The 57,671-nt window shown below is 40.7% G+C and carries 46 protein-coding genes, 2 tRNA genes, 3 rRNA genes and 1 pseudogene (1 of these 52 only partly in view); 27 read left to right on the top strand and 25 right to left on the bottom strand.

Annotated elements, in window-relative coordinates:
* The 4 genes from pckA to ABE954_RS00470 form a co-directional block, all read right to left on the bottom strand.
* Positions 1–945, bottom strand: the 5' portion of a protein-coding gene (gene pckA, locus ABE954_RS00485) for a phosphoenolpyruvate carboxykinase (ATP) (protein ID WP_129467229.1). It extends 675 nt beyond the left edge of the window; only the first 945 of its 1,620 coding nucleotides appear in the window; its start codon is at positions 943–945; its stop codon lies off the left edge, out of view.
* A 203-nt stretch (positions 946–1,148) separates the two neighbouring features.
* On the bottom strand, positions 1,149–2,021 hold the full coding sequence (hslO, locus tag ABE954_RS00480; protein WP_371025689.1) for an Hsp33 family molecular chaperone HslO: 873 nt from the start codon (positions 2,019–2,021) through the stop codon (positions 1,149–1,151).
* Between the two features lie 27 nt (positions 2,022–2,048).
* Positions 2,049–2,459, bottom strand: a complete 411-nt coding sequence (gene hslR, locus ABE954_RS00475; RefSeq protein WP_129467228.1) for a ribosome-associated heat shock protein Hsp15 — start codon at positions 2,457–2,459, stop codon at positions 2,049–2,051.
* A 64-nt stretch (positions 2,460–2,523) separates the two neighbouring features.
* Positions 2,524–4,617, bottom strand: coding sequence for an IgaA/UmoB family intracellular growth attenuator (locus ABE954_RS00470; RefSeq protein ID WP_129467227.1), 2,094 nt, complete (start codon positions 4,615–4,617; stop codon positions 2,524–2,526).
* 303 nt (positions 4,618–4,920) lie between these two features.
* Here ABE954_RS00470 and nudE point away from each other — a divergent pair, with 303 nt between their 5' ends.
* The gene (nudE, locus tag ABE954_RS00465) at positions 4,921–5,472 is read left to right on the top strand and encodes an ADP compounds hydrolase NudE (protein ID WP_071547565.1); all 552 of its coding nucleotides are present in this window, start codon (positions 4,921–4,923) and stop codon (positions 5,470–5,472) included.
* Between the two features lie 106 nt (positions 5,473–5,578).
* On the opposite strand, the gene mrcA is transcribed toward nudE, so the two are convergent.
* Positions 5,579–8,095, bottom strand: a complete 2,517-nt coding sequence (gene mrcA / locus ABE954_RS00460) for a peptidoglycan glycosyltransferase/peptidoglycan DD-transpeptidase MrcA (protein ID WP_371025688.1) — start codon at positions 8,093–8,095, stop codon at positions 5,579–5,581.
* A gap of 116 nt (positions 8,096–8,211) precedes the next feature.
* Here mrcA and pilM point away from each other — a divergent pair, with 116 nt between their 5' ends.
* The 12 genes from pilM to ABE954_RS00400 all read left to right on the top strand — a co-directional run bounded on the left by pilM (position 8,212) and on the right by ABE954_RS00400 (position 18,881).
* Positions 8,212–9,057, top strand: coding sequence for a pilus assembly protein PilM (gene pilM, locus ABE954_RS00455; RefSeq protein WP_048605594.1), 846 nt, complete (start codon positions 8,212–8,214; stop codon positions 9,055–9,057).
* A gap of 3 nt (positions 9,058–9,060) precedes the next feature.
* The gene (locus ABE954_RS00450; RefSeq protein ID WP_131680853.1) at positions 9,061–9,612 is read left to right on the top strand and encodes a PilN domain-containing protein; all 552 of its coding nucleotides are present in this window, start codon (positions 9,061–9,063) and stop codon (positions 9,610–9,612) included.
* Positions 9,605–10,153 (top strand): hypothetical protein, encoded by a 549-nt coding sequence (locus tag ABE954_RS00445; RefSeq protein ID WP_042848630.1) that lies wholly within the window; start codon positions 9,605–9,607, stop codon positions 10,151–10,153. The genes ABE954_RS00450 and ABE954_RS00445 overlap by 8 nt, the downstream gene beginning before the upstream one ends.
* Complete coding sequence (locus ABE954_RS00440) at positions 10,146–11,207, top strand: secretin N-terminal domain-containing protein (protein WP_072065726.1); 1,062 nt, start codon at positions 10,146–10,148, stop codon at positions 11,205–11,207. The genes ABE954_RS00445 and ABE954_RS00440 overlap by 8 nt, the downstream gene beginning before the upstream one ends.
* 507 nt (positions 11,208–11,714) lie before the next feature.
* Positions 11,715–12,236: a shikimate kinase AroK gene (gene aroK, locus ABE954_RS00435; protein ID WP_004906592.1), complete on the top strand. Its 522-nt coding sequence runs from the start codon at positions 11,715–11,717 to the stop codon at positions 12,234–12,236.
* A 49-nt stretch (positions 12,237–12,285) separates the two neighbouring features.
* Positions 12,286–13,374, top strand: a complete 1,089-nt coding sequence (aroB, locus tag ABE954_RS00430; protein ID WP_048605596.1) for a 3-dehydroquinate synthase — start codon at positions 12,286–12,288, stop codon at positions 13,372–13,374.
* Between the two features lie 291 nt (positions 13,375–13,665).
* Positions 13,666–14,553: an SPOR domain-containing protein gene (locus ABE954_RS00425; RefSeq protein WP_166685572.1), complete on the top strand. Its 888-nt coding sequence runs from the start codon at positions 13,666–13,668 to the stop codon at positions 14,551–14,553.
* An 82-nt stretch (positions 14,554–14,635) separates the two neighbouring features.
* Positions 14,636–15,535, top strand: coding sequence for an adenine-specific DNA-methyltransferase (gene dam, locus ABE954_RS00420; protein ID WP_048605600.1), 900 nt, complete (start codon positions 14,636–14,638; stop codon positions 15,533–15,535).
* A gap of 15 nt (positions 15,536–15,550) precedes the next feature.
* Positions 15,551–16,225, top strand: coding sequence for a ribulose-phosphate 3-epimerase (rpe, locus tag ABE954_RS00415; RefSeq protein ID WP_004263207.1), 675 nt, complete (start codon positions 15,551–15,553; stop codon positions 16,223–16,225).
* The gene (locus tag ABE954_RS00410; protein ID WP_042848634.1) at positions 16,222–16,914 is read left to right on the top strand and encodes a phosphoglycolate phosphatase; all 693 of its coding nucleotides are present in this window, start codon (positions 16,222–16,224) and stop codon (positions 16,912–16,914) included. The genes rpe and ABE954_RS00410 overlap by 4 nt, the downstream gene beginning before the upstream one ends.
* 17 nt (positions 16,915–16,931) lie before the next feature.
* Positions 16,932–17,969, top strand: coding sequence for a tryptophan--tRNA ligase (trpS, locus tag ABE954_RS00405; protein WP_042848635.1), 1,038 nt, complete (start codon positions 16,932–16,934; stop codon positions 17,967–17,969).
* Positions 17,970–18,143: 174 nt separating this feature from the next.
* Positions 18,144–18,881, top strand: a complete 738-nt coding sequence (locus tag ABE954_RS00400; protein WP_129467224.1) for a 3-oxoacyl-ACP reductase family protein — start codon at positions 18,144–18,146, stop codon at positions 18,879–18,881.
* 73 nt (positions 18,882–18,954) lie between these two features.
* Here the strand turns inward: ABE954_RS00400 and ABE954_RS00395 are convergent, their stop codons facing one another.
* The 3 genes from ABE954_RS00395 to ABE954_RS00385 form a co-directional block, all read right to left on the bottom strand.
* Positions 18,955–20,163 carry a lactate oxidase gene (locus ABE954_RS00395; protein ID WP_166686986.1) on the bottom strand — a complete coding sequence of 403 codons (1,209 nt, stop codon included), beginning with the start codon at positions 20,161–20,163 and terminating at the stop codon, positions 18,955–18,957.
* A 24-nt stretch (positions 20,164–20,187) separates the two neighbouring features.
* Complete coding sequence (locus ABE954_RS00390) at positions 20,188–20,754, bottom strand: YceI family protein (RefSeq protein ID WP_042848638.1); 567 nt, start codon at positions 20,752–20,754, stop codon at positions 20,188–20,190.
* Positions 20,755–20,850: 96 nt separating this feature from the next.
* Entirely contained in the window at positions 20,851–21,528 is a 678-nt protein-coding gene (locus ABE954_RS00385) for a hydrolase (protein ID WP_042848639.1), read from the bottom strand.
* Between the two features lie 264 nt (positions 21,529–21,792).
* Here ABE954_RS00385 and ABE954_RS00380 point away from each other — a divergent pair, with 264 nt between their 5' ends.
* Positions 21,793–22,668 carry a pirin family protein gene (locus ABE954_RS00380; RefSeq protein ID WP_042848640.1) on the top strand — a complete coding sequence of 292 codons (876 nt, stop codon included), beginning with the start codon at positions 21,793–21,795 and terminating at the stop codon, positions 22,666–22,668.
* 40 nt (positions 22,669–22,708) lie between these two features.
* Here ABE954_RS00380 and ABE954_RS00375 read toward each other — a convergent pair whose 3' ends face one another.
* Positions 22,709–23,614: a LysR substrate-binding domain-containing protein gene (locus ABE954_RS00375; RefSeq protein WP_042848667.1), complete on the bottom strand. Its 906-nt coding sequence runs from the start codon at positions 23,612–23,614 to the stop codon at positions 22,709–22,711.
* A 232-nt stretch (positions 23,615–23,846) separates the two neighbouring features.
* Here ABE954_RS00375 and ABE954_RS00370 point away from each other — a divergent pair, with 232 nt between their 5' ends.
* The gene (locus tag ABE954_RS00370; protein WP_129467222.1) at positions 23,847–24,680 is read left to right on the top strand and encodes a hypothetical protein; all 834 of its coding nucleotides are present in this window, start codon (positions 23,847–23,849) and stop codon (positions 24,678–24,680) included.
* Between the two features lie 83 nt (positions 24,681–24,763).
* Here the strand turns inward: ABE954_RS00370 and yiiM are convergent, their stop codons facing one another.
* Together yiiM and sodA are read right to left on the bottom strand one after the other, a co-directional pair.
* Positions 24,764–25,444, bottom strand: a complete 681-nt coding sequence (gene yiiM, locus ABE954_RS00365; protein WP_042848643.1) for a 6-hydroxyaminopurine reductase — start codon at positions 25,442–25,444, stop codon at positions 24,764–24,766.
* Between the two features lie 140 nt (positions 25,445–25,584).
* Complete coding sequence (gene sodA, locus ABE954_RS00360) at positions 25,585–26,211, bottom strand: superoxide dismutase [Mn] (RefSeq protein ID WP_042848668.1); 627 nt, start codon at positions 26,209–26,211, stop codon at positions 25,585–25,587.
* A gap of 418 nt (positions 26,212–26,629) precedes the next feature.
* Between sodA and acs the strand changes: the two genes are divergently transcribed.
* The 3 genes from acs (at position 26,630) to actP (ending at position 30,739) form a co-directional block, all read left to right on the top strand.
* On the top strand, positions 26,630–28,585 hold the full coding sequence (gene acs / locus ABE954_RS00355) for an acetate--CoA ligase (protein WP_042848644.1): 1,956 nt from the start codon (positions 26,630–26,632) through the stop codon (positions 28,583–28,585).
* A gap of 196 nt (positions 28,586–28,781) precedes the next feature.
* On the top strand, positions 28,782–29,093 hold the full coding sequence (locus ABE954_RS00350; RefSeq protein WP_004906633.1) for a DUF485 domain-containing protein: 312 nt from the start codon (positions 28,782–28,784) through the stop codon (positions 29,091–29,093).
* Complete coding sequence (gene actP / locus ABE954_RS00345) at positions 29,090–30,739, top strand: cation/acetate symporter ActP (RefSeq protein WP_048605606.1); 1,650 nt, start codon at positions 29,090–29,092, stop codon at positions 30,737–30,739. Before ABE954_RS00350 ends, actP begins: the two co-directional genes overlap by 4 nt.
* A 169-nt stretch (positions 30,740–30,908) precedes the next feature.
* Here actP and ABE954_RS00340 read toward each other — a convergent pair.
* The 7 genes and pseudogenes from ABE954_RS00340 to ABE954_RS00310 all read right to left on the bottom strand — a co-directional run.
* A pseudogene (locus tag ABE954_RS00340) lies at positions 30,909–31,447 on the bottom strand (IS4 family transposase); the annotation flags it as partial.
* Positions 31,448–31,662: 215 nt separating this feature from the next.
* Entirely contained in the window at positions 31,663–32,091 is a 429-nt protein-coding gene (locus ABE954_RS00335; RefSeq protein ID WP_339872061.1) for a hypothetical protein, read from the bottom strand.
* A 1,380-nt stretch (positions 32,092–33,471) separates the two neighbouring features.
* Positions 33,472–33,587, bottom strand: a 5S ribosomal RNA gene (gene rrf, locus ABE954_RS00330).
* A 146-nt stretch (positions 33,588–33,733) separates the two neighbouring features.
* Positions 33,734–36,640 (bottom strand): 23S ribosomal RNA (locus ABE954_RS00325).
* Between the two features lie 336 nt (positions 36,641–36,976).
* Positions 36,977–37,052 (bottom strand) — tRNA-Ala (locus tag ABE954_RS00320).
* Positions 37,053–37,177: 125 nt separating this feature from the next.
* A tRNA-Ile gene (locus tag ABE954_RS00315) sits at positions 37,178–37,254 on the bottom strand.
* 65 nt (positions 37,255–37,319) lie between these two features.
* Positions 37,320–38,861 (bottom strand): 16S ribosomal RNA (locus tag ABE954_RS00310).
* Together the 16S, 23S and 5S rRNA genes with 2 tRNA genes alongside form the textbook arrangement of a ribosomal RNA operon.
* Before the next feature lie 544 nt (positions 38,862–39,405).
* On the opposite strand from ABE954_RS00310, the gene ABE954_RS00305 reads away from it, so the two are divergent.
* Together ABE954_RS00305 and mdtD are read left to right on the top strand one after the other, a co-directional pair.
* Positions 39,406–40,098, top strand: a complete 693-nt coding sequence (locus ABE954_RS00305; RefSeq protein WP_371025687.1) for a FadR/GntR family transcriptional regulator — start codon at positions 39,406–39,408, stop codon at positions 40,096–40,098.
* Positions 40,099–40,152: 54 nt separating this feature from the next.
* Positions 40,153–41,556 (top strand): multidrug transporter subunit MdtD, encoded by a 1,404-nt coding sequence (mdtD, locus tag ABE954_RS00300; RefSeq protein WP_042846818.1) that lies wholly within the window; start codon positions 40,153–40,155, stop codon positions 41,554–41,556.
* Here mdtD and rbsR read toward each other — a convergent pair.
* From rbsR to rbsD, 6 genes are all read right to left on the bottom strand, one after another.
* A complete protein-coding gene (rbsR, locus tag ABE954_RS00295; RefSeq protein WP_164975540.1) occupies positions 41,553–42,554 on the bottom strand; it encodes a ribose operon transcriptional repressor RbsR in 1,002 nt (333 codons plus the stop codon). The genes mdtD and rbsR overlap by 4 nt on opposite strands.
* A gap of 3 nt (positions 42,555–42,557) precedes the next feature.
* Positions 42,558–43,487, bottom strand: coding sequence for a ribokinase (rbsK, locus tag ABE954_RS00290; RefSeq protein WP_042846817.1), 930 nt, complete (start codon positions 43,485–43,487; stop codon positions 42,558–42,560).
* An 85-nt stretch (positions 43,488–43,572) separates the two neighbouring features.
* Positions 43,573–44,463, bottom strand: coding sequence for a ribose ABC transporter substrate-binding protein RbsB (rbsB, locus tag ABE954_RS00285; protein WP_042846816.1), 891 nt, complete (start codon positions 44,461–44,463; stop codon positions 43,573–43,575).
* Between the two features lie 18 nt (positions 44,464–44,481).
* Positions 44,482–45,444 (bottom strand): ribose ABC transporter permease, encoded by a 963-nt coding sequence (rbsC, locus tag ABE954_RS00280; protein ID WP_042846815.1) that lies wholly within the window; start codon positions 45,442–45,444, stop codon positions 44,482–44,484.
* On the bottom strand, positions 45,441–46,955 hold the full coding sequence (gene rbsA / locus ABE954_RS00275) for a ribose ABC transporter ATP-binding protein RbsA (protein ID WP_042846814.1): 1,515 nt from the start codon (positions 46,953–46,955) through the stop codon (positions 45,441–45,443). The genes rbsC and rbsA overlap by 4 nt, the downstream gene beginning before the upstream one ends.
* Before the next feature lie 7 nt (positions 46,956–46,962).
* A complete protein-coding gene (gene rbsD / locus ABE954_RS00270) occupies positions 46,963–47,382 on the bottom strand; it encodes a D-ribose pyranase (RefSeq protein ID WP_042846813.1) in 420 nt (139 codons plus the stop codon).
* Between the two features lie 350 nt (positions 47,383–47,732).
* Here rbsD and ABE954_RS00265 point away from each other — a divergent pair, with 350 nt between their 5' ends.
* The 3 genes from ABE954_RS00265 (at position 47,733) to viaA (ending at position 52,342) form a co-directional block, all read left to right on the top strand.
* Positions 47,733–49,127 carry an NAD-dependent succinate-semialdehyde dehydrogenase gene (locus tag ABE954_RS00265; protein WP_048605632.1) on the top strand — a complete coding sequence of 465 codons (1,395 nt, stop codon included), beginning with the start codon at positions 47,733–47,735 and terminating at the stop codon, positions 49,125–49,127.
* A 237-nt stretch (positions 49,128–49,364) separates the two neighbouring features.
* The gene (gene ravA, locus ABE954_RS00260; RefSeq protein WP_371025686.1) at positions 49,365–50,882 is read left to right on the top strand and encodes an ATPase RavA; all 1,518 of its coding nucleotides are present in this window, start codon (positions 49,365–49,367) and stop codon (positions 50,880–50,882) included.
* 2 nt (positions 50,883–50,884) lie between these two features.
* Complete coding sequence (gene viaA / locus ABE954_RS00255; RefSeq protein WP_371025685.1) at positions 50,885–52,342, top strand: ATPase RavA stimulator ViaA; 1,458 nt, start codon at positions 50,885–50,887, stop codon at positions 52,340–52,342.
* On the opposite strand, the gene asnA is transcribed toward viaA, so the two are convergent.
* The gene (gene asnA, locus ABE954_RS00250) at positions 52,343–53,335 is read right to left on the bottom strand and encodes an aspartate--ammonia ligase (RefSeq protein WP_042846809.1); all 993 of its coding nucleotides are present in this window, start codon (positions 53,333–53,335) and stop codon (positions 52,343–52,345) included. It lies immediately after the preceding gene.
* A gap of 162 nt (positions 53,336–53,497) precedes the next feature.
* Here asnA and asnC point away from each other — a divergent pair, with 162 nt between their 5' ends.
* From asnC to rsmG, 4 genes are all read left to right on the top strand, one after another.
* The gene (gene asnC / locus ABE954_RS00245; protein ID WP_042846808.1) at positions 53,498–53,959 is read left to right on the top strand and encodes a transcriptional regulator AsnC; all 462 of its coding nucleotides are present in this window, start codon (positions 53,498–53,500) and stop codon (positions 53,957–53,959) included.
* A gap of 92 nt (positions 53,960–54,051) precedes the next feature.
* Positions 54,052–54,492 carry an FMN-binding protein MioC gene (gene mioC, locus ABE954_RS00240; RefSeq protein WP_042846807.1) on the top strand — a complete coding sequence of 147 codons (441 nt, stop codon included), beginning with the start codon at positions 54,052–54,054 and terminating at the stop codon, positions 54,490–54,492.
* A gap of 377 nt (positions 54,493–54,869) precedes the next feature.
* The gene (gene mnmG, locus ABE954_RS00235) at positions 54,870–56,759 is read left to right on the top strand and encodes a tRNA uridine-5-carboxymethylaminomethyl(34) synthesis enzyme MnmG (RefSeq protein WP_042846806.1); all 1,890 of its coding nucleotides are present in this window, start codon (positions 54,870–54,872) and stop codon (positions 56,757–56,759) included.
* A gap of 2 nt (positions 56,760–56,761) precedes the next feature.
* Positions 56,762–57,385 carry a 16S rRNA (guanine(527)-N(7))-methyltransferase RsmG gene (gene rsmG / locus ABE954_RS00230; RefSeq protein WP_042846805.1) on the top strand — a complete coding sequence of 208 codons (624 nt, stop codon included), beginning with the start codon at positions 56,762–56,764 and terminating at the stop codon, positions 57,383–57,385.
* Positions 57,386–57,671 lie beyond the last annotated feature (286 nt).

Genomic DNA, 57,671 nt, shown 5'->3' with positions numbered 1-57,671 from the left:
TAACACCATGACGTTTTCAAGCAATGCATCTCGTTTGATAGCACCATAGATATCTGGCTCTGCTTCTTTAGACAGATTGATAGTTTTCGCGTAGCAACCGCCTTCGAAGTTGAATACGCCGTCATCATCCCAGCCGTGCTCATCATCACCGATTAACTTACGTTTTGGATCAGTCGACAGTGTGGTTTTACCTGTTCCTGATAAACCGAAGAAAATAGCAACATCGCCTTTTTCGCCGACGTTAGCAGAGCAGTGCATAGAAGCAATACCTTTCAACGGCAGAAGGTAGTTCATCATTGAGAACATCCCTTTTTTCATTTCGCCGCCGTACCAAGAGCCGCCGATCAACTGCATACGCTCAGTCAGGTTGAACGCTACAAAGTTTTCAGAGTTTAGCCCCTGCTCTTTCCAGTTAGGGTTAGTACATTTAGCACCGTTCATCACAATGAAGTCAGGCTCAAAACCTACTAACTCTTCATCTGATGGGCGAATGAACATGTTTTTAACGAAGTGTGCCTGCCAAGCAACTTCAGTGATGAAACGGACTTTTAGACGAGTGTCGGCATTAGCGCCACAGAATGCATCAATGATAAACAAACGTTTACCTGACAGCTGTTCTGTCACGATATGCTTGAGATCCGCCCAAACTTCTTGTGACATTGGCTTATTGTCGTTTTTACCTTTACCTTGGTCTGCCCACCACACTGTATCGCGAGTCACATCATCACGAACAATGTACTTATCTTTTGGTGAACGACCGGTAAAAATACCTGTATCAACCGCAACTGCACCTAAGGTGGTCACAGTACCGCGCTCATAACCTTCTAGCCCGGGCTTAGTTTCTTCCGTGAATAATAGCTCGTAACTTGGGTTATAAACCACTTCAGCCACATCATGAATACCGTACTTTTCAAGTTCCTTCAGGGTAATGCTTTTAGCGCTCATTATATTGCTCCTGGTAAACATAATTAATCTGCGGATGATCATAATTCTTTACGACTAATTAACAGCGATTGCTATCAAAGAATTGAAAATGTATAATTTTTTTTAATTCATAATGAGACTTAGAGCACGTAATAATGCTTTAAAATTATAAAAAAAAGGTGCAGAATTGCACCCTTGTCACATAATTAGGTTGCTAAATCGTATCAGTGAAGTTGCTGATTTAGCTCATTATTTAACCCTTGAATATCGGATTCAATAAATACATAGTGTGAGCCACAAAATTCACACTCCATATCAATTTTCCCATCTTTTTGCAAAATATCCTTAACATCTTCCTTTGGTAAAGTTGCTAATGTACTTTCGCAACGCTCCCTTGAACATGTACAACGAAACTCCACAGTTTGAGGGTCATACAAGGTGACATCTTCTTCATGATAAAGACGATGTAAAACCTCTTTCACATCTAATGTGCTGAGCTCTTGACCTTTAATTGTCGCAGTGAGTTGCACAAGATGGTCAAAAATATCATGGCTGGTTTCGTCAGCCGCGGGTAAAACTTGCAACAACATCCCACCAGCAGTCGCTTTACCGTCTACCTCACCTACACGAATAAATAAACGAGTCGGTAGCTGTTCAGATTGGCGGAAATAAGCATCAATACTTTCCTCAATAGAGTCGCCTTCAATCGCAACAATACCTTGATAACGCTCACCTTGGGTCGGTGTAATGGTGATCACAATAAACCCGTTGCCAACCATTTGCTTCAGTGTGCTACCAGCAACAACAGGGCCATCAATACGGGCAACGCCACGCATTTGCTGTAAGTTATTACCGTTGATAACCGCTAGCTTAACTGGCCCATCACCTTGGATTTGAACAGTAATATCACCATCAAACTTTAATGTTGCTGTTAATAAGCTAGTTGCAACGAGTAATTCACCTAATAAGCCTTTTACTGCGGCAGGATAGTCATGATTTTCTAAAATACGTTCAAAAGTGTCAGCGACACTGATCATTTCCCCACGAACAGAATGTTGTTCAAATAGAAAACGATGGAGTAAATCTTGCTTTGCCATAATATCTCTCTATTACTCTGGCCATCATTAAGACGGCTCATGAGAATTTGTATGTTTAAACTTTAACAGAGTGCGCCGTTCTTTTTTATCCGGGCGCCGATCTGGGTGTGGCATCGTCAGCGCATTCATTTTCCGCGCTTGCGTTAATTTTTCCCGTTGAGCAATACTTTCTGTTGTTTCACAGTAAAGTCGCTGTGCATCCGGAGCTCCTCGGCGTTGACTGCTAATTTCAATAATTTCAACTGTTCGCTCATCATTACCTTGCCTAAGCTTAATTAATGCTCGCAGTTCAACAATTTTGCCAGGTTTTGTTCTCTGCCCATTGTAATGTACTTTGCCGCCTTCAATCATCTCTCGAGCAATTGCACGGGTTTTATAAAATCGCGCAGCCCACAGCCATTTATCGAGGCGTACAGGTTCTACAGAAGGTTGATTCATAGTGCCTCCTCAAAATCAGTCTGAATCAAACTAAGTTGAGGCTCCCACTATTTTCGGGATAACACTATCGACGATAGGAAGGATTATTAGCCTCAAAGCACTTATCATAATATTGTGTAATATTACGCAAACGCTTCTTATTATTCAAAATACGCAGCACAATCAGTGAGCCATTGAGCAATGCACAAGCCATCAAAAACAGTACAAAAAGCGAGCTGCATACATACTGGGATACCACAGCTGCATTTGGCTCCTCATGTAAAGTAATGTGCAATGTGCCATTAGCATCCGTAGACAGATTGGTAATTATACCTTCAATATTAAAAGGTGTATTACTCAGAAGGCTCGATAACCTTTGTAGTTCATACCAACGCTGCAACGGTGACAGTTCATTAAAGGAAGCCCCTGATATCAAATCAACTAAAGGCTTATTCTCATCGCTAATCAATAACACGCCTCCAGGTGGCGGACTATTAATTTTCCGTACTTCTCTGTCTATTTCTGCCTTAATAAATTCATATGTGGTGTCTTCTACGATGTTTTCCAAGGCCTCTGCACTTCCTGCGCGTAATAAAACATGCGCTCCGTTCAATTTTCCAGCAGAAGCTTTACTCACCAGAGTTGGCCAATCCTCAGTGCTTCCAAGATTCATTAAGGCACTTTTTAGCTTTAGGCAGCGATTAGAAGTATGACACAGCTGTTCGGTATTCAGAATAATGGCAGAGAAATCAAAGATAATATTCATACCTGATTTCATGATATCACGCTGTAATCTAGGGTTAACACCAACGGCGTTTTTATCCGGGTGTAATTGGCTTTTAACCGTATTGAGTAATAAAATTGACTGTTCAACCACCTCAGACTGGGGCTCTGTTAGTAAACGGACATCGCTCCAATAAAGACCTGAACAATCAAACGGCACAAACTGTGCTTGGTTTTCTTTATTCAAATTAGGAGGTCGGTAACACATCCCTTTCCCTTGAGCCACTAACGTATCCCCAATTTTAAGTTGGCGGGAAGCGAGGTCACTTGGGTTTTCAACGGTAATTTTTTCTGTGCCGCCAAACCAAGCAAAACCTAGTTTTATAGGTAAACTCATTGATTGATATGAAAAAACTAATACTATGGCAAACAAGGCACCTATTAGCATCAACACATTTTTTTTGAATCGTTTGTAAGGGTAATAACGTTCTTCTTCATGCAAAGAAAGGTATTTTCCATGTCTGACAACCTCACCCGATGCATAAAAATCAATATTAACAGGTTGATTTGATTCATATTTTAAATAATTTTCCCAATGAGCTGGATAATGTAAATCAATACCGCCAATTGAGGTGTTCGTAGAATATTTTTTATCTAACTCACCATAGAGTTCCCAACGCTTTGGTTCCCCGTGAATACACTGAATATCTTGGTATTTACGAGGAAACATTCTTGAGCGAAATAAGACCAGCAGCCCGCTAACAAAACAAATAATCGTAATCACCAAGCCCCACTCCTGTAACAAAGGAATAGAAATCAGCGTTAAATAGCCAAACAAAAAGCTTAAACAAACAATCGCGGCACCAAGCCAGCCTGTAGAATTATGAAGTCGATGCTCTTCAACTGTTTCCTTACGAACCCGTAGCCGCTCGATATTTTGTTGACCACGTTCTTGAATAGCTGCCTCAGGCCAGTCTGAACCCAAACTTTGTTCTTCCTGCCACTCGTGACTAAAATCCCTTAAGGAATGACTATTGATGGAGATAATTAACGGTAAGTGATCGGTCTCCACAATTTCCATAACATTTTGACGTTGTAAGAAAGGTTCGAGCTGTGAAGGTAACTGAACCTCAATCGTATCAATAAAATAGCGCCAACTATTCCCTTGCTCTTGGCGTAAATTAAAACGCGTCAGTGAATGGCAAACGGTCGCAATAATCGAGTTTTTTTTGATTTGCCACGGAAGTTGAGAGGGAGTCATTGATACAGATAAACAATAATTTAAGTACTGGGATATTATCTGGTAGTCTGAATCAATCATTTTTCTGAAGGAAGGAGCTGCTACTGAGGGTATTTGATAGACAGCAGAACGCCGCCCCCGCCTGAAATAAAGGAAGGAAGCCATTATAGTTAGGCTAATAACAATTATAGCCGTTATAATGACATGGTTTAGCATTGTTTCCCCAATGAAAAATGAATAAGAAAAGCATAGCAACCCTGCTGCTTTCTCAAAATAAGCCAATTCCTATTCTATTTATGGTTTTTGTTTTAAATTACAATATGTTGTAAAAAAATATTTTATTTATTTATCTGTGCTATGTTTATGCGATGGTTATACTAGCAGCATTTTATCTACTCGATAATATCTATCATTTTTTTTTGATATAGGTCATAGTTAGAGTACTAGGTAAATGTGCCACATAAATAAATGAAATACGCTTTTAGCAATAGATTTCACTCATCCTGTTCGGAAATCGTTATGACAGAGTTAAAAAAACCTAAAATCTTGAATATTCAAGATGTTGCTCAATCAAAATTATTCAGCATCCAGTCAGTTGATCTCGAATTTAGCAACGGTGAAAAACGAGTCTATGAAAGAATGCGCCCAGCAAAACGCGAAGCTGTTCTTATTATTCCTATTATGGGTGATAACCTAATCCTAATCCGCGAATACGCAGTCGGGATTGAAAACTATGAATTAGGGTTCCCTAAAGGCGCTATAGACCCCGGCGAAGTCGCTCTAGAAGCTGCACAGCGTGAGCTTAAAGAAGAAATTGGTTATGGTGCTAATAATATTATTCAGCTAGCCAAGCTCACCATGTCCCCCTCTTACTTTTCAAGTAAAATGAATATCCTCGTAGCTGAAAACTTATACCACGAAAAACTCGAAGGTGACGAGCCGGAACCACTACAACAAATAATCTGGCCTATATCACGCATGATGGAGTTGCTAGAGCACCCTGACTTCAACGAGGCAAGGAATATTAGCGCACTTTTCTACCTTGAGCGTTACTTAAAAAGTAGTAAGTAATAATACATATATTCTGTATTTTTTTCATGCCTACCTTAACTTTCATGATAAAAAAACACCCCATGTTCTTAGTCAACAATGGGGTGCGTTAAACAAGGCAATAACCCTAAAATAACTCTTGAGTAGAGCCACTTTCTGTTGAAATTGTTGTTCCAACTTCTTGTATTGCATGTTCTTTCGGTTCGGTTCCTTCAATAAAGTATTCTCTACGGGAAGAGCCTAATTTACCTGTACGACTATCAATCGATACCGAAATCACACCTTTAGGTGGCTTCATTGTTTTCACTGGCACCCCCTCTAAGACGGATTTCATAAAATCATCCCACATCGGCTGAGCACTTTTCGCCCCTGCCTCACCGCGACCGAGTGTTCGTTTATTATCATCAAAACCAATCCACGTCGATGCGACTACATCCGGGCCATAACCAGAGAACCAAGCATCTTTTGAGCTATTGGTTGTTCCTGTTTTCCCACCAATATCACGGCGACCACCTAAATCTCTTGCCGCACGCCAGCCAGTTCCAGACCAGCCAGGTTCCCCATAGATATTCGTCATCATCGCATCCCTAATTAAGAAAGCGAGAGGCGTATTTATCACATGCGGTGCATACCGGTCATCAGAATTTGCGTCAGTATTCCCAGCAGTCGCCAGCTCCATTGTAGGCTCTTGTACCACTGCGTTATTACCGGATTGTGTCACTTCCTCTGTTGATTCATCATCAATACCTTTAATCACAATCGTACGTTCTGTATCACCATAAATAACTGGAATATGAGTGCAATCTGGGCAAGCTAATTTTGGTTTCGCTTCAAAGATGACTTCATCATTATGATTTTCGATCTTCAAAATATAATATGGGTCAATAAGGTAACCCCCATTCACCATAACAGCATAACCACGTACCATTTGCATTGGCGTAAATGAAGGTGCACCTAATGCCAACGCTTCTGTACGGTTAATATTCTCAGGTGGGAAACCAAAGCGAGTCAAATAATCGGCTGCATAATCAACGCCCATAGCCCTCATTGCTCGCACCATAACTACGTTTTTAGATTGCCCTAACCCTTGACGCAAACGGATAGGACCATCATAACGAGCAGGGGAATTTTTTGGACGCCAATCTGAGCCCGCACCCGCATCCCAACGGCTAATCGGCACATCATTTAATAATGATGATAACGTCAAGCCTTTATCCATTGCTGCGGTATAAAGAAACGGCTTAATATTTGAACCAACTTGGCGTAAAGATTGAGTAACGCGGTTAAATTCACTCATATTAAAATCAAACCCACCAACAAGGGCAATAATAGCCCCATCGTTAGGATTCAATGCAACAAATGCGGCATTAACATCTGGTACTTGCCCTAACCACCAGTTGTCTTTAACTTTACGCACCCAAATTTGTTCGCCAGCTTGTACCACTGCATTAACGGCTCTTGGTGAGGCGCCTTGTTGCGTATCCGATATAAACTTACGAGCCCAACGTACACCAGCCATCGTAATTGAAATTTGCGAACCATCAGCCAACATGACCTCAGCTTCAGACCCTGTTGCCGATACAACAACCCCTGGCATCAAAGGGCCATAGACTGGCATCTTTTTCAATTTTTCAATAATTTTATCTGATGCCCAAGCTGTTTCTGTTGGTTTCCATAACACATCAGCAGGGCCACGATAACCATGGCGAGTATCATAATCGATCAAGTTATTACGTACCGCGGTTGTTGCCGCTTCCTGATCTTTACGGATCACCGTGGTATATACTTTATACCCGTCAGTGTAGGCGTCTTCACCGTATTTATCATACAGTGTTTGGCGAGCCATCTCGGCTAAATAAGGTGCGGAAAAATCTATTTTTGGTGCATGATAAGAAGCAACTATTTTCTCATTTTTCGCTTGTTCATACTGATCTCGCGTAATATATTTTTCTTCAAACATACGAGAAAGTACGACATTACGGCGGTTTACCGCGCGATCATACGAATAAAGAGGGTTAAACGTTGATGGTGCTTTAGGCAAACCTGCAATCATTGCAATCTCACTGAGCGTCAACTCATCAACAGTTTTACCAAAATACACATAAGCAGCAGCCCCAACACCATAAGCGCGGTTACCCAAATAAATTTTATTTAGGTATAGCTCCATAATTTCATCTTTAGTAAAAAGCTGCTCAATACGAATCGCCAAGAAAGCCTCTTTAGCTTTACGCATAAGGGTTTTTTCAGGGCTTAAATAAAAATTCCTCGCCAGTTGCTGAGTAATCGTACTCGCCCCTTGAGATGCATGACCCGATGAAGCCATCACCGAAACAGCCCGAAAAATACCAATTGGGTCGATGCCGTGGTGGTCATAAAAACGGCTATCTTCGGTTGCGATGAATGCTTTTACCATCAATGGTGGAATTTCTGTCAGCGGTAATGGAATACGACGTTTTTCACCGTATTGAGCAATCAGTTCATTATCAGCGCTGTATACCTGCATTGGAATTTGCAGACGGATGTCTTTCATTGTTGCTACATCAGGCAACTCACCTTCAACATATTTATACATGCCATATATCGAAGCGGTTCCCAAAAAAATGCAACAGAAAACAAGAATAAAAAAATATTTTACGAACTTCACCTGAAAATTCCCATGCCTGGCAAACAAGAGGGTTTAGATATCACTAACGCATAGTATAAAGCTTATACAGCACAATAGAAAATGTAATTTATTGGTTAATGATAAGGAAATTAACTATGTACACATCAAAATGGAACATTGGAATCGACCTATATCAAAGCAAAATTCAGCTAGTTGCCGCTAAACGTCGCAAGAAACACTGGTCTTTGTGTGAATGCTGGCAACAACAACTTCCCTTCGAAATTGCTGACAAATCAGACCATGAACAATACAAGATTCTACTGAATATTTTAATACAATGGCGTCAGAAATTACCTAAAAACTGTTCTGTATCTATCGCATTACCTGCAGTTAGGACACTAAAACAACAATTTGCATTACCTAGCCAAATTAATCTACAGCAACCAGAATTAGGTTGGTACCTACAACTGCAAGCTGAAAAACGTTTTCCTATGCATGCTCAAGAACTGGCAATGGATTATAGAGTAATCAATCAACACGTTTATTTTAATGGGGCTCGAAAATCAGAAATTAACTTTTGGCAAAAATTATTAGCAGAAAGCGGATTCAATCTACTGGCAATTGATGTCGCCCCCGTTGCGCTGCGTTATGTTGCTCGCCATGCGGGCTTACCCGATGAAAGCTGGCTAGTTCACTATAGGCAAGGTGAGTGGCTGTGGTCTGGCCCTATTAGTCAACCCGCCAACTATAACCATCTACCCGACACCGAAACCCCGACGCTATCTGCATTATTGTCTTTACTCAACCAAGAAGAGTCATCACCGATATTACCCATTTACCTCATTACCGACCATCAAAACATTCATGATAAACATAGCATTGAAGCAATACATAGCTGGGAGTTACGCCAAGCTTTTCAGCATAACAATCTTAAAATCCCCCATCAGTTAGGGGATTTTGTGATAGCAGCAGGGCTAGCATTACGGCATGGAGATATTTAACTCATGGGGTTATCAAAACTATATCAAGTTAACTTTCTGCCTTGGCGGCAGCAGCAAATTGCGAAGAAACAACGGTTATTTATTGTTTTTTCTCTGGTTGCTGGCTGCTCAGTGCTTATCACTTGTTGCTTTTTAGTCTTTTTTCACCAATTGGAAATTGAAAAGCAACAAAAAATAAAATATCACCATCAACAACAATATGAGCAAACGCAACAGTTAGTACAACGAGTATCTCTCCAGAAAAAACAACTCCTCGAATTGATTAACCAAAAAAACAGATTGGATGAGGTTATGAACAATAACCAGTTTTTACTCAAATTATTACAAGACTTGCCATTAATCACACCATTAAAAAGTTGGCTTACTACCGTCCAATTAGTTGATAATAAAATAGAAATAAAAGCCCGCAGTTATGACTTCCAAAATGTTAGCTTACTAAGCCCTAAGCTTAAAGAGCGAGGGCTAAACCACATCCAATTAAAAAAGCTCAGCCGTACAAACCAAGTACACCGGTTACATTTAACCGCTATACGCCAAGGAGAAGCTAATGAGTGAATCACTTCATGCTTTTTGGTATCGCCCTTTTTGGCAGCAAACCATACCCATTTGGCTATTTATCAGTTTATTTTTATTTGCAGGCTATTTTTTATACTGGAAAGAAAATGAAATACTACGTCTTGAATTAGAATCGGAAAACAATAGTTTAATTGAAAAAATAACAAAAGAAACCAGACAATTACAGCACTTTCCGCCCTTACATCTATTAGAACAGCAAGCAGATGTTCTAAAGCAAATTGTCGATGCTAAAGGTGAACCACTAGAACTACTTTCACAACTTAATACATTACTGAACCATTCAACTGTCATATTAAACCAACTACAACCAACGAGTAGCCATGGCTATTTCCTCGAAGTTCAAGGGGATTTCATCAGTGTCTATCGCTTTATAGAGCAACTTCTCACTTTGCCTAATACTCAACGATACCGTTACTCAGATATAAAATTAACTTCAAAGCAAGGTGCTATACTCGCATCAGTCACTTTTTCATCAATTAACCACACTTTCGCTATCAAGGATGATAATAGTAATGAATAGAAAGTTAATTAACACACCGATACTCGTAGCTATCATAGGGTGTTTCTTTTTGCCTGCTTTTTGGCTATCAGCTCAAGAAATACGAGACCCATTTGCGCCTTTACATCCCGTAGAGGAACAAACACAGTCTAGTCCAGTGATGGCTACGAGCCTATCTTCTCAACATACAGACCCTTTAATTGAAAAAATTTTTCAATTAATTTCAATCGATGCTCTAGAAATACGCACTCAACTAGAGCACCCCAAAACTTTATTGTTATCAAAAAATGCATCTATTCATCATGACCACACCACAAATAGTGTGATAGTCAAAGATAATCAACAGCGAATAGCCTTACTAGAAGAGTGGATAAAACAAAAAGATAAACCCAATAAACAAGTTCAAATAACAGCGCATATTATTAGTAGTAGCCGAACCGCATTACAAGAATTAGGGCTTGAGTGGGGAATATTAGCGGGGAATACAGCCAACAGTCATCTTAACCGTTATAACCGTTATCATTCCGCACCGGGGCAATTTTCGTTTAATGTGTTAAAACTAAGCGATGGGTTACTTGAATTAAAATTAAACGCTTTAGAAAAAGAAAATTTACTCTCCATTATTGCTAGCCCTCGGTTAATCGCCTCACACCAACAACCTGCGAGTATTCAACAAGGTACAGAAATACCCTATGTCACAAGCAATGAAAAGAAAACTCACGTACAATTTAAAGATGCTGTACTAGGTATGGATGTCACCCCGACCATTATCCGCAATGAAAAAGTAGAGTTGAACCTAAAAATTAGCCATAACTCGCCAGATACCGCACTAACCAGTAGCCAAAGTCACCATTTAGCAATAAATAAGCAAGAAATATCAACATCCGTCACTATTAAAAATAATGAAACCCTAATATTAGGTGGCATTTTTCAGCAAAAACAAGAAAAAACAGAGACAGGTTTACCATTTATCTCTCAAATTCCTCTCTTAGGGTCATTATTTACAAATACTGCGGAACATATAGATAGAAGGGTTCTTATTGTTTTTATAACGCCAAAACTTATCAATATTTAACGCGAATAAAATAACACATATACTTCAATGAGTTGAATAAACAATAAGCCAAAGATTAGTCAAAAAAAATATTTTTATGCTATAAACCTACCGGATAAATTTGACGCTGGCGTCGTTTTAGCATACAAGGTTATCCATTGAGTGTTCTAACTATCCGTAGATTAAAGAACAAGCTGTCAGTCGCTTATAAAACAGCCACAACAATTTTGCTCTAAAAATAACAGAAATCATGCGCTACTACCTATAGGCAAAACCTGTTAAAACTATGCTAAACAATGCATTAGGCAATATAGACGGCTCAAACATTGAGACCTGTAATTTTAAATGTGGCACTTTGTTCGCTTAGTGCCGCATTTATATAGTTGCAATTCGGGTTGATGTATTGAGATAATTTTCTTATCTGATCTCACATCATCACTAATGAGGTTTCAGTTTATAGGTCCCGCCGCTAATTCGATTGGCGGGGCGGGTGATCATTAACGAATAATCGTAGTAATACCAAAAAACATGGCAGAGAAACGCAATATCTTTCTGGTTGGACCGATGGGTGCTGGCAAAAGCACTATTGGCCGTCAGTTGGCTCAACAGCTTAATATGGAGTTTTTCGACTCTGATCACGAGATAGAAAAACGTACTGGCGCAGATGTAGGCTGGGTATTCGACCTTGAGGGTGAAGAAGGCTTTCGCGATCGCGAAGAAAAAATCATCAATGAGCTCACTGAGAAACAAGGCATCGTATTAGCAACGGGTGGCGGTTCTGTTAAGTCCAAAGAAACCCGTAATCGCTTGTCCGCTCGTGGAGTCGTTGTCTATCTTGAAACGACCATTGAGAAACAATTATCCCGTACACAACGTGACAAAAAGCGTCCTCTATTACAAGTTGACGAACCGGCACGTGAAGTACTGGAAAAACTGGCTGACGAGCGCAATCCTATGTATGAAGAAATTGCTGATATTACCATTCATACTGATGAACAAAGCGCTAAAGTTGTCGCAAGCCAAATCATTGAGCTATTAGAGAAAAACTAATTAATCATGGTGTTATTTTCATAAAATAATGAACTCAAGGTAAAGCAAGATGGAAAAAGTCACTGTTACTCTGGGCGAACGTAGTTATCCAATCAATATCGCGCCAAGTTTATATAACGAACCTGGGGCATTTTGGCCATTAACTACTGGGCAACGCGCAATGATAGTGACAAATGAAACGCTTGCACCAATTTATCTTGAAAAGGTAAAACACGCTCTTGAATCTTCTGGCGTAAAGGTTGACAGCATCATTCTTCCTGATGGCGAACAATACAAATCGCTATTCATCATGAACGATGTTTTTACCGCACTACTTGAAAAGCACCATAACCGAGATACTACCCTCATCGCTCTTGGTGGGGGGGTTATCGGTGACCTTACGGGTTTCGCTGCTGCTAGCTATCAGCGCGGAGTACGTTTTATCCAAATTCCTACCACCTTATTATCTCAAGTGGACTCTTCTGTTGGCGGTAAAACCGCAGTAAACCATCCTCTAGGGAAAAATATGATTGGGGCATTTTACCAACCTGCCTCGGTAGTTATTGACCTTGATTGTTTAAAAACCTTACCCAAAAGGGAATTAGCCTCCGGCTTAGCAGAAGTGATTAAGTATGGAATAATTCTTGATGGTGACTTTTTTACATGGTTAGAAAACAATATTGATGCTCTGGTCGCGCTAGATAACCAAGCGATGGCCTACTGCATACGTCGTTGTTGCGAATTGAAAGCACAAGTCGTTGCTGCTGATGAAAAAGAAACCAGTGGGTTACGTGCGCTTCTCAATTTAGGTCACACCTTTGGGCATGCCATTGAAGCTCATATGGGCTATGGTGTCTGGTTACATGGTGAAGCCGTTGCAGCAGGTATCGTTATGGCAGCAAGAACTGCTGAATTGATAGGCCAATTTACACCGGAGCAAACCCAACGGGTGATAGCACTTTTAGAACGTGCATCACTTCCTGTCAAAGGCCCTTCACAAATGAAGCCAGATGATTATCTACCGCATATGATGCGCGATAAAAAAGTAATGGGTGGAAAACTGCATTTAATTTTACCTACCACTATCGGGCATTCAGAAATGCGCGCGGACATCGATGCGCAAACTGTCATTGCAGCGATATCTTCCTGCATGCCATAAAAATATGACAAAATGGTCAGATACGTTACCAAAAACAGAGAAAACCCTGAATTTTTACAAGCGTTTTAAAATGTTACTGGTAGATGTACGCTAAAGTCGTTAAATTATAAGGTATGCCTACGCCTAGATACAATAATCTGGAAATGCACAATACCAATATGGCTAGCACGGTATTACGAAAGCATATATGCTTTAAAAATAAGCATCGATATTCTGCTTGGTCGCTAACAGGTTGTACTGATAAGAGACATTTTATCTCTACTATAGGCAAATTTTATTCGGGAGAGGAAGATGGACGAATTTAAACCAGATAATCAAGGCCAAAATGATCTTAGGCCAGATACATCAGATAGACCGACAGGGCGTTCACGCCAATCCGCTGCTACAAAGCCTAAATTAGCACTCTCACGCCAACATATTATGATTGGTGTCGGTGTTTTAGTTTTATTACTACTCATTATTGCGATCAGTTCTGCGTTAAAAGCGCCTACTGAGCATGAAAAGTTGCAAACAACCGGCACTAACAACCAACAAAATATTGATTTGTCTAACTCATCCTCTTTGACAAACTCACAAGAGCAAGCTCAGACGGGTCAGGCACAAGAAATCTCAGGATCTCAAATCACACCGACACCAACTCAAGGTGAGCCAAAAACTCAACCTAATGGCTTGGGTGAGCGGATCGAAATCCCAGGTGATGTGGTAGATGCTTTAAATCAAGGCCAAACACCAACCGCTGAAACAACACAACCACAAAATGTAACACCGCCAGCAATCAAACCTGCAGAACAGCAACCTGTGGCACCGCCAACAGCACCTGAAAAAACCCCTGCGAAAGTGGTTGAGCCAAAACATCCGGTACAACCTAAGCAACCGACTAAGGCTGCGGCCAATAACCATGGCAGCAATGTCATGTCAGCTCCTGCGGGTACCTACACTCTGCAACTTAGTAGTGCAAGCCGTTCAGATACGCTGGAAGCATTTGCTAAAGAAAACAAACTTGCCAATTACAAGGTCTACAAAACTATTCGTAATGGGCAAACTTGGTATGTTCTCATTCACGGTAATTATAATTCAGTCACTGACGCAAAAAATGCAATAGCAACTCTACCTTCTGCTGTTCAAGCGAAAAAGCCGTGGGTTAGAAATATGAAACAAGTCAAACAGGATCAAAAATAACAACGTTTTTCCCCGGGCGCATTGTGTTGTCCTGACAGAGTATGAATGTTTTTACTCTAAACGATTGTAATAATAAGACGGCATGAAAAAAAAACGCGCTTTTTTAAAATGGGCTGGGGGTAAATACCCCCTTGTGGAAGAAATAAAAAAACATCTTCCACAAGGTGATTGCTTAATTGAGCCTTTTGTTGGTGCAGGGTCAGTGTTTTTAAATACTAGCTATGATTCTTACATGCTGGCAGATATCAACAGTGACCTCATCAACCTCTATAATACTGTTAAAGACCATGCTGATTCTTTTATCGAAGAGGCCCAGCAAATCTTCACACCTGAATATAATACTTCAGAACAATACTATTTAATGCGTGAAGCCTTTAACCAATCCAATGACACTGAAAGACGTAGTATCCTTTTTTTATACTTAAATCGTCACTGTTATAATGGGTTATGCCGTTATAATTCACGCGGTGAGTTCAACGTGCCTTTTGGTCGCTACAAAAAGCCCTATTTCCCTAAAGAAGAATTACTGTGGTTCGCTGAAAAATCGCAAAAAGCAACATTTATTACCCAGCACTATGGCGAGACCTTGCTCAATGCTAAAGAAGGGGCCGTCATTTACTGTGACCCGCCTTATGCTCCTTTATCTGATACTGCCAATTTTACGGCTTATCATACCAATTCCTTTAATGCGAGCGAGCAACAAAATTTAGCGATTTTGGCACAGAAGTTATCAACGGAAAACAGGATCCCAGTGCTGATATCGAATCATGATACCCCGTTAACCAGAGAGTGGTATCATCAAGCTCAATTACATATTGTAAAAGTACGTCGTACCATTAGTAGAAATATATTAAACCGTAGCAAAGTCAATGAATTACTGGCTTTATATACGGGGGAACCTAATAGCCTTTCTCCTAGAAAAACTGACAAAAAAATGCAAAGCCTTGTGACTAGTGCTGAATGGCTCTCAGATAACGATTAATAATCGGAGACGATAATGAAAAACTTTCTCATTGCCCCATCTATTTTATCTGCTGACTTTGCTCGTTTAGGCGAAGATACCGCCAATGTTCTTGCAGCTGGTGCTGATATCGTGCATTTTGACGTAATGGATAATCATTATGTTCCTAACCTAACTTTTGGTGCTCCAATTTGTAAAGCCCTGCGTGACTACGGTATTACTGCGCCGATTGATGTCCACCTCATGGTAAAACCTGTTGATAGGATTATCCCTGACTTCGCCAAAGCAGGTGCAACTCATATAAGCTTCCATCCTGAAGCCAGTGAACATGTTGATCGTTCATTACAACTCATCAGAGAACATGGCTGTACCGCGGGGTTGGTATTTAACCCAGCAACACCACTGAGTTACCTTGATTATGTAATGGATAAAGTGGATATGATTTTACTGATGTCAGTTAATCCAGGCTTTGGTGGTCAATCCTTTATCCCACAAACCCTCAATAAATTGCGCCAAGTCCGCAAACTTATTGATGAAAGTGGCTATGATATTCGTTTGGAAGTCGATGGCGGTGTGAAAGTGAACAATATTGCAGAAATCGCGGCGGCTGGAGCGGATACCTTTGTTGCAGGCTCAGCCATCTTCGATCAACCAGACTATAAAACAGTCATCGATGCGATGCGTAACGAACTACAAAAGGTATCTCAATGACTCAAGTTGTATTAGAAGATATTAAAGCGATTGCCTTTGATTTAGATGGTACTCTCGTTGACAGTGCCGGTGGCTTAGCTGAAGCCATCGATAATATGCTCAAAGAGTTTGGTTTTCCTCCAGCAGGTAAAGAGCGCGTCTCTATTTGGGTAGGTAACGGGGTTGATGTTCTCGTTGAACGCGCGCTTTCTTGGGCAGGAGCCGACATCACAGCTGAATTACAAAAAAAAGCTCGAGCCAGTTTTGATAAATTCTATGCAGTTTCTGTCACAACAGGTAGTCAGCTATTCCCTGAAGTAAAAGAAACCTTAGAACAATTAGCAAAACACAACATACCGATGGGGATCGTCACAAATAAAGCTACGCCGTTTATTGCTCCACTACTAAAAAAATTAGGCATTGATAGCTATTTTTCTCTTGTATTGGGTAGTGACGATGTAAAAGCCCTAAAACCGCACCCTGCTCCCCTTTACTTAACAATGGGCACATTCGGTTTACGTAAAGAAGAATTGCTTTTTGTCGGCGATTCCCGTAATGATATTATTGCAGCACAAAGCGCGGGATGCCCGAGTGTCGGGCTGACATACGGCTATAACTACGGTGAATCTATTGCTTTGAGCGAACCTGACTGTGTCTTGACACACTTTGCAGGCTTGTTACCCACAATTGGTTTATCTGAAATAAAATAAGCAAGGACATAACAAACATGAGCACTCCCACTGAAAATTTACAGCAACCCCAAAAACCTATCGTATTCAGCGGCGCACAGCCTTCCGGTGAATTAACCATCGGTAACTATATGGGTGCATTACGTCAGTGGGTACAAATGCAAGACGACTATGACTGCATTTACTGTATCGTTGACCAACATGCTATCACTGTTCGCCAAGACCCTGTCGAACTGCGTAAAAGAACCCTCGATACACTTGCGCTCTATTTAGCCTGTGGGATTGACCCGAAAAAAAGCACCATTTTTGTACAGTCTCATGTCCCACAGCATGCACAATTAAGTTGGGCATTAAACTGCTATACCTATTTCGGCGAATTAAGCCGTATGACCCAATTTAAAGATAAATCAGCGCGTCACGCAGAAAATATCAACGCAGGCCTGTTTGACTACCCCGTTTTGATGGTTGCTGATATCTTGCTTTATCAAACTAATCAGGTTCCTGTTGGGATTGACCAAAAACAGCATCTTGAACTAAGCCGTGACATAGCCCAACGCTTCAATGCAATTTATGGTGATATATTTACTGTTCCTGATCCTTTCATTCCTACAGGTGGCGGTGCACGAATTATGGCACTGCAAGACCCAACCAAGAAAATGTCTAAGTCTGATGACAACCGCAATAACGTCATTGCTCTACTCGAAGACCCAAAATCGGTTGTGAAGAAAATCAAACGGGCCATGACGGACTCAGAAGAGCCACCACGCATTCGTTATGATTTAGAAAACAAACCTGGCGTTTCTAACCTGTTAGATATTATGTCAGGTGTCACAGGTAAAAAAATTGCAGAGCTAGAAGCTGAGTTTGAAGGCCAAATGTACGGTCACCTTAAAGGTGCTGTTGCAGAATCCGTCTCTGGCATGTTGACTGACTTACAGACTCGTTATCATGAATTCCGCGATAATGAAGCGCTTCTGAATCAAATCATGGATGAAGGAGCGACTAAAGCGTCTGCTCGTGCACAACAAACTTTAGATAAAGTGTATGAAGCTATTGGTTTTGTAAAACGCCCATAACGCTAATCAAATAAAAAGCGCTTACTCATCAATGGGTGAGCGCTTTCTTTCATTAACACATAGCCAACTATTTTCACAAACTCCTTCTACTTTTCTATCTGGAGTCTATCCTCTTTTATCTATTAAATACCTTATTTAGTGATTTTTAAATTATTTAACTAATAAGGTCATTCTATGTTATTCAAAAATAAACATGCTATTGTCCAAGGCGGATCACGTGGTATTGGCGCTGCTATAGTAAAAAAACTAGCCAAAGAAGGTGCAAATGTTGCTTTCACCTACGCCTCATCAGATAAAAATGCAAAATTGTTGATCACTGAAACAGCCCAGTATTCCGGTACAGTCATGGCAATAAAAGCCAATAGTGCAAATGAATATGAAATTACAGCTGCAATCAAACAATCATTTGATAAATTTGGTTCTATTGATATTTTAATTAACAGTCTTGGTATTCTTGAATTTGGCTCAGTAGAAACTCTCCCTCTAGAATCATTTGATCGCTCCTATTCCCTAAATGTACGCAGCTTATTTATTGCTAGCCAATCAGCCCTAACTGTTATGAATAATAATGGACGAATAATTCACATTGGTAGTGTTAACTCAGAACGGGTTCCATTCGAAGGTGGAGCTGCCTACGCAATGAGTAAATCAGCTATTATTGGCTTAACAAAAGGTATGGCTCGAGATGTAGCTGCTAGAGGGATCACTGTCAACAATGTTCAGCCAGGTCCTGTAAACACTGATATGAATCCAGAACAAGGCGAGTTCGCAGATAGTCTAAAACAAATAATGGCTTTAAAACGCTATGCTAGCGCTGATGAGATTGCTGATTTTGTATTGTACCTAGCTAGCCCAGCTGCTGCTTATATAACGGGAGCAAATTTAAATATCGATGGCGGGTTTACAGCTTAAATATTGGTTTATTAATGAATAAAAAAACGGGAAAATTTTCCCGTTTTTTATTAACCAATGAGTTTGACTTTAATTATTGAAAATCTTTGTCGGTATACAACTTCGTCGCTTTAACTCCTTCAATATTTTTGGCCCCGCCTAGCATCATATTGATAGAAAGTTCTTTATTCAGTTGCTGGATCACCGAGTTTACGCCTTCAGCACCACCTAAATTTAAGCCATATAAAATAGGACGGCCTACAGCCACAACATCTGCCCCACTTGCTAAGGCTTTAAATACGTGTGAACCGCGACGCACACCACTGTCAAATACAATTGGAACACGTTTATTAACGACCTTAGCAATTGACGGCAATACATCAAAAGACGCGGGACCACTGTCTAACTGGCGACCACCATGATTAGAGACCCAAATCGCATCAGCACCTGCTTTGATCACAACATCAGCATCTTCGGGCGATTGAATACCTTTAACTATTACTGGCAATCCTGATAACTTTTTCACGTATTGAATATCTGCGGGTGTAAAAGCTTGTTTTGCTTGCGCATAAATTTCACCGATCCCTGCACCTTTACCTGTTTTTGAACCATCACTATTTTGCTTAGCAAATAGCTCTAAGTTGGCAAAGCCTAGCGGGAACTGGAAGTTATTACGAATATCATCTTCACGATACCCACCAACTGGAGAGTCAACGGTTAAAATAATCGCTTTAGCACCACTTTCTTTGGCTCTCTTCAACGTAAATTCGTTAAAAGCATTATTTTTACTCATATAAAGCTGGAAAAAGAACGGGTTTTCCCCTGAAACTTCAGCAACTTCTTCAATTGTTTTATTACCATAGGTACTTAACGAGAAAATAGAACCTGCTTTAGCCATACCTTTTGCTGTCGCAATTTCCCCGTCTTTATGTGCTAATCCTTGGGCCGCCATCGGCGCTTGAATAATAGGGGTTTTTAGTTTAATTCCTAAAAAATCAGTTGAAAGGTCGATATCTGAAATTTCAATTCCCTGCATCACTCTTGGCATAATATATTTATTATCAAAATGTTGCGTATTTTTCTTCAGATTCAATTCATCTTCAGCACCACCACGAATATAACCAAAAGCACCTTTATCCATACTTTTGGCAACTTGGCTTTCTAATTCATCCAAGTTCACAATTTTAATTGGGCCTTCTTTATCGCTAGCTTTATATTCCGCCGCCTGTGCGGTACCAAGAGTCAGTGCAACAGCAAATAATGTCGATGTCACAAACGTATTTTTTCGTGTAAAACTCAACATAATAAATCTTTAACTCCCCATCAATTACTGTTTAATAGCCTCGGCTTGAATTTGGATAGTGACATTTTTGGCCATGCCATCCTTCACTAGGAAATCAACCCCCCATTGCGTACGGTCAATAGTGGTTTCGAAATCACCACCACACACATCAGCATTAAAAATTGGACTGAAATAGCAACCGAATTTGGTAGTTTTTAACTGAACTGGATGTGATTGGCCTTTCATAGTCAACACACCATCAATAGAAACAGGTTTGTTGTCTGCAAAATTCCATTTAGTCGATTTGAACTCAATGGTCGGATATTTTGCAACATCTAACATATCTTCACTTTTAATATGATTATCAAATGCTGATAACCCAGTATTTAAGGTCTCCGCTGGAATTTTTACACTGACGCTACCAGTTTGTTTTTCCGGAGAATAGCTCATATCTCCGGTGATATTGTGAAAACCGCCACTATTGGTAGAAGTATTAAAGTGGTCAATATAAAACACGGCTTTAGTATGAGTTGCATCTAATTTATAGTCTGCGGCCTGTGCTGTACCAAGCGCAAACAAAGAAACCAGCAAAGGTAATGTAAGCTTTTTCATCATATTTCCTTAAAATTCAATTACAAATAGGCAGCTATATCAGTCATTAAGCTGCCTGAATTAATTTCGTAAGTTAAATGTGGGGGTTATCGCGAATTAACGTTCAGAATCTAATTGCTCATTATTTTTCAGAACATCTTGCGCTTTGCTGTAGCTTTCAATTAATAATTGATAAGCAGGGAAAATTTGCGTGTAGGCCATTGCCCATTCAGCAGCGTCTTCACGGTTCCAAGTGCCTTGTAACTCAGAAGCAACCGCGGCTGTATCCATAGGGACAACCCCTGCTTGAACCACACGAGCCAAGGTAATTTCTTGTGCCATCTTGCTATAAGTACCTGATGCATCGATAACAACAAATACTTGGTAACCATCCATCACCGCACTAATCGCAGGGAAAGCCATACAAACACTAGTAATGGTACCTGCAATAATCAGTTGTTTTTTGCCTGTCGCTTTTACCGCTGCCACAAACTCAGGGTTATCCCATGCATTAATTTCGCCACGACGTGCAATATATTGTGCATGTGGTGCATTTTGGTGAATTTCTGGGATCAACGGACCATTGGGGCCTTGAGGTACAGAAGCCGTAGTGATCACTGGGATTTTTGCCAGTGAAGCCATTTTAGCCAGTACAGATGCGCGAGCACGCAATTCAGTCATTGGCATATCACCTACAGTTTGGAAAAGCCCACTTTGGTGATCAATTAATAACATCACAGCATCGTTTGGGTTAATAACAGGGCGCTGGCCATTAAAGTTTGCTGGAATACTCATGATAAAGCCTCTCAATCGATGAAGTCAGAAATTTATTTAGAATCAAAAATAGAACGATAACCGCTCCGTTTTCGTGTTATTTAGATTAATTCATCAGTTTTAAGCTGAGTAGTCTGGATTTTGATAAACTCTGTTCTATAAATAGGATAATAACCTCAACCTTGATTGTTCTTTTATTGGAACAATGAAACCTATTTTTGCCCCTACTGCCGAATGATTTGCTCCTTTATTATTCAGTCATCAAAACAGTTTAGGAGCAAAACCATGAAAAAAATTATTGGTATCTATCAATCTCCTCGTAGCCATTGGGTAGGAGACGGCTTTCCTGTCCGTTCAATGTTTACTTACGATAACCATGGGAAATACCTCAACCCATTCTTATTACTCGATAGAGCAGGTCCTTTCAATTTCCCCAGCTCAGAAGCAAAGAATCGAGGAGTTGGTGAGCACCCTCATCGTGGGTTTGAAACCGTTACGATAGTGTATGATGGGGAAGTAGCTCATCATGATTCTACTGGTGAAGGCGGTGTGATAGGTCCAGGCGATGTTCAGTGGATGACTGCGGCATCGGGTATTTTGCATCAAGAATATCAGTCTGATGCCTTTATGAAAAAAGGTGGCACTCTTGATATGGTGCAACTGTGGGTCAATTTGCCTGCAAAAGACAAATCAGCGGCACCCGGCTACCAGTTATTGGAAAGCCAAACTATGCCAAAAGTCACACTGCCGAACGAAGCAGGCACACTGCGTGTGATTGCAGGGGATTATTTAGGCCACAAAGGGGCAGCCAAAACCTATACCCCGTTAGATGTTTGGGATTTACAACTCAATCAGGGAAAAACTGTTGGCATACAGACAAAATCAGGTCGTAACGTAGGGTTAGTCATGCTACGCGGTTCAATATTTGTTGATGGGCGTTCTGCCTTAAATGAAGGTGAACTGATGATCCTTGATAATACAGAAAGCAACATTGTGCTAGAAGCAACAGAAGATGCCTTAGTATTACTGCTAAGCGGTGACCCGATTGACGAACCGGTTGTTGGTTACGGCCCATTTGTTATGAATAGCATGGACGAAATTAATAAAGCTGTAAATGACTTCAACAGCGGCAAATTTGGCCGTATTCCTGAAACACAATAAATAATGTATGACCCCTCGATAACCTTAGGCTATTGGGGGGTTATTTTACTGACGGTGAAATGTTATCTGCTAAATAATTCAATAATAATTGTACTGATGGTAACAACCCTTTGCGAGATGGATAAACCGCATGAATAATATCTTCAGGGAAACGCCATTCAGGTAATACCTCCACCAAGTCCCCTGAGGCAATTTCCTTTTCCACCACGCCATAAGGCAACCTTGCAATGCCAATCCCTTTAAGTGCCGCGCGGTATAACGTTAACACATCAGTTGTGGCTAATTTAGGGGTGAAATGCTGTGTAAAACTCAGGTCATCGCTATTTTTCAGTGTTAACGTATAGTTTTGCGAGTGCTCTGTATTCGCTAACATCGGGTAATCCACCAGCTTTTCAGGCTCAATAAGTGCCCCTCGTTCTACAAATAACTGCGGACTTGCAACCAATATCCTGCGAGAATACCCCAGCACTTTCATCATTAGACCGGAGTCATCAAGAGGTAAAGAACGCACCCTAATTGCCAAATCCAGCCCTTCACTGATCACATCAACAGGGCGATTAACTGCCAATATCTGAATATCGATATCTGGGTATTGCGCCATAAAATCAACAAGTAATTCATTAAGATACACTTGCAATAATGCAACAGGACAAGACAGTTTTATCGTACCTTTCGGGTGAGACTGAACAGAACAAATCAATTCGTGAGCAATTTCGGCTTCATCCACCACATTTTTACATTGCTGATAAAAAACCTGCCCTACATCTGTGACATGAAATTGGCGAGTTGAACGATAAATTAAAGAAACATTTAGCTTTTTCTCTAAATCTGCAATACGTCGGCTTAACTTAGATTTAGGAACCCCAAGAGCTAAACCCGCTTGGGAAAAACCACCATGCTCAACGACTTTCACATAGTAATAGAGATCATTTAAATCATATTGCAGCATACGTTTTTACCAACCTTTGTGCTTGGAGGTTTGAAATCGTTATCTTACTCAAAATTCAAAAAATGTCCTCTTCGATATTTATTCTTTCACACCTATATTCAGCTTTATCGTACGAGCCAACAAAGACCCTATTATAAAAAACAGATAATTTTGGGGTATTAATGAAAGCCTTTTTTAATAATTTTATGTAAACATGAAAATTATCCTCTACCGTTAAAATGAGAATATCATGCGTACAGAATTACCACAGACTCCATCAACTTCATCACTTGAGTGTTTTTTTGAAACCGCTGTTAACCAAGCGGATAAAAAAGGAAAAATCAGCCATTCTGATATAAAAAAACTCCTAAAGAACATCTCCAATTCATCTGAAAAACTTACCGTTAACAATTACTATAATATCCAAGAGTCTGTTAGTAGACTAAATAAAACCTTAACACTTCAGCACTCTAACGTTATTGAAAACAAGTCTCTCTGTATCCATAAGGCATACACAATGGCATTTAATAAATTATCTGATGCCTCTATTCATGAGATCAGACGCAATGCGCCACAAAGAGCCAATACGCTCAATATCATTGAACTAATGACCAAAAATAAAACGATAAAGCAAAAAAGAGTTATTGAATTTAAGGAAAACACCCAGAATATAAAAACTAAAGTTGATATATTTATTAATGACTTATATAAAGAACCGTATTGGAGACCAAATGATAAAGAATATTCAGGGCTAATGGCTAACCTATCGAAATTAAAAAGTGATATAGAAAAGTCGAGAAATAATATACTCAGTTCAAGTTATCAACATAACCCAAATAAATTTAAAGCATTAACTCAGTTAAAATCGCAATTAACACAGCTTACAGAGAAATTACAAAACGATTATGACAAGCTAATCCGTGGTAGTACCTCAAATAATCAGCGTATCTTGAGCGATAATGAAATGCCTTCAATCTATAAATTAGAGCTAGCTCATTTAAAAAGGGCAATACCTATAATTGAATCAGAATTAGCGCAATTACAAAACGAACTACAAAGTAAACGTAGTGAATTGAGTAAATAATAAAGTAAAAAGTTAACGGAACGCCAAAAAAAGAAAAACGCCTAATTAAAAATTAGGCATGTCTAACTTTGATATACGGCAACCTAGCCCCGTTTTCCAAACAAACGGTGGCTAAATTCTTCAATCTGGTGGTGTTCTAAGCGATTTTGCATGGTTAAACTCCAGCTTGCGGATAACCCAGCTGCACTTAGCAACCGCTGATAGAGTTGTTCATCATAGGGGGCATGAAAAGCAATCATAATCGCTTCTTGTACTGAAACGTCACTATTACGGCTTAATAGCGTTAATGGTTCGTTTTCGCTGACATTTCCTGTTTTTATCACCCGATAAAGCCACCCACAGCAACCACGCTCTTGCATCAACTGTGCAAAGTTTTCGATCCCCGTAAGCCCATTAAGCTTATAACATGGAGAGCGAGGCTGCGTGACCTGTATCCGCGCATTACCCCATGCAAAAATATCCCCGATAAATACGTTTTCTTCGGTCATACCCTGTGTTGATATATTTTCCCCAAATGCAGAGGCAACAAATAAATCCTCAAGCTCAGGGTAAGCGTTCAACCAATAATGATAATGCTCACGTGGATAATGGCATAGGGCTCTATCTGGCCCACCATGGAAACGTTTTTCTGCCTGTTCATCCCCTTCTAGCCCTAATTGCCCTAAAGCCAGCAAACCATCCGCAGCCTGTTTATGGATCGCACTTTGACCACAAGATTGAGTCTCTTGGACTTTACCGATAAAAACTTGGGGTAAACATGACATTGACGATATTCTCCATTTGAATAGCGATAGAGACTTCATCATAAAGAATGCCAAGACAGATAACAATCCAATACACCGGAAAATAAAAAGGCGTAGCATCTATGATGCTACGCCCACTCGCTATTTAATTAAAAAATTAATTATTTAGCTTTTGCTGCAAAACGTGCGGCAGCTTCGTCCCAGTTAACAACGGACCAGAACGCTTTAATATAATCAGGACGGCGGTTTTGGAATTTCAAGTAATAAGCGTGTTCCCACACATCTAAACCAATGATAGGGTAGCCTGAAGCACCTGAGATAGCTTCACCCATCAATGGGCTATCTTGGTTAGCTGTAGAAACAACAGCTAATTTACCGTCATCTTTCAGAACCAGCCATGCCCAACCTGAACCAAAACGAGTTGCAGCAGCTTTTTCAAATACTTCTTTAAATGCATCAACGCTACCGAAATCGCGTTCAATAGCCGCTTTCAGTTCGCCTTTTAATTCAGTACCTAATTTCAAACCTTTCCAGAACAGACTATGGTTTGAGTGACCACCAGCGTTGTTGCGTACAAAAGTGCGCTGATCAGCTGGAATTTGATCTAATTTTTGAATCAGAACATCGATGTCCAAACCTGCTAATTCTGGCAGTTTTTCTAACGCTGTATTTGTGTTAGTCACATAGGTTTGATGGTGCTTAGTGTGGTGGATTTCCATGGTCTGTTTGTCAAAATGTGGTTCCAACGCATCATAAGCATAAGGTAAAGCAGGTAATGTATAACTCATATTATTGTCTCCAGTGACGTAAATACCGCTATGTTTCTCATTTTTCACCACAAGGCTCATAGGGTATGCACTTGCTTAACTTCGCACCTTGTGAATTACTATCTATTATAGTTATTTTACTGTTAATGAAAATCATTATCAAATCCATAAAAAAAATGTGGGTTTTCTCATTCGCTACAAGAACTCCCTTATACAGTAACTAATACCAATATCACCGCCTTTTATTTTTCTTTAATTCTAACATTTGCTATATTTTAAGGTTAATACACTAATTTAATATTTAGCATCAAATGATAATTCTGCAAATCCCATTACAATTAATACGTGATCTTCCGCGCAAAAGAAAAACAAATTTATATTTCGTGCTTTAGTTAACCATTTTTTGACATAGTATTAACATCTGCAAGGAGATAATAATATGACTCAAATAACTAAACATCCCGTTCCTGCTGAAATTGCAAAAAATGCCCTGATAAACGAACAACAGTATAACGATGAGTACCAACGCTCGATTCAAGACCCTGAAGGATTTTGGGGCGAAAAAGGAAAAATCGTTGATTGGATTAAACCGTACACCCGTGTCAAGAACACGTCTTTTGACCCCGGACATATCGATATCCGTTGGTTTGAAGATGGCACTTTAAATTTAAGTGCAAACTGTTTGGATCGTCATCTGGCTGAAAAAGGCGACCAAGTAGCTATTATTTGGGAAGGCGATGACCCATCATCGTCAAAAAATGTCACTTACCGTGAATTGCATCAAGATGTTTGTCAGTTTGCAAATGTGTTAAAGCAACAAGGTATCCGCAAAGGCGATGTCGTTGCTATCTATATGCCAATGGTTGTAGAAGCCGCTGTAGCCATGCTAGCTTGTGCTCGTATTGGTGCCATCCATACAGTCATTTTTGCGGGTTTCTCTCCTGAGGCGGTCTCTGGTCGTGTCATTGACTGTAAAGCCAAGCTTATCATCACTGCTGATGAAGGCCTACGCGCAGGCCGTGCAATCCCCCTGAAAAAAAATGTGGATGATGCACTAGCCAACCCACATGTAACCACCGTATCCAATGTGATCGTCTATCAGCGTACTGGTAATCCACCGAGTTGGGTTGAAGGACGTGACTTATGGTGGCATGACGTGGTTAAAGGTGTCAGTACAGACTGTCCTCCTGAAGAAATCAGTGCTGAAGACCCCCTATTCATTCTGTATACCTCTGGTTCTACAGGTAAACCTAAAGGTGTCCTCCATACCACTGGGGGCTATTTAGTTTATGCAACGCTCACGTTTAAATACACTTTCGACTATCACCCAGGTGAAGTCTATTGGTGTACTGCTGATGTGGGTTGGGTTACCGGCCATAGTTACTTGTTATATGGGCCATTATCCAATGGGGCAAAAACCTTAATGTTTGAAGGTGTGCCTAACTATCCATCAGTAAACAGAATGAGTCAGGTTGTTGATAAACACCAAGTCAATATCCTCTACACTGCACCAACTGCAATCCGTGCGTTAATGGCTGAAGGTGATAAAGCCATTGAAGGCACTGATCGTAGTTCTCTGCGCATCTTAGGCTCTGTGGGGGAACCCATTAATCCTGAAGCATGGGAATGGTTCTACAAAAAAATTGGTAATAGCCGCTGCCCTGTGGTTGATACATGGTGGCAGACAGAAACTGGTGGCTTCATGATCACACCACTTCCCGGTGCAACAACATTGAAACCCGGTTCTGCAACTTTACCTTTCTTTGGTGTTCGACCTGCATTAGTTGATAACCTTGGTGAGCCTATCGAAGGGGCTACAGAAGGTAATTTAGTGATTGTTGATTCATGGCCGGGGCAAGCCCGTACTTTATTTGGCGATCACGAGCGTTTCGAGCAAACTTATTTCTCAACCTTTAAAGGTATGTACTTTAGTGGAGATGGTGCTCGCCGTGATGAAGATGGCTATTATTGGATCACAGGTCGTGTTGACGATGTATTGAATATCTCAGGTCACCGTTTAGGTACCGCAGAGATAGAATCAGCCCTCGTTGCACATCCAAAAGTGGCTGAAGCCGCAGTAGTTGGTATTCCTCACAATATTAAAGGCCAAGCAATTTATGCTTATGTCACATTAATATCAGGGGTTGAGCCATCTCCAGAGCTATACACAGAAGTTCGCAATTGGGTTCGTAAAGAAATTGGTCCAATTGCAACACCGGATGTTCTTCACTGGACGGATTCATTACCAAAAACCCGTTCCGGTAAAATCATGCGTCGTATCCTACGAAAAATTGCATCAGGAGATACCAGTAACTTTGGAGATACCTCCACTCTGGCAGATCCAGGTGTTGTCGAAAAACTACTCGAAGAAAAACAGTCTATGAGTATGTCATAACGCCAAAAGGGCCGCCTTTACCGGGTGGCCTTACATACATCCCAATAAGACGATTTACTCTAAATAATTTGAGGTGCAACTAGAAGGCAAGTGAATGAGTCACTAAGAGCATATATAGATATGTGACTAGTACGAGTGAACACCGCCAACGACACTGCAACTTGAAGTATGACGAGTATAACAGAGGAGAACTCTGATGAATGCTACTGCTTACGAAAAGGTAGAGGATAACCCTCGCTTCAAGGAATTGGTCAGGAAACGTAGTCGCTTTTCATGGTTGTTATCGATAATAACGCTCGTGTTGTATGTAGGTTTTATTTTTCTTATCGCTTTTGATCCAAGCTGGTTAGGTACACCTATCTCTGAAGGCTCTTACATCACAAGGGGGATCCCTGTCGGTGTAGGGCTAATCGTCATTTCATTTGTATTAACTGGGCTATATGTTATTCGTGCCAACGGTGAATATGACCGTTTAACGGCAGAAATCTTAAAAGAGGTAGAAAAATGAAAATATTGCTCTCACTCATTCTCTTTTTTACCTCATCAATCGTGTTTGCAGACGCATTGACAGGGGATGTGGAACGTCAGCCTATCAATATTCAAGCAATTATCATGTTCTTACTTTTTGTTGGCTTCACGTTATATATCACCTACTGGGCATCAAAAAGAACACGTTCTCGCTCCGATTACTATACTGCCGGTGGGAAAATTACAGGGTTCCAAAATGGGATGGCAATTGCAGGGGACTTTATGTCTGCAGCTTCTTTCTTGGGGATCTCCGCTCTTGTTTATACTTCTGGCTATGATGGCTTAATTTACTCGATTGGCTTTTTAATTGGCTGGCCGATCATTCTATTCTTAATTGCCGAGCGCTTACGAAATTTAGGTCGCTACACTTTTGCTGACGTAGCATCTTACCGATTAAAACAAAGACCAATTCGTATTTTGTCTGCTGTTGGCTCACTTGTCGTTGTAGCACTCTATCTCATTGCCCAGATGGTTGGGGCAGGTAAACTGATCGAATTATTATTTGGCTTAAATTATCATGTAGCCGTGGTTATCGTTGGTATTCTCATGGTGTTGTACGTATTATTTGGTGGGATGCTAGCAACTACATGGGTACAAATCATCAAAGCCATTCTCTTACTTGCTGGTGCAACATTCATGGCGGTTATGGTCATGAAACATGTAGGCTTTAATTTCAATACATTATTTAAAGAGGCTGTAGAAATCCATAAGAATGGCATTTCTATTATGAGCCCTGGAGGCCTAGTATCTGACCCGATATCCGCCCTATCGCTTGGCTTGGCATTAATGTTTGGTACCGCCGGTCTTCCTCATATTATTATGCGTTTCTTTACCGTAAGTGATGCCAAAGAAGCGCGTAAGAGTGTGTTCTATGCAACAGGATTTATCGGTTATTTCTATATACTGACTTTCATTATTGGTTTCGGCGCTATTGTGCTTGTCAGTTCAAATCCTGCATTTAAAGATGCTGCAGGGGCGCTCATTGGCGGAACTAATATGGCTGCAGTTCACCTTGCTGATGCTGTTGGGGGCAATTTCTTCCTTGGCTTTATTTCTGCGGTTGCCTTCGCCACCATCCTTGCGGTTGTTGCTGGATTGACACTCGCAGGCGCTTCTGCGGTATCTCATGACCTTTATGCGATGGCAATGAAAAATGGTAAGGCTGACGAAAAAGATGAATTACGCGTTTCAAAAATTACGGTTGTCATCTTAGGTTTTGTTGCAATTGGCCTTGGTATTTTGTTTGAAAAACAAAATATTGCTTTCATGGTCGGCTTAGCATTCTCCATCGCTGCAAGCTGTAACTTCCCTATTATTTTACTATCAATGTACTGGCGCAAACTCACGACTCGCGGTGCATTAGCAGGAGGCTGGTTAGGGCTGATTACCGCCGTTGTCTTAATGATCCTAGGTCCAACTATATGGGTCAGCATTCTTCATCATGAAAAACCAATCTATCCATATGAATATCCTGCTTTCTTCTCCATGATTGTTGCATTCGTTGCCTCATGGTTATTCTCTGTTACTGACAATTCAGAACAAGGGAAAATGGAAAGAGAACGCTTTAAAGAGCAATTTATTCGTTCACAAATTGGTTTGGGTATTGAACAAGGTAAGTCTCACTAAATCTGACTTTATTACCACAACAAACGGTTCAGTGTATCGAGCCGTTTGTTATTGTCAGACTAAAACCACGCAGTGATTGCTCCAATAAGGATACAGGCTAATAGTGTAACCCTATCAGCAATCTTTCGAGTAAAACTTATCTACCTCTTTTTCTAGACGCCAGTTTCACGATAACATTAGCTACCGTGGTGACTAGATAAGCAGCGATATTACATAATGCTCTTTCCCATTTATCACCTTCTTTTTCTTTGTAAGGTCATTTTAAACCCTTACAACGGATACCTCAGGTCTTGCGACCATCTTTATTGTTCAATTAACCCGATAATATTAAGTGTTTTAGGAGCAAACAACAAAAGGCTATGAGTAAGCAAACCTCGATGATGATTACCTTGGTTCACATACCCTAAATCTGCTTGAGTAGGACGATGATTGTAGCTTGGTAGCATCTTCTATCGCGAGAAGAAAGGAATAGCAGTGACCAGTTTTACTGTCGCACTAAAAATGGCTTCACTAATATTCTCTGCGGATATGTTAACGTTCCTATCTCCCTCCATACTGGCCAGTGAGCTAAACGATTTTACTACCGATTTACTTGGATACCGAGCCAAGTTTGAGGCCATTTATTACAAACCTGACCGGTCTTTTTGGTTCTCCAAGTTTAGTATGTGCACGTTGTTCTTTAGCCCGCTCATTATTACTTTCCATCATCTCAGGAGCCCCAATTAAATCCGTTGAAGAGTTGATCGTAAGCTAAGCATTTAGTTCAAAAAAGTTTCTCAGATAATGTGAAGGACTTATGTATAAAAGACAGCCTCATAAGGAGGTGGGTGGTTTAGGTCAGACAAAAAAAATCCTTCTTTCTGCGTAGAGAAAAGAAGGATATTAATAATATTTAAGAATATTTTTATTATCGTTATTCGGTTCTATCTTGCATAGTATTGTTTTTCTACATTAACCCAATCTTCTACAAGAGAATAAAAATCGGCAGATTTTGTTTTTCTTTCCTCTTGTAATTGTTGGAATTCTTGTTTATTTTTCGGTGTGTAACGAGAAAGCAATCGGTCTAAAACAATATGTTTATCTGCAAATTGAGAGCTAATTTTTAATGTCTTAAACAGTGCGATAGTAATAATCCCACTAATTGCCAGCATCCCAATAACAGAAGCAAAACTATAATCAATCCCAACAGCATTTCTTACGATATTTAGCAGTAAAAATGGAACAAAGAACATCACAAGTAAGGAAAGGATCGTGGCGCCATCTTGGCCATTGTTAAATTCATTCTCTTTCTGCTTATTCACAGAAAGGATCTGATCAAAAATTTTTTGATTCGCACTTTTTGTTTTATTCATCTGATCCACCTTTGGTACACAGACATTGTTAACCAGAAATACAGCGCGCTTAGTCGATTATCTTTCGTATCCGAACGCTAACTATTTCCTTTGATAATTTCATTTATAAGCAAACTTCATCTATAACGTGATAACTTGAAATGATATTAACTACTTTAAAATAGTATAAATGTAAGTAAATGAAACATCAATTTAACAATTTTTATATAAAAAAATAAACAATTGCGTTTTTTTTCATCATAAACTGGCTAAAGAAATATTAATTTTCTATATGAGTAAAATTGATTAGTTTATTTTTATCTATTGATATTTATGAGTTTATTGATGAAAAAACAGACGTTATTAATGAACTAATTAACACCATAAAAACCATTAAACCGATAGATATTTTATGGCAAAAGAAGGAAAAACAAGTAAAGTAGTTTCATTTAGTCATTATTATTTTTAATCAATTATAAATAATCTATCTCTCAATAAAGCAAGCTAGCGACATATTAGCAGTAAAGACAAATAATTTTCCTCATTCCTGTTACTACATTAGAAATGTGAGTTGTTACTCACTACTTTGATTCCTACACTACCATTCACCATACCAATATCATTATACTTTCCGCATAAACTAGTACCAAACTTCTCTACCCCAGCGTAGACCTACGCTAAGCAATTGATTTAATTTTGTTTTTCAACATATTAAACTCACCCCGACAAATGAGTTGTTACTCACTACTTTAAATACCACACACCTATTCACCACACCAATATCATTACACTTTTCGGATGAGCTGATGCTAAACCTCTCTACTCCTAGCTTTAGTCTCTCCCCTAGCTGATTGATTTATTTTTATTTCTCAATGTATTAAACCAACCTCGATAGGTGAGCTGTTACTTACTACTTTAAATTCCACACACTTATTCAACATAACAATGTTATTGCACCGTTGAGGGAGGATTAACACCGCCTCAAATCACGGCCAGACGAAAACTTGAGGAATAAAAAATCAGGATGATGGGTTACAAAAACAGAGTCCGCTCAGTTCATAAGGAATAAAGGAATAAACAAGTTAAAACGAGATGGGCAGGAAAAGAATATCTCTGTACTAATGAGGGGTTAACCTAGTCCTCTGCTAATCAGACTGTTAATTTAAAAGCTAGACATTAGCAGTTAGCAGTTAGAAGTTAGAAGTTAGAAGTTAGAAGTTAGCCTACAGGATAATAAAATATGCAGTGGTCTCAATGCCTCATTACCCTAGGCAGAGCCCTCACAATCAGAGTCGCCCTGAGACTGAACACCTCACTCTTCGCTCCACACTGCCACGCCTCATCACCTAACCCCCAAACGCAAAAAAGCCACCCATTGGGTGGCTTTCTCACTAATTTAATGTCTGGCAGTTCCCTACTCTCACATGGGGAGACCCCACACTACCATCGGCGCTACGGCGTTTCACTGCTGAGTTCGGCATGGGGTCAGGTGGGACCACCGCGCTATTGCCGCCAGACAAATTCGGTTTGTTCTCGTTTAGTACATTTCGTCACTAAACCAGAACGGTAATCTTGAACAAGCTGCCATGTCCCTCGCCTCTCGGCTTCTCACGCTCATTAAATCAACGTCATCTCTCAATCTCTAAAACACCTTCGGTGTTGTCAGGTTAAGCCTCACGGTTCATTAGTATTGGTTAGCTCAACATATCGCTATGCTTACACACCCAACCTATCAACGTCTTAGTCTTAAACGTTCCTTTAGGACCCTTAAAGGGTCAGGGAAGACTCATCTCAAGGCAAGTTTCCCGCTTAGATGCTTTCAGCGGTTATCTCTTCCGCACTTAGCTACCGGGCAATGCATTGGCATGACAACCCGAACACCAGTGGTGCGTCCACTCCGGTCCTCTCGTACTAGGAGCAGCCCCTTTCAATCTTCCAACGCCCACGGCAGATAGGGACCGAACTGTCTCACGACGTTCTAAACCCAGCTCGCGTACCACTTTAAACGGCGAACAGCCGTACCCTTGGGACCTACTTCAGCCCCAGGATGTGATGAGCCGACATCGAGGTGCCAAACACCGCCGTCGATATGAACTCTTGGGCGGTATCAGCCTGTTATCCCCGGAGTACCTTTTATCCGTTGAGCGATGGCCCTTCCATTCAGAACCACCGGATCACTAAGACCTACTTTCGTACCTGCTCGAGCCGTCACTCTCGCAGTCAAGCTGGCTTATGCCTTTGCACTAACCGCATGATGTCCGACCATGCTTAGCCAACCTTCGTGCTCCTCCGTTACTCTTTGGGAGGAGACCGCCCCAGTCAAACTACCCACCAGACACTGTCCGCACCCCGGATACGGGGCAACGTTAGAACATCAAACATTAAAGGGTGGTATTTCAAGGTTGGCTCCATGCAGACTGGCGTCCACACTTCAAAGCCTCCCACCTATCCTACACATCAAGGCTCAATGTTCAGTGTCAAGCTATAGTAAAGGTTCACGGGGTCTTTCCGTCTTGCCGCGGGTACACTGCATCTTCACAGCGAGTTCAATTTCACTGAGTCTCGGGTGGAGACAGCCTGGCCATCATTACGCCATTCGTGCAGGTCGGAACTTACCCGACAAGGAATTTCGCTACCTTAGGACCGTTATAGTTACGGCCGCCGTTTACTGGGGCTTCGATCAAGAGCTTCTCCTTACGGATAACCCCATCAATTAACCTTCCAGCACCGGGCAGGCGTCACACCGTATACGTCCACTTTCGTGTTTGCACAGTGCTGTGTTTTTAATAAACAGTTGCAGCCAGCTGGTATCTGCGACTGGCTTCAGCTCCATGGGTAAACCACTTCACCTAGCGCAGCGTGCCTTCTCCCGAAGTTACGGCACCATTTTGCCTAGTTCCTTCACCCGAGTTCTCTCAAGCGCCTGAGTATTCTCTACCTGACCACCTGTGTCGGTTTGGGGTACGATTAGTGATAATCTAGAGCTTAGAGGCTTTTCCTGGAAGCGGGGCATGAGCTACTTCGCCACCGTAGTGACTCGTCATCAGACCTCAGCATATAGTGAACCGGATTTGCCTAATTCACCTGCCTACATCCTTAAACCGGGACAACCGTCGCCCGGCCAGCCTAGCCTTCTCCGTCCCCCCATCGCAATTATCACCAGTACGGGAATATTAACCCGTTTCCCATCGACTACGCATTTCTGCCTCGCCTTAGGGGTCGACTCACCCTGCCCCGATTAACGTTGGACAGGAACCCTTGGTCTTCCGGCGTGCGGGTTTTTCACCCGCATTATCGTTACTTATGTCAGCATTCGCACTTCTGATACCTCCAGCATACCTCACAGTACACCTTCACAGGCTTACAGAACGCTCCCCTACCCAACAATATTTACATATCGCTGCCGCAGCTTCGGTGCATAGTTTAGCCCCGTTACATCTTCCGCGCAGGCCGACTCGACCAGTGAGCTATTACGCTTTCTTTAAATGATGGCTGCTTCTAAGCCAACATCCTGGCTGTCTGAGCCTTCCCACTTCGTTTCCCACTTAACTATGACTTTGGGACCTTAGCTGGCGGTCTGGGTTGTTTCCCTCTTCACGACGAACGTTAGCACCCGCCGTGTGTCTCCCGTGATAACATTCTTCGGTATTCGTAGTTTGCATCGAGTTGGTAAGTCGGGATGACCCCCTAGTCGAAACAGTGCTCTACCCCCGAAGATGAGTTCACGAGGCGCTACCTAAATAGCTTTCGGGGAGAACCAGCTATCTCCCGGTTTGATTGGCCTTTCACCCCCAGCCACAAGTCATCCGCTAATTTTTCAACATTAGTCGGTTCGGTCCTCCAGTTAGTGTTACCCCAACCTTCAACCTGCCCATGGCTAGATCACCGGGTTTCGGGTCTATACCCTGCAACTCATTCGCCCAGTTAAGACTCGGTTTCCCTACGGCTCCCCTATACGGTTAACCTTGCTACAGAATATAAGTCGCTGACCCATTATACAAAAGGTACGCAGTCACCCTGATAAATCAAGGCTCCCACTGCTTGTACGTACACGGTTTCAGGTTCTATTTCACTCCCCTCGCCGGGGTTCTTTTCGCCTTTCCCTCACGGTACTGGTTCACTATCGGTCAATCAGGAGTATTTAGCCTTGGAGGATGGTCCCCCCATATTCAGACAGGATAACACGTGTCCCGCCCTACTCGTCGAGTTCACAACACTAGCATCTTCAGATACGGGGCTATCACCCTTTACTGCCGGACTTTCCAGACCGTTCTCCTGATACTAATGCTGATTAAGACTCTGGGCTGCTCCCCGTTCGCTCGCCGCTACTAGGGGAATCTCGGTTGATTTCTTTTCCTCGGGGTACTGAGATGTTTCAGTTCCCCCGGTTCGCTTCGTTTGACTATGTATTCATCAAACGATAGTGCAACGGATTGCACTGGGTTTCCCCATTCGGAAATCGTCGGGTATAACGGTTCATATCACCTTACCGACGCTTATCGCAGATTAGCACGTCCTTCATCGCCTCTGATTGCCTAGGCATCCACCGTGTACGCTTAGTCGCTTAACCTCACAACCCGAAGATGTCTTCTTATCAGACGACACTTAACGTCATGGCTGTGCGTGGTGAACTTCTTCGTTGGGTAGTACTCGCAATGCTCACGTACTATTGTACGCTGCGCTTGCTGTGCGCTAGCCGCCTTGAATTTCACACTGCTCGCTCATGCCACTCGTTTGTGTGTTTGAAAAACACTTCAAGTTGAGATTTTTGAGAGACTCTCACATTGTTTAAGCGATAAACAATGTGCGTTGTTTTCAATTTTCAGCTTGTTCCAGATTGTTAAAGAGCATAATTATTCGCAATAGACTATTTGACTAATCTATTCTGAATAATCAGAAAAATTTATGGTGGAGCTAAGCGGGATCGAACCGCTGACCTCCTGCGTGCAAGGCAGGCGCTCTCCCAGCTGAGCTATAGCCCCATAAAGGTAATTTCAGTATCAATCTCAGTCATTAAAATGACAAATCGGATTTAGGCAAGGCATAAATTGGCGACGTTTACTTTTGAGTAAACGAGCTGATTTATAACGCTGCATCAATTCGATTTTGGTAGGCCTGAGTGGACTTGAACCACCGACCTCACCCTTATCAGGGGTGCGCTCTAACCACCTGAGCTACAAGCCTATTGATACTGCTACTCTATTTCATCAGACAATCTGTGTGAGCACTTCACAAAAACACTTCAATGGTAAGGAGGTGATCCAACCGCAGGTTCCCCTACGGTTACCTTGTTACGACTTCACCCCAGTCATGAATCACAAAGTGGTAAGCGCCCTCCCGAAGGTTAAGCTACCCTACTTCTTTTGCAACCCACTCCCATGGTGTGACGGGCGGTGTGTACAAGGCCCGGGAACGTATTCACCGTAGCATTCTGATCTACGATTACTAGCGATTCCGACTTCATGGAGTCGAGTTGCAGACTCCAATCCGGACTACGACGTACTTTATGAGTTCCGCTTGCTCTCGCGAGGTCGCTTCTCTTTGTATACGCCATTGTAGCACGTGTGTAGCCCTACTCGTAAGGGCCATGATGACTTGACGTCATCCCCACCTTCCTCCGGTTTATCACCGGCAGTCTCCTTTGAGTTCCCGACCGAATCGCTGGCAACAAAGGATAAGGGTTGCGCTCGTTGCGGGACTTAACCCAACATTTCACAACACGAGCTGACGACAGCCATGCAGCACCTGTCTCAGAGTTCCCGAAGGCACCAAAGCATCTCTGCTAAGTTCTCTGGATGTCAAGAGTAGGTAAGGTTCTTCGCGTTGCATCGAATTAAACCACATGCTCCACCGCTTGTGCGGGCCCCCGTCAATTCATTTGAGTTTTAACCTTGCGGCCGTACTCCCCAGGCGGTCGATTTAACGCGTTAGCTCCGAAAGCCACTCCTCAAGGGAACAACCTTCAAATCGACATCGTTTACAGCGTGGACTACCAGGGTATCTAATCCTGTTTGCTCCCCACGCTTTCGCACCTGAGCGTCAGTCTTTGTCCAGGGGGCCGCCTTCGCCACCGGTATTCCTCCACATCTCTACGCATTTCACCGCTACACATGGAATTCTACCCCCCTCTACAAGACTCTAGCTGACCAGTCTTAGATGCCATTCCCAGGTTAAGCCCGGGGATTTCACATCTAACTTAATCAACCGCCTGCGTGCGCTTTACGCCCAGTAATTCCGATTAACGCTTGCACCCTCCGTATTACCGCGGCTGCTGGCACGGAGTTAGCCGGTGCTTCTTCTGTCGGTAACGTCAATCGTTGATGATATTAGCATCAACGCCTTCCTCCCGACTGAAAAACTTTTTACAACCCTAGGGCCTTCTTCATACACGCGGCATGGCTGCATCAGGCTTGCGCCCATTGTGCAATATTCCCCACTGCTGCCTCCCGTAGGAGTCTGGGCCGTGTCTCAGTCCCAGTGTGGCTGATCATCCTCTCAGACCAGCTAGGGATCGTCGCCTAGGTGAGCCATTACCCCACCTACTAGCTAATCCCATATGGGTTCATCCGATAGCGCAAGGACCGAAGTTCCCCTGCTTTGCTCCTAAGAGATTATGCGGTATTAGCCACCGTTTCCAGTGGTTATCCCCCTCTATCGGGCAGATCCCCATACATTACTCACCCGTCCGCCGCTCGTCAGCGAGAAGCAAGCTTCCCCTGTTACCGCTCGACTTGCATGTGTTAGGCCTGCCGCCAGCGTTCAATCTGAGCCATGATCAAACTCTTCAATTAAAAGCGTTTGATGCTCAAAGAATGTTTACTGTCGCCTGATTTCCGAAGAAACCAGATTACCTATTAGTTCATATATATGAATTAACGTGTTAGTCACTCTTCAAGACTTAAAATCAAATATTTTTTTGATAGTGTCCTGTGAGTGCCCACACAGATTGTCTGATAAATTGTTAAAGAGCGTTGCGACATTTCTTTTGGAAATTCGACTCAGTTTTTATTAACTTAGGTCGTTGTCGCGAGGTGACGTATATTACGTTTTTTATTTAGAAAGTCAAGCGTTTATTTTCAACTTTTTCTTTCTCACCTCTGTTATCACAAGGCTTCGAGGTTTTCTTCGAGCCGGTTTATCGTGACAACGGATGCGCATTATAGGGAGCCCAGAAAATCTAGCAAGTGTTTTTTTGTTTTTTTATTTTGTTCGCGTTTTTTTTAGCCAAAACAGGCTTTATAAGTTAAATAAGGTCTGTATATTGACTATTTCAGCAGCAATTATTCATTTACTCGCGTAATATAAGTATCTAAGAAATGCGTATTGAGATGAATTATGGAATTAAGTAAGCAACAAACTGCCTCACAGAAGAACCGCTCTTATATTATTGCAGAGAATCTTGGACAGTTAATTTTAAGCAGTACCTATTTACCTGACTCCATTTTACCCAATGAATTAAATTTATCAGAACAATTCCAAGCAAGCAGAACAGCAATAAGAGAAGCAATAAAAATACTCGCGGCAAAAGGAATGGTATTAGCCCGCCCTAAAATTGGTACTCGTGTGATGCCTTCTTCAAATTGGAATTTTTTGGACCAAGACCTTTTAAAGTGGTGGTCGAATAGCGAAGAACAGTCCGTTGTTATTAAACATTTTAAAGTTGTTCGTCTCGCAATTGAGCCCCAAGCTTGTTATCTTGCTGCATTACATGCAACACAAGAACAAAAACAATCTTTACAACTTTTAGCGAGTGAAATGCAATTACTAGCAAAAGAATTTGATAGAGAACGATGGATAAAAATTGACTACCATTTTCATTTAACTATCTATAAAGCTTGCGCTAACCCTTTTTTGATCTCTTTTGCTAATCTGTTTCGCTCTATCTATCAGCGTTATTTTGATGTAATCACTGATAATGAAGTAATTGAAGTTGATACACATCAACAGCTCGCGAATGCAATTATTGAAGGCAAAAGTGCAGATGCCCTTAATTTTTGCTATAGCTTATTAACGAATACTCAGAAATAAAACTAACGAGATAACTCACCGATTTTGGAATTCAATTTTTTAGATAGGTAACTGATGTTCAAGACAGCCAAAAATATGTCTGGTCTTCCATGGATTGCGGCCATGGCCTTTTTCATGCAAGCACTTGATGCCACTATTTTGAATACGGCTTTACCTGATATTGCCAAGAGCCTTCACCACTCCCCCCTTGCTATGCAATCAGCAGTAGTCAGTTACACATTAACTGTTGCCTTATTGATCCCTGTAAGTGGGTGGTTTGCCGATAGATTTGGGACACGGCGTGTTTTTATTTTAGCAGTTTCATTATTTTCTTTAGGTTCTTTATTGTGTGCACTTTCACCCTCCCTAGATTTTTTAGTAACGTCAAGGGTTATTCAAGGGGTTGGTGGGGCAATGATGATGCCAGTTGCACGTTTAGCGCTAATTAGAGCTTATCCACGTAGTGAATTATTGCCAATATTAAACTTTGTCACAATACCGGGGTTAGTTGGGCCAATATTAGGGCCTCTGCTAGGTGGTATATTAGTGACCTACGCCACATGGCATTGGATATTTATTATTAATATTCCTATTGGCGTTTTAGGTATTTTTTATGCGTTAAAACATATGCCTGATTTTAAAATGCCGAAGCGAAAATTTGATACCCTCGGTTTCTTATTGTTTGGATTCGGTTTAGTAATGCTATCTGTCAGCCTCGATTTCTTTGGTGATAAATCGCTACCTACATCTATACCAGTATCTCTTGTTGCAATTGGGTTTCTTTTCCTATTTCTTTATATTTTCCATGCAAGGCGAATTAAGCACGCCATTATTCCTTTAAATTTATTTAAAACTCGCACTTTTTCTATTGGTATCAGTGGGAATGTTGCAACTCGACTAGGTACTGGCAGTATTCCATTTCTAATGCCATTAATGCTACAAGTTGGTTTTGGCTATGAAGCTGTTGTTGCTGGTATGATGATGGCACCATTAGCGATTGGTTCAATCACAGCAAAATCCGCTGTTACAAAAATACTCACTAAATATGGGTACCGTAATACATTATTTGTTATCACCATCATTATTGGATTAATGATTGCTCAATTTTCCTTGCAGTCACCAAGTATGTCGATTTATCTGTTAATAGTCCCTTTATTCATTTTAGGTATGGTAATGTCTGTACAATTTACCGCAATGAATACGATATGTTTGGCTGACCTAACAGATAATAATGCGAGTGCGGGGAACAGTATGTTAGCCGTGACTCAACAGCTATCGATAAGTTTCGGTATTGCAGTGAGCGCAGCAATATTGAACTTCTATGGTGGACAGCCTAACAGCAATACCGTCGATAATTTCCATTATACCTTTATTACTGTCGGTGCTATCACCTTAATATCCGCTTTTGTCTTTTTATTATTAAGTAAGACTGATGGGGATAACTTAATAAAAAATAAAGCAAAAAAGGCTAAAAATTAGCATTTCCTGACCGATTGACGCTCAATAAGTTCAGGTGTTAATACTAAAACACTGGCATCTGCTTCAGGGTTATCCATACGATAAATAAGTTGGTCAACAGCCTGTTTGCCTAGTTTATCTTTTGGTTGATGGATCGTCGTCAATGGTGGGATCATATAAGGTGAAAGGTCGATATCATCATAACCAATGATTGAAATATCATCAGGCACTTTGATTCCTTTTTGGAATATAGCCTGATAAGCCCCAACAGCCATGGCATCATTCCCTGCAAAAATAGCTTGTGGAGGCGTTGATAACTCAAGCAGTTTATTCATTGATTCAAAACCACCAGCAAATTCGAAGTCACTGAAAATAATATAATCTTCATTAACTTCAATTTTAGCCTGTTCCATCGCTTGAATAAAACCTTGATAACGAGCCCTTGCTGGAGACTTATCTTGAGGCCCCGCAATACAGGCTATTCGGGTAAAACCCGAATCAATAAGATAACGGGTAGCAATTTCCCCCCCAAGAAATGAGTTATCTTGAATCACATCTCCTACTGAATCAAATGGTGACCAATCCATCATAACGGTCGGAACGCTAGGGTAGCGAGTAAACACATCCTTCGATGGGCCTTGAACTTCTGTACACATAATTAATAGCCCATCAACACGTTTTTGTAATAACGTTTCTAAGCTATGGTTCATACGTTGAAGGTCACCTTCAGTATTACATAAGATCAAACTATAACCGCGCTCGTAGCAACTACGTTCAACACCACGTACTACTTCTGCATAAAATGGGTTATTACTTGTTGTTAGTAACATCCCTATTGTATTAGTGCGATTCATTTTTAAGCTTCTAGCTAATGCTGAAGGGGCATAGTTTAGCTCTTCTATCGCATTTTTGACGCGCAGAGTTATACTTTCGCTAACATAGCGATTTTGATTAATCACGTGAGAGACTGTGGATGTCGACACCCCCGCTAAACGTGCCACATCTTTCATTGTTGCCACAAGCTAATCCTGTTGAGTCAAAAATTGTTCAATTTCTTTACGCCAAGGTACCGATGGCTGCGCGCCAGGACGAGTTACAGCAATTGCTGCGGCAGCATGAGCAAAAATAATTGCGTCTTCATCTGCCTTACCTTCCAATAGTGCAGTGACATAAGCCCCATTGAATGTATCACCTGCCGCAATAGTATCTACTGCTTTTACGTTAAATGCAGGAATTATTTTCCCTTGTGAACCTTGTTCACTATACCAAACCCCTCGGGACCCTAGCGTTATCATCACTTTGCTGATCCCTTTTTCGTGCAACACCTGTGCAGCTGCTTGTGCTCCTTTATTATCATTAACAGCAATCCCTGTTAGATGCTCAGCTTCGGTTTCATTTGGTGTAATGATATCGACTAGTGTTAATAATGAATCTGGCAATGACTGGGCTGGTGCTGGATTTAAAATTACCTGTGTATTATTTTTATTGGCAATTTCAGCAGCCATTTGTACCGTATCAAGAGGTGACTCTAATTGCATTAAAACAGCATCAGCTTCGATAATTTTTTGTTGATAGCTAGCAAGCCTTTCTGTCGTCAATTGTGCATTTGCGCCTGCACTGATACCAATAATGTTTTCACCTTGTTGGTTCACATAAATCAATGCCACACCAGTAGTTTCATCTTGAATGGCATCAATACACTCAGTTTTAATATTATCCAAACTAAGCTGTTTTTTAATACTAGAACCAATGCCATCATCACCAACACAAGCAATAAAAGTTATGTCAGCACCGCTTCTACCCGCGGCGACAGCTTGATTTGCGCCTTTACCACCAAATGCAACTTGATAGTGATCACCCCTCACCGTTTCACCCGGCTGCGGAAATTGCTTAACATTTAATATATGATCAGCATTGATACTACCGAGAACCACTAGCTTTGCTGTAGCCATAACGTTTATTTCCTTTTTATTGTGACGTAATAACCCACAAACTAAATGAACCGCCGTTATAATAGTAAACGGCGGTTTTTATTTTTTATTGTTTTACCACTAATTCCAATTCAACTGGAACCGTAGATTCAACTTTTTCACCTTTTAAGACTTTATCCGCTATCTGTACTCCAACGATACCGATTTGGTCTGGGCGCTGTGCTATGGTTGCCCCTAATTTACCGCTTTCTACTGCTTTGATGCCATCATTAGTGCCATCAAACCCAACAACAAGAACATCAGAGTAACCAGCAGTTTGTAAAGCTCTTAAAGCACCTAGAGCCATTTCATCATTCTGAGCAAATACCGCTTGGACAGTAGGATGTGCCGTTAACAAGTTTTGCATGACGTTCAAGCCTTTTGTTCTATCAAAATCAGCAGGTTGGCTCGCCAGTAAATTAAATTTATGCTCTTTTGCTCCAGTATTAAAACCTTCACCACGCTCACGCGCTGCTGAAGTACCGGAAATCCCTTCTAATTGAATGACTTTTGCTTCATTACCCGTTTTTTTTGCGATATAGTCAGCCGCCATTTTCCCACCCATGCGGTTATCTGATGCCACATGGCTGACAACTTCACCTTTATTTGCTGCTCTATCTAATGTGATCACAGGAATGTTAGCTTTGTTAGCCATTAAAATAGAATTCCCGACCGCGTCTGAATCAGTTGGATTGATTAACATAAGTTTTGTGCCACGCACAGTTAGATCTTGTACGTTTGCCAACTCTTTAGCTGGGTTATCTTGAGAATCTAAGACGATCAATTCATACCCCAGTTTATCAGCTTCTTTTTGTGCGCTGTCTTTCATCGTCACAAAGAATGGATTGTTAAGTGTAGAAATAACTAATGCAATGCTATCTTTCGCCATCGCATTAACACTGACCGTTGCACTCAGTGCAACCGCAGATAATAGTGTTGCTAATTTATTCATCTTCATAATAATTTTCCTGTAGGGTTATTTTTTATTATCAACAAGTACCGCAAGTAAGATGACGACAGCTTTTACAATCATCTGATAGTTTGACGAAATACCTAATAAGTTTAAGCCATTATTTAGAAAACCAAGGATCAAGGCACCAATCAAGGTTCCGACAATGCGGCCTTTACCACCAGCAAGGCTGGTACCACCAAGAACAACCGCAGCAATGGCATCCAATTCATATCCATTACCCGCCATTGGTTGTGCTGATGATAAACGCGCAACTTCGATTACACTCGCCAATGCAGCTAACAAGCCACATAAGGCATAAACGATAATTTTAATGCGGTCGACGTTAATACCAGATAGGCGAGTTGCTGATTCATTCCCCCCTAATGCATAGATATAACGACCTAGACGTGTGTGATGCAACATGTACCATGCAGCCGCAAAAACAATGATCATTAACCAAACAGGGGTCGGAATGCCAAATGGACGCCCAATACCAAACCAACCAAATAAATCTGCGTTATCACTAAACCCTGTATTAATAGGGCTTCCGTCGGTGTACACGCGAGTAACCCCACGTAGTAATAACATCATGACTAGAGTTGCAATAAAAGCTTGAACTTTACCTTTTGCGACAATAACACCGGTACATGCGCCAATTGCAGCCCCCAATGCTAATGCACCAGCAACAGCGACTAAAGCATTTACATCAGTACTCACCATAGAAGCTGCCACAGCCCCAGTTAATGCTAATAATGAGCCGACAGACAGGTCAATTCCTGAGGTTAAAATGACCAATGTCATTCCAACAGCCATAATGGCATTCACAGAGGTTTGTTGTAAGATATTGAAAAAGTTATTAACCGTAAAAAAATTAGGGCTTAATGTCGATACGATCGCAATTAAAATTAATAGTGCTATTAATGATTTTTGCTCCATCAGCCATGCTTTGCTGAACCAGCGTTTTGATGATGCGGTAGTTGAACTCATGCTGATAACTCCTGAACTGAGCCATAATGTTTACCCACTGCAGCAGCCATTAAGGCTTCCTGAGTTGCGTCTTTGGCGGAAAACTCCCCACTGATATGACCTTCATGCATAACCAAAATACGGTCACTCATTCCAATCACTTCTGGCATTTCTGAAGAAACTAAAATGATACTCAGTCCTTCTTTCTTAAATTGGTTAATTAATTGATAAATTTCTTTTTTGGCTCCAACATCAACCCCGCGAGTTGGTTCATCAAGGATCAGGACTTTAGGTCGCGTCATTAACCCCCGAGCAATTGCCACTTTTTGCTGATTACCACCAGAAAGGTTGCCAATAATTTGGTCCATTGATGGCGTTTTAATATTGAATAATCGAATGAAATCACTGACAGTTTGTTGTTCTTCTTTATGTTTTAAACTACCACCTACGCGGCTAAAATAACGTAGTGCCGTCAATGACATATTTTCTTTCACTGACATGCCAAGTACTAAACCATCACGTTTGCGGTCTTCAGAAATATAGACAATGCCGTTATTTAGGCCATCTTGAGGAGTTCTTAATGTGACTTCCTTACCTTCAAGAGTAATAGTCCCTGTTTTCTTCGCTGCCGCGCCATAAATAATTTTCATCAATTCCGTGCGACCTGCCCCCATCAACCCTGAAACCCCTAAAATTTCACCACTTTTTAGACTAAAACTGGCATTAGTGACTCCGGGACCTGATATATTTTGCAACTGTAAGCGCACACTACCAGTAGGAACATCAACTCTCGGATACTGATCTTCTAGTTTTCGTCCTACCATCATTTCAATTAGCTTTTCTTCTTCTAATTCGCTAACAGGTTTTTCACCTATAAATTGGCCGTCACGAAAAACAGTTACATCATCGCAAATTTCAAAAATTTCTTTTAGCCGATGAGAAATGTACACAATGCCACAGCCTTGCGCTTTTAAGTCTTCAATAACTCTAAATAAAGAAGCTGTTTCTGTATCAGTTAAAGCATCGGTTGGCTCATCCATGATGATAACTTGGGATTGATAACTCAGAACCTTAGCTATTTCGACCATTTGCTGCTCACCAATAGAGAGCTCAGCAATAGTTTGGTGGCTGTTATAATCAAGATTAAGACGTTGAAGAAGTTTGTCTGATTCACTAAACATCTTTTTCCAGTCGATTTTGCCAAATACATTAACAAATTCTCGACCAAGAAAAATATTCTCCGCGATAGTTAATTCAGGAATAAGATTTAGCTCTTGGTGAATAATACCAATGCCTGCTTCTTGGGAGTTTTTAGGGCCATTAAATTTTACTTCTTTGCCTAGATAGCGGATTTTACCTGCATCTTTGCTATAGATACCGGTTAGTACTTTCATCATGGTTGATTTGCCAGCCCCATTTTCCCCCACCAGCGCCATGACTTTTCCAGGATAGACATTTAATGTCGCCCCATTAAGGGCTTTTACCCCTGGAAATGATTTATCGATTCCGATAAGTTCTAATAAAGGTTGCATAATCACCTCAGAAAGTCACACCAGAACAAAGAATAATGTTAGCGAACGGTGAACATTCTCCGGTGCGGATCACCGCTTTACTGTCATGAGTCAGTTGTTTAAAACGTTCATGGCTGCAATAGATAATTTCAATCGTATTATTTTGAGTGACTTCTAGCTGTTGTAAGTGAGCTAAAATAGCATCTTCCATTTGTGGGTTATTGGTACTAATTTCCTCAGCTAGAATGGCTTTTTCGACTTGCATCTCTTGAGTAATAACACTTAAAACTGACATGAAATCGGGTAAGCCTTGAGTAATGGCTAAATCAATACGCTCAGTTCCTTGAGAAATAGGCAAACCAGCATCAGCAAGCGTTATTTGGTCCGTATGACCTAACTTGGCAATTACAGAGGTCACGTTGGCATTAAGTAAAACACCCTTTTTCATTTTTCACCGCCATTCTAGTAAGCGAAACGTTTCGCTCATGTAATCATAGTAAAGATGAGTCACAACTCAATATTGATGGTTAATATTTGTGATCAACATCGAAACGTTTCGTTAGCGTTAAAAAAATAAAAAATGATAACTAATTGAATAGCTTAAGCTGAATCGTTTCTATTGATTCATAAATAAACATAAAAAAAAACATTCAAAAACAATTAAAAATTGTTTACACAAATTTTTTGATGAAAAATGCCATTTAAATTCATTTTAAACTCATTTTATGGTGACATATCAAATGTAATTTAAGATAGGTTGAATTATTTATCTTTAACCGTTGCGATAAGGAATAAAAAATGAATATGACATCATCAATAAAATCAGTTAATCCAGCAACAAATAAAGTAGAAAAGATTTATCAAGAAATGAGTGCGGAGGAAGTCGATACAATACTCAGCAAAGCAGATAACGCCTACCTGACTTGGAAAAAAAGCTCATTTACAGAGCGAGCAGTAATTTTACATAACATAGCAAAAACTATGCGAGATAAAAAAGAGCTTCTCGGAAAAATCTGTACAACAGAAATGGGAAAACTATTAAGTGAATCGATAAGCGAAGTCGAATTATGCGCAAATATTTTTGACTACTATGCGAATGAAGGAAGCCGTTTATTAGCGGATAAAGAAATTGATGTTAAACACGGAAAAGCCTTCTTAACTTATGAACCTATCGGGGTACTCCTGACTGTTCAACCATGGAATTTTCCATTTTATCAAATAACTCGAACAGCTGCTGCTAATCTAATGGCAGGGAATACCATTGTTTTAAAGCATGCTTCAAATATTCCCCAATGCGCTGAAATAATGGAAAAAATATTTATTGAAGCAGGCCTACCGGATGGCGTTTACAACAATTTATTCATTCCTGGCTCAAAAGTTTCAGCTCTTGTTTCAGATGAACGAGTCAAAGCCGTATCTTTAACAGGAAGTAAACCTGCTGGTTCCAATTTTGCCTCTGAAGCAAGCAAAGTAATAAAAAAATCAACACTTGAGCTAGGAGGGAGTGATGCTTTTATTGTGCTAGCTGATGCAGATATTGATAGTGCGGTTGCGACAGCGACTGCTGGCCGTCTATGGAATGCAGGGCAAGTTTGTGTTTCACCAAAACGTATTATTGTATTAGAAAACGTTGCGAAAGAATTTATCGCAAAAGCAAAAGCAATCTATGAAAAAATTATTGTGGGTGACCCAATGGACCCAGCTACGCAACTCGCCCCATTAAGTAGCGAAGGAGCAGTAAACGACGTTATTAATCAAGTTGAAGTGGCTGTAAAAGAGGGAGCAACACTGGTATTTGGCGGTAAGCGATTAGATCGTGAAGGGGCGTTTATGCAACCCACAATATTGACAGATATAAAACCGAATATGAAAGCTTATCATGAAGAAATATTCGGCCCAGTACTTTGTATTTATGCTGTAAAAAATATAGATGAAGCCATTCAATTAGCTAACGCGACTGAATTCGGTTTAGGTGGAACTGTCTTTGGTAAGAATGAAGCGGAAGCAATAAAAGTGGCTCGCCAAATAGTCACAGGGATGGTTTATATCAATCATACGACAGGAATTGCCCCTGAGCTCCCCTTCGGTGGAACTAAGCTTTCTGGTTATGGTCGAGAACAATCACTTGCGGGCATTCGTGAGTTTGTGAATGAAAAATTAATTCGAGTTACCACGCCAGATGCACCTTATTAATAATTATTAATCCTCAGCGCGGGCTCATAGTTTTATACTCATGAGCCCACCCAGTTCAAATCAGCTCTCTTTCGATTAAGATTTTCTCGCCTTAATACAGCTACACACGATTTAAATCAAATAACACAAAAGAAAAATGACAAATTTGATTGCACTGTTTATAAAAGGACGGATAACCTAAGAATTAAGCGTAACTACAACATTATTGAATTTTGTTATTCAATGAAAGGAATATCGATGCAATTATCTGAACGGATAGCTCAACTTAGCAATTACCTTGAAAGCGGTTTATATGAACGCCAGCAGGCTATTCGTTTATGTTTATTAGCTACATTAAGTGGGGAAAGTGTTTTTCTCTTAGGCCCTCCAGGTATTGCAAAAAGCTTGATAGCGAGACGAATGAAATTTGCTTTTCGCCATGCAAATGCGTTTGAATACTTAATGACACGTTTTTCGACTCCCGAAGAAATATTTGGCCCACTATCAATACAGGCACTAAAAGATGAAGGGCGCTACCAACGGCTAACTAAAGGCTATTTACCTGATGCTGAAGTTGTCTTTCTTGATGAGATTTGGAAAGCCGGCCCCGCTATTTTAAATACTTTGCTAACGGCAGTAAATGAACGCAAGTTTCGTAATGGTGACGAAGAAAAACGTATTCCGATGCGGCTATTAGTTACCGCTTCTAATGAACTTCCTGATGCAGATAGTAGCCTAGAAGCACTATTTGACCGTATGTTAGTGCGTATTTGGTTAGATAAACTACAAGAAAAACAAAATTTCCGCGCACTTCTAACTGGAAAATCATTCTTAGATGAAGCACAAGTACCTGAACATTTAAAAATCAGTGATGAAGAATACCAACAGTGGCAACAAGAAATACCGAAAATTACGCTACCCGATCACTGTTTTGAGCTTATTTATCAACTACGTCAACAATTAGATGCAACAGATAAGCAAGTTTATGTTTCTGACAGGCGATGGAAAAAAGCGGTTTATCTACTGCAAGCAAGTGCATTTTTCAATGGTAGAAGTAGTGTATCCCCCCTTGATATTGTGCTACTAAAAGATTGCCTATGGCACGATATGCAATCCATGAACACCTTGCCTAAATTATTGCAATCTCAACTGCAAGAGGATGGCTGGCAACAACGTAAATTAATGCACGAAATAGAGCTAACTTACCAACAATGGATGTCATCAACCCAAGATCAAAACAACCAAGACGCATTTAAAGTAAATAAAAACAATGCAATGTTTGCTCGCAAAGCCTCATATGTACTCCCAGAGAATATTGCTGAAGGGCGTATTACGCTATTTTTACATCGCCCATTGCAGTTACATAATATGAAAGTCACCTTTGTGACAACGGATAAAAAATCCCTGATAAACTTTTTAAATAAAGGAACAACGTTATCAGCTCACCTCAACGGAATTGGTTTTGCCCAAGAATTGGCCGCAGAGATTAATAATTTAAACCAAATTCAATTATTAGATGTGAGTCACCAATCATCGACTTTATATCTACAGGATAAAACAGCAAGTAACATACCTACGATAAATAACCAAGAATGGTTAGATAAGTTGGATAAAATTCAAAATGATATCCAAACAGCTCGCTATCAATTTGAAAAACAGCAACCAAATTTATTTATCGAGCCCCATTGGATAGCAGATATAGAACAAAGCTTTATTAACGTATCCGAGAGACTCATCCAACTACGCAACCAAATCACGGGTAAAGTGGCTGAATAATTATGATGAGTTTAGCCACACTCGAAATGCTACTTTCGGTTAATGAAGGTCAATTAATTGAAGAGATCATTATTTCTCTTCTCGCTACCCCACAATTGGCCGTATTTTTCGAAAAACACCCACGTTTGAAAAAAGCCTTACTAAAAGATTTATCCAGTTGGAAAAAAGATCTCAAACAAAGGATGAAAGATGCACTCGTCCCTTTACAGCTTTCTGAAGAGTTTGAGTTGTATCGCCAGTCATTAGGAATTTCCACTGATGCTTTTTTTACCCAACTCCCTACTATAATTGAAAAGCTTCATCAACTTGATTCCCCTTTTTATCGTGAAGCTTATCAGTTACAGAGTGGCAAAATAGAAAACCGTGGTGCAAGACAATCACTGTTTGTCCAAAGATGGCGTATTAGCTTAATTTTTCAAGTTACGACTCTTCATAAAGAACTGTTGGAGCAAGAAAAAGAACAGTTGCTGGCGGAATTACAGCGTCGGCTAGCGTTAAGTGGAAATTTAGAAGATATACTCGGTGAAAATGAGCGTGCAGCAGGCCGCTTATGGGATCTAAGCAAAGGGGCCAATATGACCTCAGCTTATAATGACCAATTGTTAAATCGTTATAGTGAGTTTTTACGCCAACAACCTGAACTGGAAAAAATAGCCCAATTGTTAGGGCGCAGCCAAACAGCCCAAGCCATTCCAGATGATAGCGTCATACTTGAACCAATGACTATCATGGAAAAAGTCCCTGAAACTGTCCCCGAACAAGTTAATGGTTTAAATCAAAGCGATGATATTTTACGGTTATTACCCGCGGAATTAGCCATGTTAGGACTTGAAGATATAGAGTTTGAGTTTTATCGCAAATTGCTTGAAAAACAACTTTTGACTTATCGTTTACAAGGTGAGAGTTGGCAAGAAAGAAAAATACTTCGGCCAATCACACATCATCATAACGAAGAGCAACCAAGAGGACCATTCGTTGTATGTATCGATACCTCTGGTTCAATGGGGGGGTTAAATGAACGATGTGCCAAAGCCTTTTGCCTTGCCCTGATGAAAATTGCGCTGGCAGATAACCGGTCATGCCATGTCATGTTATTCTCCACTGAAATAGTGCACTACGATTTATTATCTGCCGATGGCTTAGATCAATGTATTCGTTTTTTACATCAGACCTTTAAAGGTGGGACCGATCTCGCCGCTTGTTTGCAAGAAACAGCAATAAAATTGGAGTCAAAACAGTGGGCTGATGCAGATGCAGTGGTAATTTCTGATTTTGTGGCTCAACGTTTGCCCGATGAATTAATTCAGAAGATTAAATCAATGCAGAAGATGGGGAAATACCGCTTCCATGCGGTATCCGTATCAAATTATGGGAAACCCAGCATCATGAAAATTTTTGACCATATTTGGCGCTTTGATACTGGGTTAAAAAGCAGGCTACTACGCCGCTTTAATCGCTAATTACAGCATACCTTCAACTGACTCTTGCATTTCTTCGCCCCACACGCCACATTGTACTTGGCCAATGTGTTGACGTTGCAGAAGCAACATCACTAAACGTGATTGACCAATGCCACCCCCAATAGTTTGCGGCATTTCACCTTTCACTAACGCTTGATGCCACTCTAATTCCATACGCTTTTCATCATTTGTCAGGCCTAATTGGTATGTCAAGCACTCAGGACTTACACGAATACCCATAGAGGACAGCTCAAAAGCATCTTGTAATACTGGGTTCCATACAATGATGTCACCGTTTAAACCACAAAAACCATCTTCATTTTTTGTCGTCCAGTCATCATAGTCTGGTGCACGTACATCATGTGATTCACCGCTCGATAACTTACCGCCGATACCAATCAAGAATACAGCACCCAGTTCTTTCGCGATAGCGCGCTCACGACCTTTAGCGTCTAAGTCAGGGTAACGCTGTAGTAACTCTTCACTGTGGATAAAGTGAATTTGGTCTGGCAGGAACGGTGCCAAACCAAATTCTTTACTTACGGCAGCTTCTGTTTCTTTTATTGCCTTATAGATTTTACCCACTGTCTGTTTCAGATAAGGAAGAGTACGCTCCTCATCTGCCATCACTTTTTCCCAATCCCACTGATCAACATAGACAGAGTGGATAGGGGTTAAGCGATCCTCGTCCGGACGCAACGCTTTCATATGTGTATATAAACCTTGGCCTTTACTAAAACCAAAACGACCGAGCGTTTTACGTTTCCATTTAGCCAATGAGTGAACGACTTCGAAGGTTGCACCTGGAATTGATTTCACTTTTACTTGAACGGCTTTTTCACTACCGGATAAGTTATCTTGTGTACCATCACCTAAACGGCTCAGGATTGGGCCTTGAACCTCAATTAAGCCTAATTCCTTTTCAAGTAAACGTGAGAAATATGATTTAACAAAACTAATTTGTTGCTGATGTTCGATGAATGACTTGTCCATAATTTTGTACCCATAATTTGATTGCTGTATTAGCTGATGTATAGATTAAGCAACAAAATGAGGTATAAATTCAATATACTTCATTAAAAAAAGCCATTGGCGTTTATTTTAATCAAAAAAAAGGGTATAAAAATGAATAATCGTTAAAATGGAGGTGAAATAATGCCTGAAAATTATCAAATCGATAATCTCGATCGTGACATACTTCACGAATTAATGGGAAATGCACGTACACCATATGCGGAATTAGCAAAAAAATTCTCTGTTAGCCCAGGTACAATTCATGTTCGCGTAGAGAAAATGAAGCAAGCTGGAATCATTCAAGGAACTCGTATCGATATCAGCCCAAAACGGTTAGGTTTTGATGTCTGCTGTTTTATTGGCATCATTTTAAAAAGTGCTAAAGATTACCCAACAGCACTAAAAAAACTGGATGCCTTAGAAGAAGTGGTTGAGGTTTATTACACAACTGGGCAATACAGCATTTTTATCAAAGTCATGTGCAAGTCAATTGATGCGTTACAAGACGTACTTATCAACAAAATTCAAACGATTGATGAAATACAATCCACCGAAACGTTGATCTCCTTACAGAACCCAATCTTGCGAACAATTAGCCCTTAGAAAAAAAAATTATATAACCACATTATCCACAGGTAGATCCCAGCTCATTCACAGCGTACAATAGCCAGCAATTATCGTGAAAGAGAATCACCATGACAAAAGTAACCTTAATAAGTGGCAGTACAATGGGCAGTGCAGAATATGTTGCAGAGCATATGGCTGAGATTTTGGACGAATTAGGTTATGAAACAGAAATTCAACATGGTCCTAGTCTTGATGACTTAACACTTGAAGGGTTATGGCTGGTGGTTAGCTCTACACATGGTGCAGGTGATTTACCAGAAAACATTCAGCCTTTATTTGAAAGCATACAAAAAGAATCCCCAGATCTAAGTAAAGTTAAATTTGGTGCAGTCGGGATCGGTAGTTCCGAGTATGACATTTTTTGTGGTGCGATCCACAAACTTGATTCGTTATTAAGCGAAAAAGGGGCAAAAAGGATCGGTGAATGTTTTGAAATTGATGTCCAGCAACACGAAATACCTGAAGATCCCGCGGGGGAATGGGTTAAAATTTGGGCAAACGAACTATGATTTGGTTATTAAACCAGCAGTCAGCTGTGGATAACTCAGGGAAGATCACGGTATTAACCGGTAGTTATCCATAGTATAAGTTTTAGGTCGACCACTGCCTGTGTATAAGTCACCTTTTTGATCCCAGCTTATACGCAATAGGATCACGGATCATTCACAGTATATGATCCTTTACACTTTTATGATCTTTAAAGTGAAAATCCACTTATCCACAGAAACGAGCGATCCTAATAATAGATCTAATAAAGAGATCTTTAAATAAAAAGATCTTAATACTATATAAGGGAGATACCTAAAACTTGGTGTCTTCCTAAAACTTGAGTAGAATCCTCTCCTCAAATGCACAGTCAGCATTTTCTAACGTTTAAGGTTCACACATGTTTTATCCAGAGCAATTTGACGTCATCGTAATTGGTGGTGGTCATGCCGGTACTGAAGCAGCAATGGCAGCTGCACGTATGGGGCGTCAAACCCTATTACTGACTCACAATATTGATACATTGGGCCAGATGTCTTGCAACCCAGCCATTGGTGGGATCGGTAAGGGACATCTGGTTAGAGAAATTGATGCCCTTGGTGGTTTAATGGCAACTGCAACTGACAAAGCCGGCATTCAATTTAGAACATTAAATGCCAGTAAAGGGCCGGCAGTACGTGCAACTCGTGCACAAGCAGACCGCGTTCTTTATCGACAAGCAGTTAGAACCGCTTTAGAAAATCAACCAAACTTAATGATTTTCCAACAACCTGTTGAAGACTTAATTGTTGAAAATAATCAAGTCACAGGCGCTGTTACCCGCATGGGCTTAAAATTTAAAGCAAAAGCAGTGGTATTAACGGTAGGGACTTTTCTTGATGGAAAAATTCATATAGGTTTAGAAAACTACAGTGGTGGTCGTGCTGGTGACCCGCCATCAGTTTCCCTTTCTCAACGTTTAAGGGAATTGCCATTACGAGTTAACCGCTTAAAAACGGGAACTCCACCACGTATTGATGCAAGAACCATCGATTTCACCCAGTTAGCACAACAACTAGGTGATAATCCTATGCCTGTTTTTTCATTCCTAGGCTCACAGGATCAACATCCACAACAGATGCCTTGTTACATCACTTACACCAATGAAAAAACCCATGATGTGATCAGAAATAACCTTGATCGTAGCCCAATGTACGCAGGGATCATCGAAGGTATAGGCCCGCGTTATTGCCCATCGATCGAAGATAAAGTGATGCGCTTTGCAGACAAAGACTCACATCAGATCTTCTTAGAACCCGAAGGCTTAACCAGCAACGAAATCTATCCAAATGGTATATCCACCAGCTTACCATTTGATGTCCAAATGCAAATAGTTCATTCCATGAAAGGAATGGAAAATGCAAGGATCATTCGCCCTGGTTATGCTATTGAGTATGATTTCTTTGACCCTAGAGATCTCAAACAAACTCTAGAAAGTAAATTTATTAATGGCCTGTTCTTTGCTGGTCAAATTAATGGCACAACAGGTTATGAAGAAGCTGGTGCTCAAGGGCTACTAGCAGGCCTTAATGCTGCACAATATGCCTTTGGGTTAGAAGGTTGGTTCCCTCGTCGTGACCAAGCCTATATTGGGGTTTTAGTCGATGACCTGTGTACTTTGGGGACTAAAGAACCTTACCGCATGTTCACTTCACGTGCAGAATACCGTTTGATGCTGCGTGAAGACAATGCAGATTTACGTTTAACTGAAAAAGGGCGTGAACTAGGGTTAGTTGATGACGTTCGCTGGGCTCATTTTAATAACAAAGTTGAATTGATTGAAAAAGAGCGTCAACGCTTAAAAGATATTTGGGTTCATCCAAAATCTGATAACCATGCAGAAATCGACGCAATTTTAACGGTACCAATATCAAAAGAAGCTAACGGGGAAGATTTACTACGTCGCCCTGAAATGACCTATAAAATGTTAACCTCACTTAACCTTTTTGCTCCAGGTATTGATGATCCTCAAGCTGCCGATCAGGTTGAAATACAGGTTAAATATGAAGGTTATATCGCTCGTCAAAAAGAAGAGATCGAAAGACAGCTACGGAATGAAAACACGATATTACCTATTGACCTTGATTACAAACAAGTCAAAGGGTTATCTAACGAAGTAATGGCTAAACTGAACGACCATAAACCAACATCCATAGGCCAAGCTTCACGTATTTCAGGTATTACCCCGGCTGCAATCTCTATTTTACTTGTTTGGCTTAAAAAACAAGGCATGTTACGCCGGAGCGCATAAAAATGGATTTATTATCAAAACTTAACCAATTGTTAGCAAAAGCGGATATCAACCTAACAGATAAACAAAAACAGCAATTAATTGGTTACGTTGAGTTATTAGTTAAATGGAACAAAGCCTATAATCTAACTTCTGTACGTGACCCGCAACAGATGCTGATTCGCCATATTATGGATAGCATAGTGGTGAACGGTCAACTCAACGGGACCACGTTTATCGATGTAGGAACAGGTCCTGGCTTACCAGGGGTTCCTTTAGCTATTGTTCGACCTGAGTCCCACTTTGTTTTATTAGACAGCTTAGGGAAGCGCATACGCTTTTTAAAACAGGTTCAACACGAACTTGGTTTGACGAATATCGAACCGATTCAATCTCGTGTTGAAGAATACCCAGTTGGGTCTGGTTTTGATGGGGTTATCAGTCGAGCTTTCGCATCATTGGATGATATGTTGAGCTGGTGTCACCATTTACCCTCCCCGACAGGGCATTTTTATGCGCTCAAAGGTATGATCCATAATGACGAAATCACCTCATTACCTGAGCAGTTTAAGGTTGAATCAATCATTGAACTGGAAGTTCCTGAACTTGATGAACAACGCCATTTAGTTAAAATATCTATAAAATAAAGTTGCTTCTCGTCAAAAAAATTTATCATTTAGAGCGATAGCCGAAGGTTTAAAAAACTGACGGCTATTATTATTTTTAACGGGGTAGTTAACACTCGAATTTTACGTACTGTTTACACGGCAATAACGAATAAGTTTCCAAAACAGCGTTTTGAAAGTAAATATGGGGTTAATTGCCAATTTTTACTTAATCGATTTAGCTTGATAGTTAGTTAATATTGAAATATTTGCTTTATAGCGGCAGTTTTTTGTTCAAAAATTGAATTCTTTAATTATTTGATTTACA

Origin of the sequence: Providencia sp. TYF-12 (assembly GCF_041344805.1) — a bacterium.
GTDB classification, from domain to species: domain Bacteria; phylum Pseudomonadota; class Gammaproteobacteria; order Enterobacterales; family Enterobacteriaceae; genus Providencia; species Providencia huashanensis.
The sequence above is the reverse complement of the archived record's forward strand: the minus strand, read 5'-3'. Positions and strand labels throughout refer to the sequence as shown.

What these genes read in the sequence shown, in the direction of transcription:
- hslO (WP_371025689.1), bottom strand. Translation starts at nt 2,021, where the DNA reads ATGGCAAAGCAAGATTTACTCCATCGTTTTCTATTTGAACAACATTCT.
- hslR (WP_129467228.1), bottom strand. Translation starts at nt 2,459, where the DNA reads ATGAATCAACCTTCTGTAGAACCTGTACGCCTCGATAAATGGCTGTGG.
- ABE954_RS00470 (WP_129467227.1), bottom strand. Translation starts at nt 4,617, where the DNA reads ATGCTAAACCATGTCATTATAACGGCTATAATTGTTATTAGCCTAACT.
- nudE (WP_071547565.1), top strand. Translation starts at nt 4,921, where the DNA reads ATGACAGAGTTAAAAAAACCTAAAATCTTGAATATTCAAGATGTTGCT.
- pilM (WP_048605594.1), top strand. Translation starts at nt 8,212, where the DNA reads ATGTACACATCAAAATGGAACATTGGAATCGACCTATATCAAAGCAAA.
- ABE954_RS00450 (WP_131680853.1), top strand. Translation starts at nt 9,061, where the DNA reads ATGGGGTTATCAAAACTATATCAAGTTAACTTTCTGCCTTGGCGGCAG.
- ABE954_RS00445 (WP_042848630.1), top strand. Translation starts at nt 9,605, where the DNA reads ATGAGTGAATCACTTCATGCTTTTTGGTATCGCCCTTTTTGGCAGCAA.
- ABE954_RS00440 (WP_072065726.1), top strand. Translation starts at nt 10,146, where the DNA reads ATGAATAGAAAGTTAATTAACACACCGATACTCGTAGCTATCATAGGG.
- aroK (WP_004906592.1), top strand. Translation starts at nt 11,715, where the DNA reads ATGGCAGAGAAACGCAATATCTTTCTGGTTGGACCGATGGGTGCTGGC.
- aroB (WP_048605596.1), top strand. Translation starts at nt 12,286, where the DNA reads ATGGAAAAAGTCACTGTTACTCTGGGCGAACGTAGTTATCCAATCAAT.
- ABE954_RS00425 (WP_166685572.1), top strand. Translation starts at nt 13,666, where the DNA reads ATGGACGAATTTAAACCAGATAATCAAGGCCAAAATGATCTTAGGCCA.
- dam (WP_048605600.1), top strand. Translation starts at nt 14,636, where the DNA reads ATGAAAAAAAAACGCGCTTTTTTAAAATGGGCTGGGGGTAAATACCCC.
- rpe (WP_004263207.1), top strand. Translation starts at nt 15,551, where the DNA reads ATGAAAAACTTTCTCATTGCCCCATCTATTTTATCTGCTGACTTTGCT.
- ABE954_RS00410 (WP_042848634.1), top strand. Translation starts at nt 16,222, where the DNA reads ATGACTCAAGTTGTATTAGAAGATATTAAAGCGATTGCCTTTGATTTA.
- trpS (WP_042848635.1), top strand. Translation starts at nt 16,932, where the DNA reads ATGAGCACTCCCACTGAAAATTTACAGCAACCCCAAAAACCTATCGTA.
- ABE954_RS00400 (WP_129467224.1), top strand. Translation starts at nt 18,144, where the DNA reads ATGTTATTCAAAAATAAACATGCTATTGTCCAAGGCGGATCACGTGGT.
- ABE954_RS00395 (WP_166686986.1), bottom strand. Translation starts at nt 20,163, where the DNA reads ATGTTGAGTTTTACACGAAAAAATACGTTTGTGACATCGACATTATTT.
- ABE954_RS00390 (WP_042848638.1), bottom strand. Translation starts at nt 20,754, where the DNA reads ATGAAAAAGCTTACATTACCTTTGCTGGTTTCTTTGTTTGCGCTTGGT.
- ABE954_RS00385 (WP_042848639.1), bottom strand. Translation starts at nt 21,528, where the DNA reads ATGAGTATTCCAGCAAACTTTAATGGCCAGCGCCCTGTTATTAACCCA.
- ABE954_RS00380 (WP_042848640.1), top strand. Translation starts at nt 21,793, where the DNA reads ATGAAAAAAATTATTGGTATCTATCAATCTCCTCGTAGCCATTGGGTA.
- ABE954_RS00370 (WP_129467222.1), top strand. Translation starts at nt 23,847, where the DNA reads ATGCGTACAGAATTACCACAGACTCCATCAACTTCATCACTTGAGTGT.
- yiiM (WP_042848643.1), bottom strand. Translation starts at nt 25,444, where the DNA reads ATGTCATGTTTACCCCAAGTTTTTATCGGTAAAGTCCAAGAGACTCAA.
- sodA (WP_042848668.1), bottom strand. Translation starts at nt 26,211, where the DNA reads ATGAGTTATACATTACCTGCTTTACCTTATGCTTATGATGCGTTGGAA.
- acs (WP_042848644.1), top strand. Translation starts at nt 26,630, where the DNA reads ATGACTCAAATAACTAAACATCCCGTTCCTGCTGAAATTGCAAAAAAT.
- ABE954_RS00350 (WP_004906633.1), top strand. Translation starts at nt 28,782, where the DNA reads ATGAATGCTACTGCTTACGAAAAGGTAGAGGATAACCCTCGCTTCAAG.
- actP (WP_048605606.1), top strand. Translation starts at nt 29,090, where the DNA reads ATGAAAATATTGCTCTCACTCATTCTCTTTTTTACCTCATCAATCGTG.
- ABE954_RS00335 (WP_339872061.1), bottom strand. Translation starts at nt 32,091, where the DNA reads ATGAATAAAACAAAAAGTGCGAATCAAAAAATTTTTGATCAGATCCTT.
- ABE954_RS00305 (WP_371025687.1), top strand. Translation starts at nt 39,406, where the DNA reads ATGGAATTAAGTAAGCAACAAACTGCCTCACAGAAGAACCGCTCTTAT.
- mdtD (WP_042846818.1), top strand. Translation starts at nt 40,153, where the DNA reads ATGTTCAAGACAGCCAAAAATATGTCTGGTCTTCCATGGATTGCGGCC.
- rbsK (WP_042846817.1), bottom strand. Translation starts at nt 43,487, where the DNA reads ATGGCTACAGCAAAGCTAGTGGTTCTCGGTAGTATCAATGCTGATCAT.
- rbsB (WP_042846816.1), bottom strand. Translation starts at nt 44,463, where the DNA reads ATGAAGATGAATAAATTAGCAACACTATTATCTGCGGTTGCACTGAGT.
- rbsC (WP_042846815.1), bottom strand. Translation starts at nt 45,444, where the DNA reads ATGAGTTCAACTACCGCATCATCAAAACGCTGGTTCAGCAAAGCATGG.
- rbsA (WP_042846814.1), bottom strand. Translation starts at nt 46,955, where the DNA reads ATGCAACCTTTATTAGAACTTATCGGAATCGATAAATCATTTCCAGGG.
- rbsD (WP_042846813.1), bottom strand. Translation starts at nt 47,382, where the DNA reads ATGAAAAAGGGTGTTTTACTTAATGCCAACGTGACCTCTGTAATTGCC.
- ABE954_RS00265 (WP_048605632.1), top strand. Translation starts at nt 47,733, where the DNA reads ATGAATATGACATCATCAATAAAATCAGTTAATCCAGCAACAAATAAA.
- ravA (WP_371025686.1), top strand. Translation starts at nt 49,365, where the DNA reads ATGCAATTATCTGAACGGATAGCTCAACTTAGCAATTACCTTGAAAGC.
- viaA (WP_371025685.1), top strand. Translation starts at nt 50,885, where the DNA reads ATGATGAGTTTAGCCACACTCGAAATGCTACTTTCGGTTAATGAAGGT.
- asnA (WP_042846809.1), bottom strand. Translation starts at nt 53,335, where the DNA reads ATGGACAAGTCATTCATCGAACATCAGCAACAAATTAGTTTTGTTAAA.
- asnC (WP_042846808.1), top strand. Translation starts at nt 53,498, where the DNA reads ATGCCTGAAAATTATCAAATCGATAATCTCGATCGTGACATACTTCAC.
- mioC (WP_042846807.1), top strand. Translation starts at nt 54,052, where the DNA reads ATGACAAAAGTAACCTTAATAAGTGGCAGTACAATGGGCAGTGCAGAA.
- mnmG (WP_042846806.1), top strand. Translation starts at nt 54,870, where the DNA reads ATGTTTTATCCAGAGCAATTTGACGTCATCGTAATTGGTGGTGGTCAT.
- rsmG (WP_042846805.1), top strand. Translation starts at nt 56,762, where the DNA reads ATGGATTTATTATCAAAACTTAACCAATTGTTAGCAAAAGCGGATATC.